The organism is Microbacterium sp. ZW CA_36 (genome assembly GCF_044987475.1).
GTDB lineage: Bacteria > Actinomycetota > Actinomycetes > Actinomycetales > Microbacteriaceae > Microbacterium.
Genome location: NZ_JBJDRL010000020.1, coordinates 1 through 54092 on the forward strand (window position 1 = coordinate 1; position 54092 = coordinate 54092).

The 54092-nt window shown below is 70.9% G+C and carries 63 protein-coding genes and 1 tRNA gene; 24 read left to right on the plus strand and 40 right to left on the minus strand.

Features of this window, described 5'->3' with window-relative positions; all coding sequences use genetic code 11:
* The first annotated feature begins 44 nt into the window (after nt 1-44).
* The 3 genes from ACI3KX_RS10475 (at nt 45) to ACI3KX_RS10485 (ending at nt 2624) form a co-directional block, all read left to right on the plus strand.
* On the plus strand, nt 45-254 hold the full coding sequence (locus ACI3KX_RS10475) for a hypothetical protein (RefSeq protein WP_308869513.1): 210 nt from the start codon (nt 45-47) through the stop codon (nt 252-254).
* 133 nt (nt 255-387) lie between these two features.
* Complete coding sequence (locus tag ACI3KX_RS10480; protein ID WP_363352879.1) at nt 388-1920, plus strand: DHA2 family efflux MFS transporter permease subunit; 1533 nt, start codon at nt 388-390, stop codon at nt 1918-1920.
* Nucleotides 1921-2027: 107 nt separating this feature from the next.
* Nucleotides 2028-2624, plus strand: a complete 597-nt coding sequence (locus ACI3KX_RS10485; RefSeq protein ID WP_363352881.1) for a carboxymuconolactone decarboxylase family protein — start codon at nt 2028-2030, stop codon at nt 2622-2624.
* Here ACI3KX_RS10485 and ACI3KX_RS10490 read toward each other — a convergent pair.
* The 6 genes from ACI3KX_RS10490 to ACI3KX_RS10515 all read right to left on the minus strand — a co-directional run bounded on the left by ACI3KX_RS10490 (nt 2611) and on the right by ACI3KX_RS10515 (nt 5186).
* On the minus strand, nt 2611-3120 hold the full coding sequence (locus tag ACI3KX_RS10490) for a hypothetical protein (RefSeq protein ID WP_349427900.1): 510 nt from the start codon (nt 3118-3120) through the stop codon (nt 2611-2613). The genes ACI3KX_RS10485 and ACI3KX_RS10490 overlap by 14 nt on opposite strands.
* A 33-nt stretch (nt 3121-3153) precedes the next feature.
* Nucleotides 3154-3276, minus strand: a complete 123-nt coding sequence (locus tag ACI3KX_RS10495; protein ID WP_363352883.1) for a hypothetical protein — start codon at nt 3274-3276, stop codon at nt 3154-3156.
* A gap of 53 nt (nt 3277-3329) precedes the next feature.
* Nucleotides 3330-4163, minus strand: a complete 834-nt coding sequence (locus tag ACI3KX_RS10500) for a DNA-formamidopyrimidine glycosylase family protein (RefSeq protein ID WP_404909667.1) — start codon at nt 4161-4163, stop codon at nt 3330-3332.
* A gap of 39 nt (nt 4164-4202) precedes the next feature.
* Nucleotides 4203-4514, minus strand: coding sequence for a hypothetical protein (locus ACI3KX_RS10505; protein ID WP_363352887.1), 312 nt, complete (start codon nt 4512-4514; stop codon nt 4203-4205).
* Entirely contained in the window at nt 4507-4698 is a 192-nt protein-coding gene (locus ACI3KX_RS10510; RefSeq protein WP_349427904.1) for a hypothetical protein, read from the minus strand. The genes ACI3KX_RS10505 and ACI3KX_RS10510 overlap by 8 nt, the downstream gene beginning before the upstream one ends.
* A gap of 119 nt (nt 4699-4817) precedes the next feature.
* Nucleotides 4818-5186: a hypothetical protein gene (locus ACI3KX_RS10515; protein ID WP_363352889.1), complete on the minus strand. Its 369-nt coding sequence runs from the start codon at nt 5184-5186 to the stop codon at nt 4818-4820.
* A 157-nt stretch (nt 5187-5343) separates the two neighbouring features.
* Here ACI3KX_RS10515 and ACI3KX_RS10520 point away from each other — a divergent pair, with 157 nt between their 5' ends.
* From ACI3KX_RS10520 to ACI3KX_RS10530, 3 genes are all read left to right on the plus strand, one after another.
* Nucleotides 5344-5820, plus strand: a complete 477-nt coding sequence (locus tag ACI3KX_RS10520) for a helix-turn-helix domain-containing protein (RefSeq protein ID WP_363352891.1) — start codon at nt 5344-5346, stop codon at nt 5818-5820.
* Between the two features lie 90 nt (nt 5821-5910).
* Complete coding sequence (locus ACI3KX_RS10525; RefSeq protein WP_404909668.1) at nt 5911-6693, plus strand: EI24 domain-containing protein; 783 nt, start codon at nt 5911-5913, stop codon at nt 6691-6693.
* A 96-nt stretch (nt 6694-6789) separates the two neighbouring features.
* Complete coding sequence (locus ACI3KX_RS10530; RefSeq protein WP_404909669.1) at nt 6790-7572, plus strand: patatin-like phospholipase family protein; 783 nt, start codon at nt 6790-6792, stop codon at nt 7570-7572.
* A gap of 28 nt (nt 7573-7600) precedes the next feature.
* Here the strand turns inward: ACI3KX_RS10530 and ACI3KX_RS10535 are convergent, their stop codons facing one another.
* Nucleotides 7601-8401, minus strand: a complete 801-nt coding sequence (locus ACI3KX_RS10535; protein ID WP_404909670.1) for a DUF1206 domain-containing protein — start codon at nt 8399-8401, stop codon at nt 7601-7603.
* Nucleotides 8402-8465: 64 nt separating this feature from the next.
* Entirely contained in the window at nt 8466-9167 is a 702-nt protein-coding gene (locus tag ACI3KX_RS10540; protein ID WP_349427910.1) for a phosphatase PAP2 family protein, read from the minus strand.
* Between the two features lie 116 nt (nt 9168-9283).
* Between ACI3KX_RS10540 and ACI3KX_RS10545 the strand changes: the two genes are divergently transcribed.
* Nucleotides 9284-10657 (plus strand): NAD(P)-binding protein, encoded by a 1374-nt coding sequence (locus ACI3KX_RS10545; RefSeq protein WP_349427911.1) that lies wholly within the window; start codon nt 9284-9286, stop codon nt 10655-10657.
* 16 nt (nt 10658-10673) lie between these two features.
* On the opposite strand, the gene ACI3KX_RS10550 is transcribed toward ACI3KX_RS10545, so the two are convergent.
* Complete coding sequence (locus ACI3KX_RS10550; RefSeq protein ID WP_404909671.1) at nt 10674-10979, minus strand: NIPSNAP family protein; 306 nt, start codon at nt 10977-10979, stop codon at nt 10674-10676.
* A gap of 211 nt (nt 10980-11190) precedes the next feature.
* Between ACI3KX_RS10550 and ACI3KX_RS10555 the strand changes: the two genes are divergently transcribed.
* Nucleotides 11191-11541: a LysR family transcriptional regulator gene (locus tag ACI3KX_RS10555; protein WP_349427913.1), complete on the plus strand. Its 351-nt coding sequence runs from the start codon at nt 11191-11193 to the stop codon at nt 11539-11541.
* A gap of 39 nt (nt 11542-11580) precedes the next feature.
* On the opposite strand, the gene ACI3KX_RS10560 is transcribed toward ACI3KX_RS10555, so the two are convergent.
* Together ACI3KX_RS10560 and ychF are read right to left on the minus strand one after the other, a co-directional pair.
* Complete coding sequence (locus ACI3KX_RS10560; protein WP_404909672.1) at nt 11581-12270, minus strand: alpha/beta fold hydrolase; 690 nt, start codon at nt 12268-12270, stop codon at nt 11581-11583.
* 67 nt (nt 12271-12337) lie between these two features.
* Nucleotides 12338-13411 (minus strand): redox-regulated ATPase YchF, encoded by a 1074-nt coding sequence (ychF, locus tag ACI3KX_RS10565; protein WP_404909673.1) that lies wholly within the window; start codon nt 13409-13411, stop codon nt 12338-12340.
* 129 nt (nt 13412-13540) lie between these two features.
* Between ychF and ACI3KX_RS10570 the strand changes: the two genes are divergently transcribed.
* Entirely contained in the window at nt 13541-14197 is a 657-nt protein-coding gene (locus tag ACI3KX_RS10570) for an SAM-dependent methyltransferase (RefSeq protein ID WP_404909674.1), read from the plus strand.
* Nucleotides 14198-14242: 45 nt separating this feature from the next.
* On the opposite strand, the gene ACI3KX_RS10575 is transcribed toward ACI3KX_RS10570, so the two are convergent.
* Nucleotides 14243-15001 (minus strand): class I SAM-dependent methyltransferase, encoded by a 759-nt coding sequence (locus ACI3KX_RS10575; RefSeq protein WP_404909675.1) that lies wholly within the window; start codon nt 14999-15001, stop codon nt 14243-14245.
* A 75-nt stretch (nt 15002-15076) separates the two neighbouring features.
* On the opposite strand from ACI3KX_RS10575, the gene ACI3KX_RS10580 reads away from it, so the two are divergent.
* Together ACI3KX_RS10580 and ACI3KX_RS10585 are read left to right on the plus strand one after the other, a co-directional pair.
* Nucleotides 15077-15679, plus strand: coding sequence for a 3'-5' exonuclease (locus tag ACI3KX_RS10580; RefSeq protein ID WP_349427918.1), 603 nt, complete (start codon nt 15077-15079; stop codon nt 15677-15679).
* A 75-nt stretch (nt 15680-15754) separates the two neighbouring features.
* Nucleotides 15755-17077, plus strand: coding sequence for a DNA recombination protein RmuC (locus ACI3KX_RS10585; protein ID WP_363352906.1), 1323 nt, complete (start codon nt 15755-15757; stop codon nt 17075-17077).
* A 48-nt stretch (nt 17078-17125) separates the two neighbouring features.
* Here the strand turns inward: ACI3KX_RS10585 and ACI3KX_RS10590 are convergent, their stop codons facing one another.
* Together ACI3KX_RS10590 and glpX are read right to left on the minus strand one after the other, a co-directional pair.
* Entirely contained in the window at nt 17126-17338 is a 213-nt protein-coding gene (locus ACI3KX_RS10590; RefSeq protein ID WP_349427920.1) for a UDP-N-acetylmuramyl pentapeptide phosphotransferase, read from the minus strand.
* A 143-nt stretch (nt 17339-17481) separates the two neighbouring features.
* Complete coding sequence (gene glpX, locus ACI3KX_RS10595) at nt 17482-18471, minus strand: class II fructose-bisphosphatase (RefSeq protein WP_308869542.1); 990 nt, start codon at nt 18469-18471, stop codon at nt 17482-17484.
* Nucleotides 18472-18699: 228 nt separating this feature from the next.
* Here glpX and fbaA point away from each other — a divergent pair, with 228 nt between their 5' ends.
* On the plus strand, nt 18700-19731 hold the full coding sequence (gene fbaA, locus ACI3KX_RS10600) for a class II fructose-bisphosphate aldolase (protein ID WP_349427921.1): 1032 nt from the start codon (nt 18700-18702) through the stop codon (nt 19729-19731).
* Between the two features lie 115 nt (nt 19732-19846).
* Here the strand turns inward: fbaA and ACI3KX_RS10605 are convergent, their stop codons facing one another.
* The 4 genes from ACI3KX_RS10605 to ACI3KX_RS10620 form a co-directional block, all read right to left on the minus strand.
* Entirely contained in the window at nt 19847-20548 is a 702-nt protein-coding gene (locus ACI3KX_RS10605) for a hypothetical protein (RefSeq protein WP_363352909.1), read from the minus strand.
* The gene (locus tag ACI3KX_RS10610) at nt 20545-21084 is read right to left on the minus strand and encodes a sigma-70 family RNA polymerase sigma factor (RefSeq protein ID WP_349427923.1); all 540 of its coding nucleotides are present in this window, start codon (nt 21082-21084) and stop codon (nt 20545-20547) included. Before ACI3KX_RS10610 ends, ACI3KX_RS10605 begins: the two co-directional genes overlap by 4 nt.
* A 134-nt stretch (nt 21085-21218) precedes the next feature.
* The gene (locus ACI3KX_RS10615) at nt 21219-21821 is read right to left on the minus strand and encodes a DUF6264 family protein (RefSeq protein WP_404909676.1); all 603 of its coding nucleotides are present in this window, start codon (nt 21819-21821) and stop codon (nt 21219-21221) included.
* On the minus strand, nt 21818-22858 hold the full coding sequence (locus ACI3KX_RS10620) for a 4-hydroxy-3-methylbut-2-enyl diphosphate reductase (RefSeq protein WP_349428988.1): 1041 nt from the start codon (nt 22856-22858) through the stop codon (nt 21818-21820). The genes ACI3KX_RS10615 and ACI3KX_RS10620 overlap by 4 nt, the downstream gene beginning before the upstream one ends.
* A gap of 157 nt (nt 22859-23015) precedes the next feature.
* On the opposite strand from ACI3KX_RS10620, the gene xseA reads away from it, so the two are divergent.
* From xseA to ACI3KX_RS10655, 7 genes are read left to right on the plus strand one after another with little or no spacing between them, the layout of a single operon-like run.
* A complete protein-coding gene (gene xseA / locus ACI3KX_RS10625) occupies nt 23016-24371 on the plus strand; it encodes an exodeoxyribonuclease VII large subunit (RefSeq protein ID WP_404909677.1) in 1356 nt (451 codons plus the stop codon).
* Between the two features lie 10 nt (nt 24372-24381).
* Complete coding sequence (locus ACI3KX_RS10630) at nt 24382-24627, plus strand: exodeoxyribonuclease VII small subunit (protein ID WP_349427926.1); 246 nt, start codon at nt 24382-24384, stop codon at nt 24625-24627.
* Nucleotides 24624-25271 (plus strand): DUF4245 family protein, encoded by a 648-nt coding sequence (locus ACI3KX_RS10635; RefSeq protein ID WP_404909678.1) that lies wholly within the window; start codon nt 24624-24626, stop codon nt 25269-25271. Before ACI3KX_RS10630 ends, ACI3KX_RS10635 begins: the two co-directional genes overlap by 4 nt.
* 35 nt (nt 25272-25306) lie before the next feature.
* Entirely contained in the window at nt 25307-25918 is a 612-nt protein-coding gene (locus ACI3KX_RS10640; RefSeq protein WP_404909722.1) for a carbonic anhydrase, read from the plus strand.
* A 29-nt stretch (nt 25919-25947) separates the two neighbouring features.
* The gene (locus ACI3KX_RS10645) at nt 25948-27357 is read left to right on the plus strand and encodes a class II fumarate hydratase (protein WP_404909679.1); all 1410 of its coding nucleotides are present in this window, start codon (nt 25948-25950) and stop codon (nt 27355-27357) included.
* Between the two features lie 48 nt (nt 27358-27405).
* Nucleotides 27406-28911: an ATP-binding protein gene (locus ACI3KX_RS10650; protein ID WP_404909681.1), complete on the plus strand. Its 1506-nt coding sequence runs from the start codon at nt 27406-27408 to the stop codon at nt 28909-28911.
* Complete coding sequence (locus ACI3KX_RS10655; RefSeq protein WP_404909682.1) at nt 28908-29564, plus strand: response regulator transcription factor; 657 nt, start codon at nt 28908-28910, stop codon at nt 29562-29564. The genes ACI3KX_RS10650 and ACI3KX_RS10655 overlap by 4 nt, the downstream gene beginning before the upstream one ends.
* Nucleotides 29565-29671: 107 nt before the next feature.
* Here the strand turns inward: ACI3KX_RS10655 and ACI3KX_RS10660 are convergent, their stop codons facing one another.
* From ACI3KX_RS10660 to ACI3KX_RS10675, 4 genes are all read right to left on the minus strand, one after another.
* On the minus strand, nt 29672-30343 hold the full coding sequence (locus ACI3KX_RS10660; RefSeq protein ID WP_404909684.1) for a hypothetical protein: 672 nt from the start codon (nt 30341-30343) through the stop codon (nt 29672-29674).
* Nucleotides 30344-30511: 168 nt separating this feature from the next.
* A complete protein-coding gene (locus ACI3KX_RS10665; RefSeq protein WP_404909685.1) occupies nt 30512-31867 on the minus strand; it encodes a PhoH family protein in 1356 nt (451 codons plus the stop codon).
* A 257-nt stretch (nt 31868-32124) separates the two neighbouring features.
* Nucleotides 32125-33246, minus strand: a complete 1122-nt coding sequence (locus ACI3KX_RS10670) for an aminotransferase class V-fold PLP-dependent enzyme (RefSeq protein WP_404909686.1) — start codon at nt 33244-33246, stop codon at nt 32125-32127.
* 45 nt (nt 33247-33291) lie between these two features.
* A complete protein-coding gene (locus ACI3KX_RS10675; RefSeq protein ID WP_404909688.1) occupies nt 33292-34077 on the minus strand; it encodes an isoprenyl transferase in 786 nt (261 codons plus the stop codon).
* Between the two features lie 111 nt (nt 34078-34188).
* Between ACI3KX_RS10675 and ACI3KX_RS10680 the strand changes: the two genes are divergently transcribed.
* A complete protein-coding gene (locus tag ACI3KX_RS10680; protein WP_404909689.1) occupies nt 34189-34932 on the plus strand; it encodes a hemolysin III family protein in 744 nt (247 codons plus the stop codon).
* Between the two features lie 34 nt (nt 34933-34966).
* Here ACI3KX_RS10680 and ACI3KX_RS10685 read toward each other — a convergent pair whose 3' ends face one another.
* Complete coding sequence (locus tag ACI3KX_RS10685; RefSeq protein WP_404909691.1) at nt 34967-35296, minus strand: hypothetical protein; 330 nt, start codon at nt 35294-35296, stop codon at nt 34967-34969.
* A 116-nt stretch (nt 35297-35412) separates the two neighbouring features.
* Between ACI3KX_RS10685 and ACI3KX_RS10690 the strand changes: the two genes are divergently transcribed.
* Entirely contained in the window at nt 35413-35805 is a 393-nt protein-coding gene (locus tag ACI3KX_RS10690; RefSeq protein ID WP_404909692.1) for a DUF4307 domain-containing protein, read from the plus strand.
* 99 nt (nt 35806-35904) lie between these two features.
* Complete coding sequence (gene greA, locus ACI3KX_RS10695; RefSeq protein ID WP_349427939.1) at nt 35905-36396, plus strand: transcription elongation factor GreA; 492 nt, start codon at nt 35905-35907, stop codon at nt 36394-36396.
* Between the two features lie 30 nt (nt 36397-36426).
* Here the strand turns inward: greA and ilvA are convergent, their stop codons facing one another.
* Both ilvA and ACI3KX_RS10705 read right to left on the minus strand, forming a co-directional pair.
* The gene (gene ilvA, locus ACI3KX_RS10700; RefSeq protein ID WP_404909723.1) at nt 36427-37713 is read right to left on the minus strand and encodes a threonine ammonia-lyase; all 1287 of its coding nucleotides are present in this window, start codon (nt 37711-37713) and stop codon (nt 36427-36429) included.
* 8 nt (nt 37714-37721) lie between these two features.
* Nucleotides 37722-38927: an AI-2E family transporter gene (locus ACI3KX_RS10705; RefSeq protein WP_363352934.1), complete on the minus strand. Its 1206-nt coding sequence runs from the start codon at nt 38925-38927 to the stop codon at nt 37722-37724.
* An 84-nt stretch (nt 38928-39011) separates the two neighbouring features.
* Between ACI3KX_RS10705 and ACI3KX_RS10710 the strand changes: the two genes are divergently transcribed.
* On the plus strand, nt 39012-40340 hold the full coding sequence (locus tag ACI3KX_RS10710; RefSeq protein ID WP_404909694.1) for a winged helix-turn-helix domain-containing protein: 1329 nt from the start codon (nt 39012-39014) through the stop codon (nt 40338-40340).
* 45 nt (nt 40341-40385) lie between these two features.
* Here the strand turns inward: ACI3KX_RS10710 and ACI3KX_RS10715 are convergent, their stop codons facing one another.
* The 14 genes from ACI3KX_RS10715 to ACI3KX_RS10780 form a co-directional block, all read right to left on the minus strand.
* The gene (locus ACI3KX_RS10715) at nt 40386-41483 is read right to left on the minus strand and encodes a DNA glycosylase AlkZ-like family protein (RefSeq protein ID WP_363352938.1); all 1098 of its coding nucleotides are present in this window, start codon (nt 41481-41483) and stop codon (nt 40386-40388) included.
* A 139-nt stretch (nt 41484-41622) separates the two neighbouring features.
* Complete coding sequence (locus ACI3KX_RS10720; protein WP_349427944.1) at nt 41623-42189, minus strand: LemA family protein; 567 nt, start codon at nt 42187-42189, stop codon at nt 41623-41625.
* Nucleotides 42190-42272: 83 nt separating this feature from the next.
* Nucleotides 42273-43586: a D-arabinono-1,4-lactone oxidase gene (locus tag ACI3KX_RS10725; RefSeq protein WP_404909697.1), complete on the minus strand. Its 1314-nt coding sequence runs from the start codon at nt 43584-43586 to the stop codon at nt 42273-42275.
* Nucleotides 43583-44812: an alanine racemase gene (locus ACI3KX_RS10730; protein ID WP_404909698.1), complete on the minus strand. Its 1230-nt coding sequence runs from the start codon at nt 44810-44812 to the stop codon at nt 43583-43585. The genes ACI3KX_RS10725 and ACI3KX_RS10730 overlap by 4 nt, the downstream gene beginning before the upstream one ends.
* Nucleotides 44813-44920: 108 nt before the next feature.
* Nucleotides 44921-45100, minus strand: a complete 180-nt coding sequence (locus ACI3KX_RS10735) for a hypothetical protein (protein ID WP_363352944.1) — start codon at nt 45098-45100, stop codon at nt 44921-44923.
* Between the two features lie 70 nt (nt 45101-45170).
* Nucleotides 45171-45243, minus strand: a tRNA-Leu gene (locus ACI3KX_RS10740).
* Nucleotides 45244-45314: 71 nt separating this feature from the next.
* Nucleotides 45315-46751, minus strand: coding sequence for an NAD(P)/FAD-dependent oxidoreductase (locus tag ACI3KX_RS10745; protein WP_404909725.1), 1437 nt, complete (start codon nt 46749-46751; stop codon nt 45315-45317).
* Nucleotides 46752-46785: 34 nt separating this feature from the next.
* Complete coding sequence (locus ACI3KX_RS10750) at nt 46786-48063, minus strand: S8 family serine peptidase (RefSeq protein ID WP_404909700.1); 1278 nt, start codon at nt 48061-48063, stop codon at nt 46786-46788.
* A complete protein-coding gene (locus tag ACI3KX_RS10755) occupies nt 48060-48578 on the minus strand; it encodes a DUF501 domain-containing protein (protein ID WP_404909701.1) in 519 nt (172 codons plus the stop codon). The genes ACI3KX_RS10750 and ACI3KX_RS10755 overlap by 4 nt, the downstream gene beginning before the upstream one ends.
* Nucleotides 48579-48671: 93 nt before the next feature.
* A complete protein-coding gene (locus ACI3KX_RS10760; protein WP_404909703.1) occupies nt 48672-49160 on the minus strand; it encodes a septum formation initiator family protein in 489 nt (162 codons plus the stop codon).
* Between the two features lie 99 nt (nt 49161-49259).
* Complete coding sequence (gene eno, locus ACI3KX_RS10765) at nt 49260-50540, minus strand: phosphopyruvate hydratase (RefSeq protein WP_349427951.1); 1281 nt, start codon at nt 50538-50540, stop codon at nt 49260-49262.
* Nucleotides 50541-50627: 87 nt separating this feature from the next.
* On the minus strand, nt 50628-51314 hold the full coding sequence (locus ACI3KX_RS10770; protein ID WP_404909705.1) for an O-methyltransferase: 687 nt from the start codon (nt 51312-51314) through the stop codon (nt 50628-50630).
* 31 nt (nt 51315-51345) lie between these two features.
* Nucleotides 51346-52365, minus strand: a complete 1020-nt coding sequence (locus tag ACI3KX_RS10775; RefSeq protein ID WP_404909707.1) for a DUF1648 domain-containing protein — start codon at nt 52363-52365, stop codon at nt 51346-51348.
* Nucleotides 52355-52711: a GntR family transcriptional regulator gene (locus ACI3KX_RS10780; protein WP_404909709.1), complete on the minus strand. Its 357-nt coding sequence runs from the start codon at nt 52709-52711 to the stop codon at nt 52355-52357. Before ACI3KX_RS10780 ends, ACI3KX_RS10775 begins: the two co-directional genes overlap by 11 nt.
* A 99-nt stretch (nt 52712-52810) precedes the next feature.
* Between ACI3KX_RS10780 and ACI3KX_RS10785 the strand changes: the two genes are divergently transcribed.
* On the plus strand, nt 52811-53326 hold the full coding sequence (locus ACI3KX_RS10785) for a DUF4442 domain-containing protein (protein ID WP_349427955.1): 516 nt from the start codon (nt 52811-52813) through the stop codon (nt 53324-53326).
* Here ACI3KX_RS10785 and ACI3KX_RS10790 read toward each other — a convergent pair.
* Complete coding sequence (locus tag ACI3KX_RS10790; protein ID WP_404909710.1) at nt 53311-54069, minus strand: helix-turn-helix domain-containing protein; 759 nt, start codon at nt 54067-54069, stop codon at nt 53311-53313. The two genes, ACI3KX_RS10785 and ACI3KX_RS10790, sit on opposite strands and share 16 nt — an antisense overlap.
* Nucleotides 54070-54092: the final 23 nt, after the last annotated feature.

Consider the following 54092-nt stretch of genomic DNA (forward strand, 5'->3'; position numbering starts at 1 on the left):
CACATGGCCAGCCTAATGAGCGCCGCCGACGCTAGGCTCGTGCCATGACCTCGACTCCCGACGCCCCCGAACACGACGGCAGCGACCTCGCCGAGCTGCGCGAGGAGATCGACGCCCTCAAGGCCATCCCGCACGAGGAGATCGTCAACCCGCTCCCGAAGAACCTCGAGGACCGCGAACCCGAGGCCGAGCCGACCGACGCGATCGGCTCGGAGCGGTGGGACGACACGGAGCCGCGGCGCTCCGGCAGCTGATCCGAACGGTCGCCCCGACGCCGGCTGACGTTCCCTGAATCGGGAATGGGATGTCGGAACCTGAGGTTATGGTGAGAGCTTGCCATCCTCGGGTGGCACTTCGCTGTCCATCCGAGCCTCGAGGAGACGACCTATGGCCGCCATCGATACGACCCCCGGAACGGGCAGCATCTCCGCTGTCCCCCGCGCCACCGCGCCGGGCGCCACACCCAAGCTCGGTCCCCGTGAGAGCCGCGTCATCTGGCTGCTCCTCGCCGCCGCATTCGTCGCGATCCTCAACGAGACCACGATGGGCGTCGCGATCCCGCACCTCATCACCGACCTCGGCATCACGGCGCTGGCCGCTCAGTGGCTGACGACCGCCTTCATGCTGACCATGGCCGTGGTCATCCCGATCACCGGCTTCCTGCTGCGCCGATTCACCACGCGAACGATGTTCGTCGCCGCGATGGGGCTGTTCTCGACGGGAACGCTCCTCGCGTTCCTGTCGCCGGGCTTCCCGATGCTGCTCGTCGCGCGCGTCGTGCAGGCGTCGGGCACCGCCATCATGATGCCGCTGCTCATGACGACCCTCATGACCGTCGTGCCGGCGGCCATCCGCGGCCGCATGATGGGCCGCGTCAGCATCGTGATCTCGCTCGCTCCGGCGATCGGCCCGACCCTCGCGGGCGCCATCCTCAACAACTTCGAGTGGCGCTGGATCTTCGGCATCGTGCTGCCCATCGCGATCGTCGCCCTCGTCGTCGGTGCGCGCTGGATCCACAACCTCGGCGAGACGACGCACGCTCGCATCGACATCCTCTCGGTCATCCTCTCGGCGCTCGGCTTCGGTGGCCTGGTCTTCGGTCTCAGCCAGCTGGGCGCCGGTGGTCACGGCACTGGAGCGGATGCCGCGGCCGCGAGCGCCGCCTCGACCACGACGCTCGTCGTGTCGCTGTCGGTGGGCGTCGTCGCGCTGGGCCTGTTCGGCTGGCGCCAGCTCGTGCTGCAGCGCAAGGACGACGCGCTGCTCGACCTGCGCGTGTTCCGCAGCGCGAACTTCTCGCTGTCGATCGGCCAGATGGCGATCATGTCGATGGCGTTCTTCGGCGCCATCACCGTGGTTCCGCTCTACGTCCAGGACGTGTTGCAGGTCGACCCGCTCACCACGGGCCTCGTGGTGCTGCCGGGAGCGATCGCGATGGGTCTCGCCGGCCCGTTCATCGGTCGCATCTACGACCGCTGGGGCACGACGGTGCTGCTGGTGCCCGGCGCCGTGATCACGAGCGCGATGCTGTGGTTCTACACGAGCTTCGGCTCCGCGACGCCGGTGTGGCTGGTCGCGGTGGCGCAGACGGTGCTGTCGATCGGCCTGGCGCTGTCGTTCACGCCGCTCTTCACGGCGTCGCTCGCGTCGCTGCAGCCGAAGTTCTACTCGTACGGCTCGGCGGTCGTCGGCACCGTGCAGCAGGTCGCGGGTGCCGCCGGCATCGCGCTGATGTTCGGCGTGATGGCCGCAGCGACCGCCGGCGCGACATCGTCGGGTGCCGATGAGATCGCCGCGGGCGCGGCCGGAACGCACGCCGCGTTCCTCACCGCCGCGTTCCTGTCGCTGCCGCTGCTCGTCGGCGCATTCCTCATCCGCAAGCCGGCCGACCAGCCGATGGGCGCGCCCATGGGGCACTGATCGCGCAGCCGCGCCGTTCCCGGTATCAGGCGGACGCCCCACCCCTCGACAGGGGGTGGGGCGTCCGCCATTCTGGTTGCGCCCGAATCCGACGGGAAGGCCCGACAATGATCGTCAGCACTCCAGACCTCGACGGCGCCGCCGGCCATGTCGCCGACATGTACGACAGCGACCTGAGCGGCGACGGCTTCGTCTTCGCATACACCCGGGCGATGGCGGTGAACCCCGAGGCGCACCAGGCCTTCGAGACCCTGATACGGGCGATCGTGCCGTCGATCGGCCTGCGCACCTACGAACTCGCTACGCTCGGCGCGGCGCGCGCGATCGGCTCGGAGCACTGCCTCCTCGCGCACGGGCGCAGGAGTCTGCGTGCCGGCCTGTTCGACGAGGACCAGCTGGCGCAGCTCGCGCGCGACGGCGTCGGGGCCGACCTCGACGAGCGAGACCGTGCCGTGGTCGCCTACTCCGAGAAGCTGTCGACGGATGCCGCGGCCATGACAGACGCCGACTCCGGCCGCCTGCGCGAGGTGGGGTTCACGGACCGCGAGATCGTCGACATCACTCTCGCCGCGGCCGCGCGCAACTTCTTCAGCCGGGCGCTGCTTGCTCTGGCCGTTCCGGTCGACGACGTGCCGGGGCTCACCTCGGAGCTCATCGCGGCGTTGCGATCACCGGGCGACGCTGCGCGCGTCAGTGGTGGATGACCGCCTTCAGCAGGATGAGCACTCCGCCGAACGCGGCGGTGACCACGGCGCTGACGATGCGCGGCAGCCAGTGTGTGCTCCAGCGCGCCACGGCGATCCACCCCAGTGCTCCGAGGAGCACGGTGTTGACGATGAGCGCCACCCAGAGGGCGAGGCTGTCGTCGATCACCCGTGTCGCTCCGAGGAGCAGGATGATGAGCGGAGGCACCGCGGCGAGGAGCATGCCGCCCGATTGATGGGCAGAGGCGCGAAGGCTTGCGCGCAGCCCGGCCTTCCCGTCCGTGGCGGCCAGGCGACCGAGCGTGCCGGCGAAGACGTGGGCGGCGAAGAACACGACCACCGTGACACCGACGGTGATCAGGGCGTCGACGGCCGTGCCGGTCGAGGATCCGCTGACGACGATCATGCCCGAGACCAGGATCAGTCCGTAGATCGCCTCCTCCGACATGAGGATGCGACCCACGCGCGGCGTGATCTGGAGCTGTTCGTCGGTCATCGACGGCGCGTCGCGGTGTTCGGGAGCGTCAGGTCAGTCGATGCTGCAGCTGCCGCCGCCGCAGCACGAGCCCGCGGAGTCGACGACGGTGAGGAGGTTCTTGTCGTCGGGAACCGGCGCGAGCGTGACAGGGGCCGGCTGCTGCGAAGTCGTCATGCCGTCCATGCTACCCAGGTCCGCGGACCACGAGGGCGCTCCGCGGCGCGATGTCAGAGCGGCGCTCCGCCGTTCTGACAGGTGGGGCAGTACTGCGCGGCCGTGCCGGAGAACGTGAGATCGAGGATCGTGTCGCCGCAGACCGGGCATGCTTCACCGCTGCGCCCGTGCACGCGCATGGCGGCGACCTTCTGCGCCTTCAACTGGTCGATCGGCACTCCGCTCCGAGCGGCGATGGCGTCTCGGACCGTCGTCACCGTCGCCTCGAACAGGCGATCGGTCGCCGCCGCGTCGAGGGCCGCGGCGTGCGTCACCGGCGACTGGCGGGCGACATGGAGGATCTCGTCGGAGTAGGCATTGCCGATGCCCACGAGCGACTCCTGCTCTTGGAGGATGGCCTTGACCTGCTTCCGGCGCCCGCCGAGTGCAGCGTCGAACTGGGCGCGGGTGAAGGCGGGGTCAGCCGGATCGGGGCCGAGCTTCGCGATCGCGGGGACCTCGTCGGCGCGGTCGACAACGAACAGGCCGAGTGACACCCAGGATCCGGCATCCGTCACCTGCAGCGAGACGTCGCCCGACAGATCGAGCGTGGCGAGGGCCGGCGGCGCCTCGGCCGGCAGGTCGGCGCCCTCTGAGTCTGTGCGGAGCCAGCGCATCCACCCGTGACGGCCGAGCGACACCACGAGACTCTTCTCCTCGAGGAGGAGTTCGACATGCTTGCCATGACGCACCGCACCGGTGATGCTGCGTCCGGCGATGCCGGCGGGCGGCGCGTTGCGCGTCTTGACCGTGCGGAACTCCAGCACATCGACGGCGCGGATCTCACGACCGGATGCCTCGTCGGCGAGGAACCGCGCGAGAGCCTCGACCTCTGGCGACTCAGGCATGGCCCCATCCTGCCACCGGCCGCCGACACGACGATGGCCTCACGCGTGCGCGGGCGGGCGGTGCGGGATCGGATCGGGCTTGAGCGCGCCGAGACTGCGGCACTGCTCCAGCATCTGCACGGCGGCGAGGAAGAGCATCTCCAGCGACGCGAACCGGGCGGTGCCGCAGCCGACCGACACCCAGACGGCTTCGTAGATGCCGTCGTCGCGCAGCTCCACATATGCGACCAGGCTGGACGGATCGCCGCGGTCGATCGCCTGGTCGCGCAGCCGCCACGCGCGATCGGCGAGAGGGGTCAGCACGAGCTGGTGGACGTCGTCGCGCATGTTCGCCTCTGCGCTCTCACTCATGCCTGTCCGCCGGCATGGGTCCCCACCAGGGGTGCTCGAGCCAGGGGCGCTCACGGCGCCGCTCGGCGGCGTCGCCGCGCGCCGAGCGCTCGCTCGGCCCGGTTGCGCGGGACGACTCCGGCGCCGATGGCTCGTCCGGCGTCGGCCTCTGCACGACGTCCTCGTCGGCGATGGGTTCCGGCATCGTCATCCTCCTGCGCTCTGAGGATGCGGCCTCGCGGCATCCAGGGCAAAGGGGTTGACAGCGGACCTGCGAGCCGTCCGCGTGCCCTTTCCGAAGGCAGTCCGACGAGGCGAACGCGGTCAGGCGGCGGGCTGCGCCACCTCCGGTCGTTCCCGCGGCTGCGGGGGCGGGCCCTCGCCCGACGCCCCGAGCAGACGGACGTCCGCGAGGTCGAGGACGAGTCCGCCGTTGGAACTGGCGGCGGCCGCCAGGCTCGCGAGGAGAGCGTGATCGATCGCCGGTTCTTCGATCGTCTCGAACACGAAGCGCAGCGGGATGGACGGCTCCAGCCACACTGACGAACGGCCACTGCCGTCGGGGTGTCGCCAGGTCAGCATGAAGCTCTCGTTGCGGCGCAGCTTGGTAGCGACGACGAGTTTGACGTGTGCGAGGAGATGCTCCGGCATGTGGACCGGATCGCCCTCGGCACCGTAGATCAGTTCAGCCATGGTGCTGTTCCTTCCGAAGGCCTGCGCTCCATAATAGTTCGTCATCGAACTATTCGACGATGAGAGTTCTGCCATCGAGTGTTTCATTCACGTGAATTTCATGGTGCAATAGGTTCCCTGCGCCGCGGTGACGCACAGGGCAGAGAGGGGCCAGGTCGTGGTAGATCACACGGGGGCATCCGCATCGACGGAGGGCAGCCGACCTGATGTCGCCGGCATCCTCGAGCATCTCCGTCTTGCCGAGGCGAAGCTCAATCGCCAGCGCGAACAGCAGAGCGGGATGACCGAGACCGATCGCGCCGCGATGCGGTATCTGCTTGAGCGCCGAGATTCCGAAGAGGTCACGCCCGGAAGGATCGCGCGCGCGCTGCATCTGTCGCCCGCCTCCGGGACTGCTCTCATCGATCGCCTGGTGGCCCGCGGACTCGTGGTCGTGCACGGTCACCCTCATGACCGCCGCAAGAAGCTCGTGCGGCCGCTCGACAGTGACATCGACCTCGACCACCTGGATCCGCTCACGATGCGGCTGCGCTCGATCGCTGCGAAACTCACATCCGGCGACGCGCGGATCGTCGCGACGTTCCTCGAGGACGTGCTCGCATCCGTCACGCACGCGACCGCGCCCTCGCACTGATCGCCCGGCCGCCGATACCTGTCGGCCCCGCACAAGGCATCGAGGGCTTCGCCGCGAGGGATGCCGAGATTCGACCGTAGGCTGAGGCCGATGCGCGACTTCGTCAGAGGGGTGGCCCTCCTGGGCCGTGGCTTCGCCACGTGGCGGCGCCGTCCCGGCCTCATGATGCTGGGGCTGTTGCCCGCCGCGATCGTCGGCGCCCTGTTCCTGGCGGGCCTGATCGCACTCAGCGCCTCGCTGCCCGGGCTCACGGACGCCATGACGCCCTTCGCCGACGGCTGGCCCAGCCTGTGGGCGACGGTCTTCCGCATCGCCGTCGGCACGGCGCTTCTCGGGGCGGCGCTCGTGCTGGTCGTCGTCACGTTCACCGCCGTCACGCTGCTCGTCGGCGACCCGTTCTACGAGCGCATCTGGAGGGCCGTGGAGACGGATGCCGGAGCCGCCCCTCCCGATGCCCGCTACGGATTCTGGCGCTCGGTCGCCGACGGGCTGTCGCTCATCGGCCGCGGGCTGGGGGTCGCCCTCCTCGCCGCGCTCATCGGGCTCGTGCCGGTGGTGGGCGGCGCGCTGAGCGCCGTGTTCGGCGTGACCCTCACCGGTTGGCTGGTGGCCGACGAGCTGACGTCACGGGCGTTCACGGCGCGGGGCATGGCCCGGCCTGCGCGGCGGCAGCTGATGCGCCGCCACCGCGCTCGCGTGCTGGGCTTCGGCGTCGCCACGCAGCTCACGTTCCTGGTGCCGCTCGGCGCCGTGGCCACGATGCCCGCCGCCGTGGCAGGTGCGGCGCTGCTGGCGCGATCGATGCTCGACCCGAGCCCCTCGCAGGCGGCGCCGCGCGGCTCGGACAACGAGCTCGGCATCCGTCCCGCCTGATCGCGGATCGAAGGCCACCGCGAGATCGCGCGCATCCACAGTCGCCACCCATCTGCGCGGTGCTAGCTTGGCTGCGCACGACGAGTGGAGGACCACGTGGGCGACGACCCTGATCTCGGGCTCGTGCTCGGCGGCGGCGGCGCTTTCGGCGCCGCGCACGTGGGCGTCCTGCAGGTCCTGGCCGAGCGAGGCATCCAGCCGGGGATCGTCACGGGAACCAGCTCGGGCGCCCTGGTCGGCGCCGCCTACGGCGCCGGCGTCGAGCTGGACGCCCTCGACCGCGCCACACGGGGATTCCGCTGGGGCGCGATCGCACGCTGGTCGCTGGCTCCGCGGTGGGGCCTGCTCGACACGACCGCCATCGTCGACGCCGTCTCGCGGACACTCGGCGCGGACCCCCTCATCGAGAATCTGCCGCGTCGCTTCGCGGCGTTCGCCACCGACCTCCGCACCCGGCGCGGCGTGATCCTCGACAGTGGTCCGCTGAGCCTCGCGCTGCGGGCGACGGTCGCCGTCCCGGGCCTGCTCCCGCCGGTACGTCGGGGCCGCGAGCTGCTGGCCGACGGCGGGATGATCGACAACGTGCCGGTCGCGGCCGCCCGCGCGCTCGGCGCGTCCCGCGTCATCGTGGTGCGACTGCACGCGAAGTGGGAGAACGTGCGAATGATGCGCACCGTCACCCGCACGACGGAACTCGTCGAGGACCCGTCGGTCGTGCTCGTCCAGCCCGAGATGGAAGGCATGGCGCAGTGGACGATGTCCGACGTGCCGCGCCTCATCGCCGAGGGGCGCCGTGCCGCGACATCGGCGCTGGATGACGCGCAGTGGGGCCGCCCGAGCGTCGCGGCGTCAGAGGACAGGCGGCCGGAGAGCGGCTGATCGCGAGACGGCGCAGCGGCGGAGTCGCTCACATCCGCGCAAAGCGGGCACGGGCGAAGCAGAACAGGCCGTAGATGATCAGCCCCGCCGCGACCACCCAGAGGATCAGCGGCCCGAACGGCAGCTCGGCAAGCGTATGGAGGGCGCCATCCAGTCCCCCGGCCTTCTCGGGGTCATGGGTGAACGCCGCGACGACGAAGAGCGCTCCGGTGACGGCGACCGCGACGCCCTTCGCGACATAGCCCACGACGCCGAACGTCACGATCCCCGTGCGGACGGCACCGGCCGGAAGGTCCAGGTTCTTCTCGAAGGCCCGGGTGAACCCGCGGACGACGAAGGCGATGCCGATGGCGAGCACGATGAGTCCGATCAGCACGAGCAGGATCAGGCCGCCGGTACTGGCCATCAGCTGCGCGCTGAGGCTCTGCGACGACTGCGAGGAGTCGGACTGGCCGCCCAGCGCGTACACGAGCGCAGTGAAGGCGATCGCGAGGTAGACCACCGCGGTGCCGGCGAACTTCACCCGATGACCCCACTTCTTCTTGGCGTCGGCGTCCCGCGCAAGAAAGGCCTCCGCGATCTGCCACGCGGCGAGCGCCACGAGCCCGACCACGATCGCCCAGAGGAGCACCGTGCCGGCAGGAGAATCCCGGATCGTCTGCATCGCCCCACCCTGGTCCGCCTCGCCCCCGCCGCCCATCGCGACCGAGATCGCGATGACGCCGATCACGATGTGCAGCACGCCGAGCACGACGTAGCCGATGCGGGCGATCGTGCGGAAGACGGGCGATTCCGTCGCGGTGCGCGCCGCGTTCTTGGCCGTGGTCATGGCCGAAGCGTATCCAGGTGCCGGCACCCGGCGGAGGGGGTTGCAATCGGGCGGGATCCAGGCATCACACCGCCACGCGCGTGGATGGTGTCGCCCGGCGGATCCGGTAGGCCTGGACGGCACTCCACACCAGCGTCGCCACAGCGGCGCCCTCCAGCATTCCGGCGATGACGTCGCTCAGCCAGTGCGCGTGCAGATAGGTCCGGCTCCACATCATGTAGAGCACCCAGAACGCGCCGAGGAGCCATACGTACCAGCGCCGCAGCAGCAGCCCGAGGGTGACCGCGATCGTCGTCGCGACGGCGGTATGACCGGAGGGGAACGACGTGGCGACGCTCTCGGCGAGCGAGTCCTCGGGCCGCACGCGCGCGATGACGGCGGCCATGGGCGCGCCGATCGCGACGACCACGATGATGGCGCTCGCGAGCGTCACGGCATCCCATCGTCTTCTCTGCCACACGAAGATCGCCACGAGGAGGATGCCGATCACGATGACTCCGATCGTGCCACCGACGACGGCGGGCACCCATGCCGCGATGATGCCGACCTCACCGAGGGTCGCCAGCATGACGTCGTGCCACCACAGGTCGGCCGGGAGCGGTTCGTGCCCCCCGAGCGCCACGACGAAGCGCAGCACCACGAAGGCGACCGTCGCGACCACCCCCACGACGAGGACGACGGCCCGGTGGGGTTCCGGGTGCGGAAGACGCTCGACGGACGTGGACGCGTATGGCGCCGCCGTCCCCTGACCCTCGTCGTCGCTCACCTGCCCATTGTCGGTGCGTCAGGCGACTTCGCCGTCGCTCTTGCCCCTGGGCACCGGCCGGTGTAGCGCGGGGACCGCCCATTGACGCCGATCACTGCCACTGCTCTGATGAGCGCATGGAGGAGATCGTCGACGTCGACTACCTGGTGGTCGGCGCGGGAGCGATGGGAATGGCGTTCGTGGACGCCCTCACCGCCCACGCCGACGTCTCGGTGGCGATCGTCGACCGTCGCCACGGCGCGGGCGGCCACTGGCTCGATGCCTACGGGTTCGTGCGGCTGCATCAGGCCTCGGCCTTCTACGGGGTCGCCTCGACACTGCTGGGCGGCGGACGTGTGCAGTCCGATGGCCCCGAGCGCGGGCTGCACGAACGAGCGCGCGCAGCCGAGGTCACGGAGTACTACGCCCGCGTCCTGACCCGTCTCACGGGGACCGGGCAGGTCGTGTTCCACGGGCGCTCCGAGTACCTGGGAGAGCGCAGGTTCGCATCGCTGCTGAGCGGACGGCGATTCCGCGCGCCCCGGGCGCGGGTGGTGGATGCCGCGTACCTGTCGCCCGACATCCCGTTCCTCACGCCCCCGCCGTTCGCCGTCGCGGATGGCGCCCACGTCATCGCCGTGAACGACCTGGTCCGGATCTCGCATGCCCCCGAGCGCTACGTCATCGTCGGGGCGGGCAAGACCGCCACCGACACGTGCGTGTGGCTGCTGCAGAACGGCGTGTCACCGAACGAGATCACCTGGGTGCGACCGCGCGATGCGTGGCTGCTCAACCGCGCGGTCGTGCAGCCGGATCCCGCGGTCTTCCTGGGCATGGCCGCCGACACGATGGCCGCCGCGGCGGAAGCCACCAGCCCCGACGACGTGTTCCTCCGGATGGAGGATGCCGGGATCATGCTCCGCATCGACGCGACGGTGACGCCGACGATGGCCAAGACCCCCACTCTCGCGACGTGGGAGCTCGACCTCGTCCGGACGATCGACGACGTCGTCCGCCGCGGTCACCTGCGCGCCATCGGTCCAGGACGCCTGCGCTTCGCCGACGGCGACGTGCGGGTCCCCGCCGACACGCTCGTGGTGCACTGCGCGGCCGAGGGCCTCAAATACCCGGGTCTGCGGTCGATCTGGACCGCGGAGGCGATCACCCCGCAGCCGGTCCGGGTGGGGTTCCCGTGCTTCGGGGCCGCGCTCGCCGGCTACGTCGAGGCCACGCGCGACGACGACGACGAGAAGAACCGCGTGTGCAGGCCGTCGCCGTACGCGAACACGCCCACGGATTGGACGACGATGCAGGTGATCGGCGGCGATGCGTCGCTCGCGATGACGAGGGAGACCGACCTGCGGGAGTGGTCGAACGCCACGACGCTCAACCCTGCCCGCATCCCTGCCGACCTCGCCGGCGATCCGTCCGTCCTCGCGGCGCGCGACCGCCTGAAGCAGAACATCGCCGCCGGACGGGCACGTCTCGCGGCGCTCGCGAGCGTGAGGTGAGGCCACCGCCCGGCGGTCAGTCGAAGACCGGGGTCTGGAAGCGTCGCTCGTAGCGGCGGATGCACTGCGTGTCGCGCGCGAACTGGAAGGCCGCCAGGCATTCCGGATCGGTGCGGGAGGCGATGCGATAGGCCTCGTAGTCCGCCATCGACGGGAAGGTGAACAGCGCGAAGGCCTCGTCGCTGTCCCCCTCGCTGGGCAGGAAGTAGCCGTGGTGGGTGCCGCCGAGCCCGTTGACCAGCCGGATCCACTCGCGGCCGTACTGCGTGAACTCCTCGAGCTTGTCGGGGTCGATCTCGTAGCGCAGGTGGATGGTGATCATGGTGCTCCGTTCATCGGTCGAGCCGGCGGGGCTGCGAGCGGGTCGTCTCCGATTGTCGCCGACCTCCGCGCGGCCGCCTGCGGATCCGCGCCGCCTGCCGCACTGCTGGCCGGATCACGTGCACGTTTGGCAGCAGTCGGACGTCCGCCCGGCGGCGGTCCGGATGCCGGCACGCCCGTATCCTGAAGGCGCAGGCAACGGAAGGCTCGCTGTGAACATCACTCACCTGGAACGGTTCGTCACCGTCGTCGCCGAAGACCTGCACTTCCCGCGTGCTGCCGATCGCCTCGGCATCCCGCTCGCGTCTCTGTACTCGTCGATCGACAAGCTCGAGGCGGAGGTCGGGCACCCGCTCGTCACCCGCAGCAAGCCCACCTGGACCCTGACGCCGGCGGGGGTGCTGCTGCTCGAGGAGGCGAAGCGCCGGATCGCCGAGGCCCCCGCCGCCGCGCCGAAGCCGAAGGTGCCCGCCGGCGGCAAGGCGAAGGCCTCGAAGGGCAAGGGTCGGGCTCCGGCGGTGAAGGGGCAGCCGAAGCCGTTCAAGAAGCGTCAGGGCCGCTAGCTCGACGCTTCTGTCGGCGCGAGCGCGCTGCGGAACGGCTCAGTCCCAGTCGAGGTAGTCCTCGATGGGCCACGCGGTCGCACCGACGTGGGTCACCGGGAACAGGTGCCCGGCTCCCTCGACGCGCGTGACGCTCACCCGATCGGGCGCGGACGCCTGCAGCTCTTCGCCGTTCGACGGAGGGGTCATGCGGTCCTCGGTGCCCTGCACGACCAGCACCGGCACGGCCGGCGCCAGAGAGGACCATTCGAGCTCGGGCGTCGCCTCCAGCGCCGCCCGCTGCATCGACTCGACCTCGGCGTCGCGCGCCTGCGCCGGGATCTCCGACACGTCCGAGCTCAGCTCATCGGTCGCCACCGCACCCTCGACCCCGAGCAGCAGCACGCCGTTGACGCGTCCCGGGTGATCGAGCGACACCGCCCGCGCGACGGAGCCGCCGAAGGCGTGACCGCCGACCCAGGCGCTCGCCAGTCCGAGGTGCTCCATCACGTCGACGACGTCCTGCGCCAGGTCGTGCATCGAGACCACCTGGTCGACGGCAGCACGCGGATGACGGGGGCCGATGCGGACGACGTGGAAGTCCTCTTCCGCGAGGGCATGCGTCAGCGGGCCGAGGTAACTGATGTTCAAGCCGCGCCCGGGTATGAGCACGAGCGCCGGGCCGTCGGCCCGTTCGTCGACGTACGGGATCGCGCGGCCGTCGGGCTCGAAGATCTGGGTTTCAGCCAAGGTTTCTGGGTCCTCTCGCGTGCACGTTTGGGGAGTAGCCCGCGCCCGGCCGGACGCGGTGGGGGCGTCAGACGTTGAACCGGAACTCGACGACGTCGCCGTCCTGCATGACGTAGTCCTTGCCCTCGAGGCGGGCCTTGCCCTTCGCACGCGCCTCGACGATCGATCCGGTCGCCACGAGATCGTCGAACGAGATGACCTCGGCCTTGATGAAGCCCTTCTCGAAGTCGGTGTGGATCACGCCGGCGGCCTGCGGTGCCTTCCAGCCCTTGCCGATCGTCCAGGCCCGGGCTTCTTTCGGGCCCGCCGTGAGGTAGGTCTGCAGCCCGAGCGTGTCGAAGCCGATGCGGGCAAGCTGGTCGAGACCGGACTCGTCCTGGCCGGTCGAGGCGAGCAGCTCGGCGGCGTCCTCGGGGTCGAGGTCGATGAGCTCGGACTCGATCTTCGCGTCCAGGAACACGGCATGGGCCGGCGCGACCAGGGCCTCGAGCTCGGCCTTGCGCGCGGCATCCGTCAGCACCGCCTCGTCGACGTTGAAGACGAAGATGAACGGCTTCGCCGTCAAGAGGCCCAGCTCCTTGATCGGCGCGAGGTCGATGCCCGACGCCGACAGCAGCACGCCGCGCTCGAGGGCGTCCTTCGCCTCGACGGCGGTGGCGAGCACCGACGGGTCGAGCTTGCGGCCCTTGACCTCCTTCTCGTACCGCGTGATCGCGCGGTCGAGCGTCTCGAGGTCGGCGAGCTGCAGCTCGGCGTTGATCGTCTCCATGTCGCTCCTGGGGTTGACCGTGCCCTCGACGTGGACGACGTCGTCGTCGTCGAAGCCGCGCACCACCTGGGCGATCGCGTCCGCCTCCCGGATGTTCGCGAGGAACTTGTTGCCCAGCCCCTCGCCTTCCGAAGCGCCGCGCACGATGCCGGCGATGTCGACGAACGACACCGCGGCGGGCAGGATGCGCTCGGAGTGGAAGATCTCCGCCAGCGTGTCGAGTCGCGGGTCGGGCAGGTTGACGACGCCGATGTTGGGCTCGATCGTCGCGAACGGGTAGTTCGCCGCGAGCACCTGGTTCTTGGTCAGGGCGTTGAAGAGGGTCGACTTGCCGACGTTCGGGAGACCGACGATTCCGATGGTGAGAGCCACGGGCATCCAGTCTACGTTGACGCGTGCCGGAGGCCCGCGCCGCTGCGCTCCTGCCGGGCGTCAGTCGGGGTCGATGCGCCACCGCATCAGGCCGTTGCCCGAGCACCGGCGCGCCGCGATACTGAACCCGTGGACGAGTGCTGTGCGCCGCACGCACCGGACGGATTCGATCGCGAGTTCAACGCCCGGTTCGCGCGCCGCCTCGCGCAGCGGTACCGGCGCGAGGGGCTCACGCCGAGCGCGCGGCTGGTGCTCGAGTTCGCCGCCTCGCTGGGTCTCGACGGTGCGTCGCTGCTCGAGATCGGTGGTGGCATCGGCGATATCCAGCTCGAGGCGCTCAAGCGGGGCGCGTCGCACACCACCAATGTCGAGCTCTCGTCCGCGTACGAGCCCGAAGCCGCGCGACTCCTCGACGAGGCGGGGTTGCGCGCTCGCGTGACGAGGACGCTGGGGGTCGACCTCGCCAGCGCCCCCGAGGCCGTCGAGCCGGCCGACATCGTGGTGCTGCATCGTGTCGTCTGCTGCTACCCGGACTACGAACGGCTGCTCGGCGCCGCGGCCGGACGCGGAAGGCGCGCCGTGGTGTTCAGCCACCCGACGCACAGCCTCTTCGCCCGTCTGGCGGCTCGCACGATCAACGCCGTGTACGCGCTCACGGGGAATCCGTACCGCGCCTTCGCCCACGCCCCGGATGCGATGGTCGACGTGCTGCGCCGACGCGGCTTCGAACCGCGGTACCGCGGCCGCAGCGGTCCGTGGCACGTCGTCGGCGCGGTACGCACCTAGCGGCCTGCGCGTCGACGCTTCGAGCGCCGCGCCCGGCGCGATGCCTCAGCGACGGATGCCGCGGTACGCGTGCGTGACGTACGGCAGGTCGACGACCTCGGTGCCGGTGGCGTCCGTGATGCGGCGCTCGTCGAACAGCGGGCCCACTGCGGTGAGGATCGCGCTCCGGTCGGCGTCGGAGGCGGTGATGACGTAGCTTCGCGATGCCACCATGTCCAGCAGTGCCGCCCGCGTGAGTGAGCGGGTCCAGTGCCACGACCGCGCCTCGAGTACGTCGAAGGGCGCGGCGACCTGCGGGCCCTCGCCCGACAGCATCTCCTCGGCGTGGCTGCCATGCATGGCGGCGGTGAGCCGCCCCACCCACGGGTCGGACTCGTCGCGGATGTTCCAGACGAGCCCGAGGACTCCACCGGCGCGCAGTACGCGCCCGACCTCCGCCGAGGCGGCGACGGGCTCGACCCAGTGCCACGCCTGTCCGAGCAGCACCGCGTCGACGGACGCGTCGGGAAGCGGCATCCGCTCGCCCGTTCCCACGAAGGTGGGGACGCCGTGCACGTGTGCGCGCAGCGCGGCGAGCATGTCGGGGTCGGGATCGATCGCGACGACCTCGGCGCCGGCCTCCACGATGGTGCGGGTCAGCTTGCCGGTGCCCGCGCCCACGTCGGCGACGCGGAGCGCGCGTCCGGGCTCGCGCACGGGCGCCAGCATCCAGTCCACCGCCTCGCGCGGGTAGTCCGGCCTGCCTGACTCGTAGACTCCGGCGGCGGACCCGAACGACAGCGACATCTCCTCGCGACTGGCCATGCTCCGACCCTACGACGACGCCCTCGTGCGGCGCGCCTTCCGCCGGTGCGGCCCAGGCCGGGTGAGTCTGGGGACGTGCCACTGGATTTCACCGCGATCGACTTCGAGACGGCGAACTCCAGCAACGCGTCAGCCTGCGCGGTCGGTCTCGTGCGGGTGCGCGACGGCCGGATCGTCGAGAAGACCGGCTGGCTCATCCGTCCGCCGGCGGGGCACGACGTGTTCTTCGAGCTGAACGTGCGCATCCACGGCATCCAGCCCGAGGACGTCGCCGACGCCGCCACCTGGAGCCGGCAGCTCGCCGACATCGTCGCCTTCGCCGGCGACGACATCCTCGTCGCGCACAACGCGGGCTTCGACATGGCCGTGCTCAAGCGCGCGTGCGACGCGACGGGCGACGACTGCCCGGCCTACCGCTACGCGTGCAGCCTCCAGGTCGCGCGCAAGGTGTACCGGCTCGAGTCGTACCGGCTGCCGTTCGTCGCCGCAGAGGCCGGCTTCGCCGACTTCCCCCATCACAACGCGACCGCCGACGCGCTGGCCTGCGCCCACGTGATGATCGACGCCGCACGCCGGGTGGGCGCGACTGACATCGAAGCCCTCACAGAGGCCGTCGGCGTGCGTGTGTCGCAGATCGCGATCGCCGCCGCACCCGCGATCTCGTTCGCCGTCGCCTAGGGCCGTCTCGTCCCCGTCGGCCGCGCCGCCGCGCGGCACGGCCGCCATGTCGGAGGCATCCCCCACTCTGGAGACATGGACGCAGTCGTGATCGGTGTGGTGGTGATCGCCTGCATCGTCGTGGGCGCCGTGGCGGGGTGGGCGGCGGGACTCGCACGCGGAGCGTCGCGCGCGGCCCGCGAGCAGGCCGATCTCACGGCACGCCTCGCGGGCTCAGAGGCGGCACGACAGGGGGTCCAGGCCCAGCTCGAGCACCAGCAGCTGCTCTACCGTGAACTCGCGAGCCAGGCCCGCCACGACCAGGCCGCGCGCGAGGAGCGCGAACGGCGCGAGCAGTCGGTGCTGCGCGCCCTCGCTCCCGTGCAAGAGACGCTGGCCGCGATGCACACCAAGGTCGACGACCTCGAACGGGATCGGCACCTCCAGTTCGGCACGCTCGCCGAGCAGCTGCGGCGCGCGCACGAGTCCGACGAGGCACTGCGCGCGACCACCGAGTCGCTCGCGAGCGCTCTGCGCTCCGGCAGCACGCGCGGCGTCTGGGGCGAGACGCAGCTGCGGCGGGTCGTCGAGGCCGCCGGGCTCACCCGGCACGTCGACTTCGATCTGCAGACCTCGATCACGACGGATGCCGGAGCCGGCCGCCCCGACATGGTCATCCGCCTCCCCGGCGACAAGGCCATCGCCGTCGACGCCAAGGTGCCGCTCGACGCCTTCCTCGAGGCGAGTGCGATCCCGCTGACGGCCCAGGGCGCCGAGGCGGCACGACGTCGCACCCTGCTCGACAAGCACGTCAAGGCGGTGCGCGCCCACGTCGACGCGCTGGCCCGCAAGACCTATTGGGCCGGCCTGTCCTCCAGCCCCGAGTTCGTGGTGTGCTTCCTTCCCAGCGAGTCGCTGCTCGCGGCCGCGCTCGAAGAGGACGCCTCGCTGCTCGACTACGCGTTCGGCAAGCGCGTCGCGCTGGCCTCGCCGGTGAACCTCTGGGCCGTCCTCAAGACCGTCGCGTACACGTGGACCCAGCAGGATGTGACGCAGGAGGCGCGGGTCCTCTTCGACCTCGGCAACCAGCTGTACGAGCGGCTGGGGTCGCTCGCCTCGCACGCCGACGACCTGCGCCGCGCGATCGAGCGGACCGTCGACAGCTACAACCGTTTCGCGGGATCGCTCGAGACGCGCGTGCTGGTGAGCGCGCGCAAATTCCCCGGTATCGACGCGACCAAGCTCGACGCGGTGAGCGAACCGGCCACGATCGACAAGACGCCGCGCCGGCTCACGGCGACGGAGCTGCTCGACGAGACGCTCGCCGGCATCGACGACCCTCCGCCGGCGACCACGGATGCCGCAGTGACCGCGGAACTGGGCGAGGTGCGCGCGCGCATCGCGGCGCCGAACGAATGAGGCGCGAGCTGCCGCTTGCGCTCTGCGGCGCGGCCGCGGGCTGCGGACTCAGGCGCCGCCGGGGACGAAGCTCAGCAGCACGATGACCGCGGCCGAGACGCCGACGAACGCGCCGACCATCCACCAGGCGCTGATCTCGTGACCTTCGTCGCGCCGCACCCGCAGCAGTACATCGGGTCGGCGTGCCGGATCGATCGCGTTGGCGACCACCGCGTGTGCGCCCGTCTGGGGCGACGACGGATCGGCGGACTGCACAGACATCGTCAACTCCTCGCTTCGGGAACACCGTCGTGTCGCCATCGACACCACAGTCGATTCTGCCAGAGTCGCCCCGCGACGGCGGTCACGAAACAGTCACAGGCGCATCATCTGCCGCACCTGTCACACCGGCACCGCGTGAGGCGTCACAACCACTTCGATACGAGGTGCTCCGACGAGATGCGGCGGAGCGTGCCGGACGCGCCTCGGAGCACGACGCTCTCGGTGTAGACGTATCCGCCTTCGCGGCGGACGCCCGCGACCAAGGCGCCGTCGGTGACTCCGGTCGCCACGAAGATCGTGTTGTTCCCCTTGACGAGTTCGTCCGCCTCGTAGACGTAGCCGTCGAGCTGCAGACCGGCGTCGACGCCCCGCTGCTTCTCGTCGTCGTCGCGCGGCCACAGTCGGCCCTGGATGTGCCCGCCGAGCGCCTTGATCGCGCACGCAGTGACGATGCCCTCCGGGCTTCCTCCGACACCGACGCACATGTCGGTGCGGGCGTTGTGACGGGCGGCGTTGATGCCGCCGGCGACGTCGCCGTCGCTCATCAGGCGCGTGCCCGCCCCTGCCTCGCGGATCTCCTCGATGAGGCGCTCGTGACGCGGGCGGTGCAGCACCGACACCACCAGCTCGTCGACGGGCTTGTCGAGGGCCTTCGCGAGCAGGCGGATGTTCTCGCCGATCGGCAGGCGGATGTCGACGACGCCCACACCGGCGGGTCCGGTGACGAGCTTGTCCATGTAGAAGACGCTGGAGGCGTCGAGCATGGTGCCGTGGTCCGAGACCGCGATCACCGAGAGGGCGTTGTTGCGCCCCGCGGCCGTCAGCGAGGTGCCGTCGATCGGGTCGACCGCGACGTCTGCCTGCGGACCGCGGCCGTTGCCGACGCGCTCGCCGTTGTAGAGCATGGGCGCTTCGTCCTTCTCGCCCTCGCCGATGACGATCGTCCCGTCGAAGTTCACCGTGGTGAAGAAGGCACGCATCGCGTCGACCGCCGCGCCGTCGGCCGCCTCCTTGGCGCCGCGGCCGATGAACGGCACCGCGCGGATCGCCGCCGCTTCCGTCGCCCGCACGAGTTCCAGTGCGAGGTTGCGATCGGGGTGGAGAGGACTCATATCCGCGGTAAGGCTGACCATGCGGTCAGCCTAGCCAGCCTCTCGCCCGATTCACGGGAATTTCACTCAACGGCAAGCGAAGGAATCGCGTTTCTTTGCGATATCGCAGGGACGGGTGTTTCCCACGGCAGCGGGGGCCACCGGCATCCGTGCGCTCTCCGGGGCTTGGGTAGAGTTTGCGTTACGCCCGCAGGGATCAACGGCCCTGAGCCGACACCCCTTCAGACCCGTGAAGATCTAGGAGCACCCATGCCCGTCGCCACCCCGGAACAGTACGCCGACATGCTGGACCGCGCGAAGGCCGGTGGCTTCGCGTATCCCGCCATCAACGCCGCCAGCTCGCAGTCGGTCAACGCCGTCCTGCAGGGCCTCACCGAAGCAGGCTCCGACGGCATCCTGCAGGTGACCACGGGCGGCGCCGACTACTTCGCCGGCCACACCGTGAAGGCCCGCGCGACCGGCGCACTCGCCTTCGCCGCCTACGTCCACGAGGTCGCCAAGAGCTACCCGATCACCGTCGCCCTCCACACCGACCACTGCCCGAAGCCGGCGCTCGAGGACTTCGTGCTGCCCCTCATCAAGGCCTCGGAGCAGGTCGTCGCCGACGGCGGCAACCCCATCTTCCAGTCGCACATGTGGGATGGCTCGGCTGTTCCGCTCGCCGAGAACATCGAGATCGCGAAGGAGCTCCTCCCCCGCCTCAAGGCGATCAACGCCATCCTCGAGGTCGAGATCGGCGTCGTCGGCGGCGAAGAGGACGGTGTCCAGCACGAGGGCTCGAACGAGGCCCTCTACACGACGACCGCTGACGTCTCGCAGGTCGTGGAAGCACTCGGCCTCGGCGAACAGGGCCGCTGGATCGCCGCCCTCACCTTCGGCAACGTGCACGGCGTCTACAAGCCCGGCAACGTGAAGCTGCGCCCCGAGCTCCTCGGCGAGATCCAGGAGGGAATCGCCGCGCAGTTCGGCACCGGTCCCAAGCCGCTCGACCTCGTCTTCCACGGCGGCAGCGGCTCGACCGACGAAGAGATCGCCACGGCGGTCGCGAACGGCGTCGTGAAGATGAACATCGACACCGACACGCAATACGCCTTCACGCGGTCCGTCGCCGGCTTCATGTTCAAGAACTACGACGGCGTGCTGAAGGTCGACGGCGAGGTGGGCAACAAGAAGGCCTACGACCCGCGCGCCTGGGGCAAGATCGCCGAGTCGGCGATGGCCGCACGCGTGGTCGAGGCGACACAGCAGCTGGGTTCCGCCGGCAAGAGCCTCGCCGCCTGACGGCTTCTGTTCGGGAGCCACGCGCCCCCAACACCTCGGATGCCTCGGCACCGGTCCTGCGAAGGACTCGGCGTCGGGGCATCCGTCGTCTCACCCCGTCACCGGCGACGGCGGCTCACTCCCCCGGCTCGCCGCGCAGCAGGACGCGGCCGTCCGAGACCGCGCGCACCTCGATCGAGGCGATGTCGGCACGGTCGAGGGCGGTGCCGGCATCCAGATGCGCGGTCGATCCAGGCCCGGCGCGCCAGCTCGACAGCTCGCTGGTGGCGCCGTCGGCCGACGTGACGACGAGCACGTACGGCCATTCCTGATCGTCGGCATAGGGATCGTCGCTGGGCGGGTAGTCGCAGACCATCGAGATCCGCGTGCCCCACGCGACGTCGGTCAGCTCCACGGTCGCGCTCAGCGGCACGTCGGTGACCGGCTGGAGCGCGACGACCTCTTCCGGCACCGCCGCCGGCACGACCGAGGTCGTGACGGCGAAGGCGACCACCACGGCGAGCACCGCGGCGGCGGCGATCCCGCCGCCCCAGGCGAACATCCTCCGACGGCGTGCGCTGCGCGTGCCCCGTGCCACCATCCGGGAGCGGGCCGCCGGGTCGGGGCCGCTGTCGCCCGGTGGGTCGAGGAGCGACTCTGCCCGGTCCACTCCCACGCGCGCCAGGAGGCCCAGCGCGGGCGCGAGGTCGGCGATCGCGTCGCGGCAGAGGCGGCACTCGTCGAGGTGCGCCTCGTACAGCCGGCGATCGTCGGAGCTGAGCGCGCGCACCATGTACGCGGCATCCCAGTCGGCGAAGCGGACGTGGTCGGTGCTCATCGCGTCACCCCCTTCTCCTGAAGGGTGAGCCGGAGAGCACGCAGCCCGTAGTGCAGGCGCGACTTGACGGTGCCGGGCGGGATGTCGAGTTCGTCCGCCATCTCGGCGACGGAGAGCCCGCGATAGTACGCGCGGACGACGACGGCGCGGTGCTCCGTCGTGAGTGCGGCGAGCGCCTCCTCGACGAGGATCGCCTCGAACAGCGCGTCGGTCGCGTCGGGCGCGGCGCGCTCGGGCACCTCCGCGACGCCGATCTCACGGCGGCGCCGCGCGCTGCGCGCCTCGTCGATGACGAGGTGACGGGCCACCGTGAACATCCACGAGCGCGTGGTCGAGGGATCCTGCTCGAGGATCCTGGGCGTTCGCCACGCCCGCAGCAGCGTCTCCTGCACGATGTCGTCGGCGCCGGCGCGATCGCCGGTCAGATGCACGACGTAGCGCCAGACCGGTGCGGCGTGGGCGTCGTACAGAGCAGCAAGCCGCTGCGCATCGCGGCCGGCGGCGCTGTCACGACTCTCCACGCTGTCGTGCGGCATCCATCACCTCCCGCAGAGGACACGAGACGTGGCACCCGCAGGTTCAGGTGAGCCGCCACGCCCCTGCCGTCATCACGAGTATGGACCTGCGATGCGGCATCGTGGCAGACCGGTGGGCCGCGTGACCCCGGGGATCAGCCGCCCGCGCTCTCCACGAGCGCCTGCCACACAGCCGGATCGTTCATCAGGGGCACGGCCATGAGCGTGCCGGAGACGAACGTGAACAGGATGCCGCCCACGAGCGGGATCCACCAGGTCAGCCGTCCTCGGCGCACGCTCCACCACGAGACCACGGCCGTCGCGCACCAGCCGACCGCGAGGACGATGACGGCGGCGACCCCCCACGCCCTTCCCGCGGCCGGATCCGTGATCTGCACGTCGACACCCAGCATGGAGAGCAGCGTCTCGGCGTACGCGCCGTAGTCGAGGAAGGCGGGCACCGACGAGACGACGTTGACCAGGCCGTACGCGAGCAGCGCGAACGTCACGATGCGGTCCACCGGACGAGGACGACGTTCGGCGGGCGCGGGCGACGCGGGGATGCCAGGGGCGGGCGCGTCCGTCATGACCGGCGCCACCGGCTCCTGTTGCCACGGCGCGGGCTCCTGGATGCGCGCGCGCTGCTCCTCGGGCGTGGCGTACTCGCCGAACTGGGGCCTGGGCCGCGACGAGTCCGCACGCGGTGCGGCCGGCCGCACCGGCGGGTCGGGCTCGGTGTCGGCGGACGTGTCGCTCATGCGCGGCTCCGGCCGCCGAGGGCACGGTCGTCGCGCTTGCCGGCGGCATCCGTCCGGAGCTCCTTGGGCAGCGAGAACTGCAGGTCCTCCTCCGCCGTGCGGACCTCCTCGACGTCGCGGTAGCCCGCGGCGGCGAGGTCGTCGAGCACCTGCTGCACGAGCACCTCGGGCACCGAGGCGCCGCTGGTGACCCCGACCGTCTCGACGCCCTCGAGCCAGGCCTGCTCGACCTCGTCGGCGTAGTCGACGCGGTAGGCGGCCTTGGCGCCGTACTCGAGCGCGACCTCGACGAGCCGCACGCTGTTCGACGAATTCGCCGAACCGACGACGATCACGAGGTCGGCATCCTTGGCGACCTTCTTGATCGCGACCTGACGGTTCTGAGTGGCGTAGCAGATGTCGTCCGACGGCGGATCCTGGAGCTCCGGGAACCGCGCACGCAGGCGCCGCACGGTCTCCATGGTCTCGTCGACCGACAGCGTCGTCTGCGACAGCCACACGACCCTCGACGGGTCGCGCACCTCGATGGTGTCGGCCTCGTCCGGCGAGTTCACGATCGTGACGTGATCGGGCGCCTCGCCGGCCGTGCCCTCGACCTCTTCGTGGCCGACGTGGCCGATCAGGAGGATCTCGTAGTCGTCGCGGGCGAAGCGCACCGCCTCGCGGTGCACCTTGGTGACGAGCGGGCAGGTGGCGTCGATGGCGCGGAGGCCCCGATCGGATGCCGCATTCACGACCGCCGGCGACACCCCGTGCGCGCTGAAGACGACGTGGGCGCCCTCGGGAACCTCGTCGACCTCCTCGACGAAGATCGCACCGGCGGCCTCGAGCTCGGTGACGACGTGGATGTTGTGCACGATCTGCTTGCGCACGTAGACGGGGGCGCCGAAGCGCTCCAGCGCCTTCTCCACCGCGATGACCGCGCGGTCCACGCCGGCGCAATAGCCGCGCGGGGAGGCCAGGAGCACCCGCTTCTGTCCGGTGCCGGCGATATCCTGGAGCGGTTCGCGCCGCCGCGGGATGCGCGGGACGGGCATGCTCACAGGGGCCTGACTCGCTCGGGTCTGCCCCGCGGTGCTGATGCTCACCCCTCGATTCTACGGGCGGCCTCCTGAGCGGGGCCTCCGCGAGACCGCCCGCGACGCCCGAGGGTTCGCGGGCGAGAGCAGCCCGTCTCGGGCACGAAAGGACCGCATGACGACCTTCCAGCCCGCCGCCGTCCCCGGTGAGCCGCCGCCCGCCGACTCGGTGCGGCCGCGCGACTCCTCGCCGCAGGCGCCGACATCCGTGGCCCGCCTCAACGACACGATCCGCGGTTTCGTCCAGACGTGGGGCTCGGTGTGGGTCGAGGGCGAGATCACCGGCTGGAACCAGCGTGGCGGGAACGTGTTCGGGCGGCTGAAGGATCTCGTCACGGACGCCACCATCTCGTTCCGCATCTGGTCGTCGACGCGCGAGCGGCTGCCGGGCGACCTCAAGGTCGGCGACCACGTGATCGCCTGCGTGAAGGCCGACTACTTCGTGAAGAACGGGGACTTCGGCTTCGGCGTGTCGGCGATGCGCCACGTCGGGCTCGGCGACCAGCTCGAGCGTCTCGAGCGGCTGCGGGTGCAGCTGCGCTCGGAGGGGCTGTTCGACCCGTCGCGCAAGAAGGCCCTTCCGTTCCTCCCGCGTCTGATCGGACTCATCACCGGCGAGAACTCGGATGCCGAGAAGGACGTCCACCGCAACGCCGAGCTGCGCTGGCCGCAGGTGCGGTTCCAGACGAAGTACGCCGCCGTGCAGGGCGACCGGTGCGTGCCCGAGACCATCGCGGCACTGAAGGCGCTCGACGCCGCGCCCGATGTCGACGTCATCATCATCGCCCGCGGCGGCGGCGACCCGCAGACCCTGCTCGGATTCAGCGACGAGCGCCTGCTGCGGGCGGTGGCTGCGGCATCCACCCCCGTCGTGAGCGCGATCGGCCACGAGAACGATCACCCGCTCCTGGACGACGTCGCCGACCTCCGCGCCTCCACGCCGACGGACGCCGCGAAGCGCATCGTTCCGGACGTCGCCGAGCAGCGCGCGATCGTCGGTCAGCTGCGCGCGCGCATGAACACGCGCCTGGCTCAGCGCATCTCGCACGACATCGCCCAGCTCGAGCAGCTCCGGTCACGACCGGTGCTGCGTGCGCCAGAGACGCTGCTGACCACCCGCGCGCACGAGGTCGAGCTGCTCGCCGCGCGGGGCCGGGACCGCGTGGACCGCTCGCTCCAGCTGCACGAGCGGCGCACCGCCGAGCTGCGCGCGACACTGCGCGCACTGTCCCCCGCGTCGACGCTCGCCCGCGGCTACGCCATCGCGCACCTGGCCGACGGCGTGATCGTGCGGGACGCGGCGCAGGCTCCGGCATCCACCGCCGTCGTGGTCACGGTGGGGCGGGGATCGTTCGCCGCGCACTCGGACGGGGAGATCGCCGAACATCCGCCCGTCTCCGTCGGCACGGCGCCGGCAGACCCTGCCGAGCCCGACCCGGCGGGGCACGGCGCCCCCTCTGCCGCGAACTAAGATGGAGGCCATGACTGAGACGAGCGGCGCCCTCGAGGACGTCGCGACCCTCTCGTTCGAGCAGGCGCGGGATGAACTCGTCCGCGTCGTCGCCGAACTCGAGCAGGGAGCTCCCACCCTCGAGCACTCCCTCGCCCTCTGGGAGCGCGGGGAAGCCCTCGCCGCACGCTGCGAGGAGTGGCTGCTCGGCGCCAAGCGGCGTCTCGAGGCCGCCCGGTCGACGGTCGACCGCGCCGACGGCGAGGAGACGCGATGACACGCGGACCCCGCATCGTCGCCGAGCTCGGCCGCCCCGAGACACCCGAGGAGACCGCCGACCGCAAGGCGGAGTCGTCGCGCGTCTACCGCTCGAGCCAGAACGTGCGCAATCTCATCGCCGCGCTGCTCGCGACCCTCGCCGTCGTCGTCGTCATCGTCTTCGCCGTCCCCCGCGGCACTCCCCCCGAGCGCGAGCCGATCGACGTGTCGGCAGTCGCCGCCGACATCGCGGCGTCGGAGGACCGCACCGTCATCACGCCCGAGCTGTCGGACGGCTGGGTCGTGAACAACGCGCGCATCGAGGGCAACGGCCCGGTCCGCGCCTTCACCGTCGTCTACGCCCCGGCCGGCGAGGACGAGCGCGGGTTCCTGCGCGTGGCGCAGGGCTTCGACGCCGACGAGTCGTGGGCCGCCCGCGTCCTCTCGGGCTCGGCCCCGCAGGACACCGTGACCATTGACGGAATCACGTGGGAGCGCTACGGTCTCGACCCCGATCGCACGGGGAACATCACTGTCGCCCTCGCCACCGACGCCGGCGCCGACACGGTGCTCATCTACGGCGCGGCGAGCGAGAAGGCGCTGGAAGAGACGGCGCGTTCCGTCACCGATCAGATCACCGCATTGCGCGAGGAGGCCGAGTGACCGACCAGCCCACGCCCGCGAAGGCCTGGCAGGAGATGCAGCGCGGCAACGCGCGCTTCGTGGCCGGGGAGCCCCGGCATCCCCGCCAGGACGTCGATACCCGCCATGACCTCGCGGACGGCCAGCGTCCTCGCGCCGCCCTGTTCGGCTGCGCGGATTCGCGACTGGCGGCCGAGATCATCTTCGACAAGGGCCTCGGCGACCTGTTCGTCGTGCGCAACGCGGGCCAGGTCATCTCCGACTCGGTCGTCGGCAGTCTCGAGTATGCCGTGGCGGTGCTCGAGGTGCCGCTCATCGTGGTGCTCGGACACGATGCCTGCGGCGCGGTGCGAGCGGCGATCGACATCACCGACCCCGAGGCCGACCCGCTGCCGCCGCACATCTGGCGCCTGATCTCGCCGATCGTCCCCGCCGTGCGCCGCGTCCAGCGCGCGTCCGCCGTCGACGGCGTCTCCCCCGCCGAGATCGACGCCGACGAGGTCGGGCGCGAGCACCTCCGCGACACCGTGGGTGAACTGCTGCACGCATCCGAGCTCATCAGCACCGCTGTCGCCGAGGGCCGCCTCGCGATCGTCGGTGCCAACTACCGCCTCGCCGAGGGCACCGCGGTCCCCGACGTGATGGTCGGCATCCCCGACCAGGCCTGACCCGGCCTTCCCCCATCCCGTACCGACACATGAGGAACAACGACGTGACCGACATCGAGTACCGCATCGAGCACGACACCATGGGCGAGGTGCGTGTGCCCAAGAACGCGCTCTACGCCGCCCAGACGCAGCGCGCCGTCGAGAACTTCCCGATCTCGGGCGATCGGCTGGAGCCCGCCCAGATCGTGGCGCTCGCACGCATCAAGAAGGCCGCGGCCTTGGCGAACAGAGAGCTCGGCACGCTCGACGGCGCGATCGCCGACGCCATCGCCGGCGCGGCCGACCGCATCATCGCGGGAGAGTTCGCAGACCAGTTCCCGATCGACGTCTACCAGACCGGCAGCGGCACCTCGTCGAACATGAACATGAACGAGGTGCTGGCGACCCTCGCGACGCAGGCGCTCGGCGCGACGGTTCACCCGAACGACCACGTCAACGCCTCGCAGTCGTCCAACGACGTGTTCCCCACCTCCGTGCACATCGCGGTGACGCAGGAGCTCATCGACGACCTGATCCCGGCCCTCGACCACCTGGCGGTAGCCCTCGAGGCGAAGGCCGAGCTGTGGAAGACCGTCGTCAAGTCGGGTCGCACGCACCTCATGGATGCGACGCCGGTCACCCTCGGCCAGGAATTCGGCGGCTACGCGCGCCAGATCCGCCTCAGCATCGAACGTGTGCAGGCCGTCCTCCCCCGCGTCGCCGAGGTGCCGCTCGGCGGCACCGCCGTCGGCACCGGCATCAACACACCGCTGGGCTTCCCGCAGCGGGTCATCGAGCTGATCGTCGCCGACACCGAGCTGCCGATCACCGAGGCCAAGGACCACTTCGAGGCCCAGGCCAACCGCGACGGCCTCGTCGAGGCGTCCGGCGCCCTGCGCACCATCGCGGTGTCGCTCACCAAGATCAACAACGACCTGCGCTGGATGGGCTCCGGCCCGAACACCGGTCTCGGCGAACTGCACATCCCCGACCTGCAGCCGGGGTCGTCGATCATGCCCGGCAAGGTGAACCCGGTGATCCCCGAGGCGACGCTCATGGTGTGCGCGCGTGTCATCGGCAACGACGCGACCGTCGCGTGGGCGGGCGCGTCGGGTGCCTTCGAGCTGAACGTCGCGATCCCGATCATGGGCAGCGCGGTGCTCGAGTCCATCGAGCTCCTCGCCAACACCTCGCGCGTGCTCGCCGACAAGACCATCGACGGTCTCGAGGCGAACGTCGAGCGTGCCGCGGCCTACGCCGGGATGTCGCCCTCCATCGTCACGCCGCTCAACAAGCTCATCGGCTACGAGGCGGCGGCGAAGATCGCCAAGCATTCGGTCGCGAAGGGCATCACGGTCCGTGAGGCTGTGATCGACCTCGGCTACGTGGAGCGCGGGGAGCTCACGCTCGAGCAGCTGGACGAGAAGCTGGACCTCCTCTCGATGACGCACCCGGGCTGATCCGCCCGCCCCATGCCGCTACACCCTCGTCGGCGGGATAATCGGGACATGGCCCGAACGCCCCGCCCGGTCCCCGCGCGCGTCAGGATCCTTGCCGCGATCCTTGCCGTCGCGTGCGTCGGCCTGGCGATCGTGGGCAGCGTCACCTTTCTCGTACAGCGCGAGCAGGCCCTCACGAGCGTCAACGAGCGGCTCAAGGCCCAGGTGTCGTCGCTGGATGCCGTGGCGGACGACACCGCCGCAGGGACGCCCTCCGGCGCCTCCGCAGCCACGGACGAGCTGGACAAGGACGAGTTCGATTCGATCGACGACTACCTGAACGCCGTCGTTGCGCGCCTGGTGCCGGCTCGCAACGAGGCCTCGCTCGCGCTCATCGACGGCTCACCGCGCTGGGTGCCGTCGACGCTGTCGGGCTTCGACATCTCGCGGAACCAGGAGCTCATCGACCGCGTCGTCGCAGAGACGGCCGGCGGCAGCACAGAGATGGGGACGGCGGTCACCGACCAGGGGTCGCTGCGCTACATCGCGATCCCGGTGCGCATGGACGGCGACCCGCGCGAGGGACTCTACGTGCGTGCCGTCAACCTCGGAGCTGAGCTGCAGCCGGTGACTTTCGCGATGACGACGTACGTGATCGCGGCCGTGGCCGTGCTGTTCGCGGTCGGCATCGTCGGCTGGTTCGTCACCGGTCGGCTGCTCTCGCCGATCCGTCACCTCCGCGAGACCGCGGACGCGATCTCCATCAGCGACCTGTCGCGTCGGCTCGAGCCCCAGGGCAATGACGACATCTCCGACCTGTCGCGCACCGTCAACTCGATGCTCGACCGACTCGAGGACTCCGTCGACGATCAGCGCCAGCTCCTCGACGATGTGCGCCACGAGCTCAAGACGCCCATCACGATCGTGCGCGGCCACCTCGAGCTGATGAACCCGCAGGATGCCGCCGACGTGGCCTCCGCGCGCGACATCGGCATCGCCGAGCTCGACCGCCTGACGCGGCTCGTCGAAGACATCGACCTGCTCGCGACGGCCGAGACGGACTCGACGAACCTCGCCGCCGTCGACCTGGCGCGGTTGACCGCCCGCGTCGGCGAGCTCGTCGGCGTGATCCCCGGCCATGACTGGACGATCGATGCGGTCGCCGACGGCGAGACGACCGGCGATCAGGACCGTCTGCTGCAGGGATGGCTCCAGCTCGCCGACAACGCCGCGAAGTACACGCCCCTGGGCAGCCCGATCGAGATCGGCAGCGCGCGCGACGCGGAGGGCGCCCGACTGTGGGTGCGCGATCACGGGCCGGGCATCCCCGCGGACCAGCGGACGCGGATCTTCCGCCGCTTCGACCGTGCCCACGTCAAGCGGTCCGTCGGTGGCTCGGGTCTCGGCCTCGCCATCGTCGACGCGATCGCGAAGGGTCACGGCGGTCATTGCGTCGTCACCGACACGCCGGGCGGCGGCGCGACCTTCACCATCCACCTGCCTCCCACGGAGGCCGAGCTGCCGGTGCCCGTTCGTGCCGGAGATGTCGTACTGCAACGGGAGGCCGCGGGATGACCAGGATCCTCATCGTCGAGGACGAGCCGCGGATCGCTGCGTTCGTCAGCCGCGGACTCGAAGCCGCCGGCTACGAGACGCTCGTCGTCGAGGACGGCCCCGAGGGACTCGAATCGGCGCTGCGCGGCGACGCCGATCTCGTGTTGCTGGATGTGGGCCTGCCCACGATGGACGGCTTCGAGGTGCTTCGCGAACTGCGCGCCCGCGGTTCGGCGGTGCCGGTGATCATGCTGACCGCGCGATCCAGCACGCGTGACACCGTGACCGGATTGGATGCCGGGGCGAACGACTACGTCCCCAAGCCGTTCACCTTCGAAGAGCTTCTGGCGCGCGTCCGTTCCCGGCTGCGCGAGAGCGTCCCGCAGCCCGGCGTGTCGATCTCGCACGGCGACGTCGTGCTGGACATCCTCGCGCGGCGGGCGACCGTCGCCGGACGCGAGATCGATCTGTCCGCACGCGAGTTCTCGCTGGCCGAGCAGTTCCTGCGCAACCCCGGCCGCGTGCTCAGCCGCGAGCAGCTGCTGAGCCGGGTGTGGGGGCTGGACTTCGATCCGGGCTCCAACGTCGTCGACGTGTACGTGCGGTATCTGCGCGGAAAGCTCGGACCGGACCACATCGTCACGGTCCGCGGCGCCGGCTACCGCTGGGAGTGAGGCGGGCGCCGGGGGTCCGCCCGGCTCCTCCCCCGCGCGCGAAGAAGCCCCCGGTGCTGGGGGACACCGGGGGCTGTGAAAGGCCGGACTGGGGGATCCGACCGTTGTCAGTCGCGCTTGTCTGGGGAATTGCGCGACTGGTCTTTCTTCGCGTCGTGATCGGCGCCGTTGCCGTTCCCGACGTTTCCGCCCGCATGTGCGGGACGATTCGGGCCGTTCGATGTGCGATCGGCTGAGGACTTCTGCTGCTCCCCGGGCGCGACCAGGTTCTGCTGATCGTCGGACTGCGTCCGGACCGGACGCTCGGCCGTCTCGGCCGCCCCACGCTCGAGGCGCGACACCAGCGCGTCGATCCGCGCGGTGGTCCACCCTTGCGCGTTCGCCCACGAGCGGAGCTCCTCCCACGACCCGGCCGCCTTCGCTGCGGCGATGACGGTCTCGATGTCGGCGGGCGCCGCGGGCTCGGCCGCGATAGGTGCGTTGGTGGTGGCCCGCGAGCCGTCTGACGCCAACGGCTGATCGACGACCTGCGGAGCGGGGGCCTCCACCACTTCGGCGTTGACCGGAGGCACAGGTGCCTCCGGCGTGACGGCCGCGGAGGCGGACGGCGACGCCGACGGGGAGGTCGCGGAAGGGACGATGACGCGCTCGGAGGCCAAGCTCGTACCGGGGGAATCGGCCAGCGCCATGGTGTTCGCGAGAGCGACCGCGGTCACGACGGCGATGCTCGCAGCGACGGCGGTCACGCCGCCGATCACGAGCCCCGTGCGTGCTTCCACGTCTCTGCTGCCTCCCATACGCGGATCGAATTCCCCTCCATCCATGGTGACAGACCGATCGCCGCACAAGTGCCACAGGCGATGAGACTCTTCTCATACGCCGACGGCGCTGACGACCGGGATGTCGGCATCCCGGCCGTCAGCGCCGTCAGTGCAGCTGCGTGTCACCTAGGCGAGCTCGCCCGCCTCCAGAAGGTCGGTGACGAGGGCGGCGATGGCGGAGCGCTCGGAGCGCACCAGCGTGACGTGACCGAACAGCGAGTGACCCTTCAGCGTCTCGATGACCGAGGCCACACCGTCGTGACGACCGACGCGCAGATTGTCGCGCTGGCCGACGTCGTGGGTGAGAACGACTCGCGAGCCCTGCCCGATCCGGCTCAGCACCGTGAGCAGCACGTTGCGCTCGAGGGACTGCGCCTCGTCCACGATCACGAAGGCGTCATGCAGCGAGCGGCCACGGATGTGCGTGAGCGGCAGCACCTCCAGGAGGCCCCGCTCGATCACTTCGTCGAGTACATTGCCCGACACGACCGAGCCGAGGGTGTCGAAGACCGCCTGACCCCAGGGGTTCATCTTCTCCTGCTGGTCGCCCGGCAGATACCCGAGCTCCTGCCCGCCGACGGCGAACAGCGGGCGGAACACGATGATCTTGCGCTGCTGCTGTCGCTCCAGCACCGCCTCGAGCGCCGCGCACAGCGCGAGCGCCGATTTGCCGGTGCCGGCTCGCCCGCCCAGCGACACGATGCCGACGTCGGGGTCGAGAAGCAGGTCGATGGCGATGCGCTGCTCGGCCGAGCGCCCGTGCAGTCCGAAGACCTCTCGATCGCCCCGGACCAGGCGGAACTCGCCGTCGTCGATCACGCGCCCAAGTGCGGAGCCGCGCTCGGAGTGGACGATCAGCCCGGTGTTCACCGGAAGTCCTCTCACGTCTTCGCTGACGGCGACTTCGCTCTCGTAGAGATCGCTGATGTCGTCGCCCGACACGTCGATCTCGGAGATGCCGGTCCAGCCCGAGTCGACGGCCTGCTCCGCGAGGTACTCCTCCGCCGTGATGCCGAGCGACGCCGCCTTGACCCGCATGGGCAGGTCTTTGGAGACGACCGTGACCTCCTGGCCGTCCTGGGCGAGGTTCATCGCGATGGCGAGGATGCGGCTGTCGTTGTCGCCGAGGCGCATGCCGGAGGGCAGCACCGACGAGTCGGTGTTGTTGAGCTCGACGCGCAGCGTGCCGCCCTGACCGACGGGGACCGGGAAGTCGAGCCGGCCGTGTTCGACGCGCAGCTCGTCGAGATGGCGCAGCGCCTGCCGGGCGAAGTAGCCGATCTCAGGGTCGTGCCGCTTGCCCTCGAGCTCCGTGATCACCACCACGGGGATCACGACGCTGTGCTCGGCGAAACGGAAGAACGCCCGTGGATCGCTGAGCAGCACTGATGTGTCGAGAACATAGGTGCGCAGATCCTGATCGGGCTCTGCGATCTGCTCGAGATCCTGACTGCGCTGCTCGTGTGGTGCTCGTGTGGTCACAACCCACTCCCGCCCCGGGTGGTTCACCCGGCAGTCACGAGTCGACCAGGGTACCGAGTCGTGGATCGTGAAGTCGCGATCCGTGAGGCCGACTCGACCGGGCTCCTTGCCCGATGGCCTCACGCTACGACCGACCGTCGACATTGCGCGCGCCCGACACGCTGGAACAATGTGACGATCCGGTGAACGGATGCCGCGATCGTGCGGCCGGTCGCTCCCGCTCCGCCTCGCGGGCGGGGCGTCACCTCACGAGTGCGTCACCACACCCGCGCGGCCGAGAACGCGGCGAGCGCATCGCCGAACAGCCGCAGGGTGTCGGCGCCGGTGCCGACGTGCGGCGCGACGCGGATGCGGCCGGCACGGGCGGTCACCGTGAGCCCGTGGTTCGCCAGGGACGCGGCGAGCGGCGCGGCGTCCTGCGGTGCGGGCTCGAGCGTCACGATGCCCGCCCGGCGCTCGGGGTCGCGCGGTGTGACCACCGGCACCTCGTAGCGGTCTGCGGCGAACATGACGTCGGCTGCGCGCGCCGACAGCTCCGCTTCGATCTGCGCGACGCCCACGTCGGCGACCTCGCGCAGCGCGGTCGCCAGGCGAGCCGCGGCGAGTGTGTCGGGTCCCGAGACCGAGAAGGCCTGGGCGGAGGCGGACGGCGCGGGCACGGCGTCGACGGGCAGTTCGCCGTCGACGCCGCGGAAGCCCGAGAGCACGGGGGCGATGCGCTCGAGCGCACGCGCGCCGAACCAGGAGAAGCCGGTCCCCCGGCCCGCGCGCAGCCACTTGTAGCCGTGGCCGCAGACGACGTCGGCGGCGAGGTAGTCGGCCTCGACCATGCCGAACCCCTGGATGGCGTCGACGATGAGCAGGCGATCGCCGATGACCTCGCGCAGGGCGGACAGGTCGGTGCGGTAGCCGGTGCGGAAGTCGACGAGGCTGACCGCGACAGCGCGGGTGTCGTCCGAGAGCGCCGAGCGCACCGCATCGGGTGTCATGAACCCGTCGGCGGGTTCCACCCACTGCAGCTGGAGCGAACCGAACGCCTCCGAGGCACGCGTGGCCGCGACGGTGAGGCTGGGGAACTCCCCCCGGCCCAGCATGAGCCCCCCGGCCAGGCCGTAGACGGCGTGCATCAACCCGTACGTGGTGGACGGCTGCAGCACCACCTGCTCGGCATCCGTCCCGATCAGTTCGGCGACGAGCTCCCGGGCCTCGCGCACGTGGTCGGCGACGAGCTCGATGCTCGTGCGCCGGCCCGAGCCGAGCAGCTCGGTGTCACCCTGCGCCTCGCTGCGGACCGCAGGCGAGAGCGGCCCGAACGCCGCCCAGTCCAGATACCCGGGTTCCCCATCGAACGACGCCAGATAAGAATCCAGATCGGTCACGCGGATCATTCTGGCAGAGCGGCGATCGCCGGTGTGACGAAGTGCTCAGCTGCCGAAGCGGCGCTCCCGCGAGGTGAAGTCGCGGATGGCGCGCAGGAAGTCCACTTCGCGGAGGTCGGGCCCGAGCGCCTCGACGAAGTAGAACTCCGAGTGGGCCGACTGCCACAGCAGGAAGTCGCTCAGCCGCTGCTCGCCCGACGTGCGGATCACGAGATCGGGATCGGGCTGGCCGCCGGTGTAGAGGTGCTCCCCGATCTGCTCGGGAGTGAGGCTCGCCGCGAGCTCCTCGAGGGATCCGCCCTGCTCGTCGTGCTGCGCGATGATGCTGCGCACCGCGTCGACGATCTCGCCGCGTCCGCCATAGCCCACCGCGAGGTTGACGTGCATGCCGGTGTTGTCCTTGGTGCGGGCTTCGACATCGGTGAGCACCCGGGCGAGGTCGCCCGGCAGTGCGACGGCGCGACCCACGTGCTTCACGCGCCAGTCGCGCTCGTGCGAGAGCTCGTCGGCGAGCTCGGCGATGATCTCGATGAGGTCCGAGAGCTCCCGGGAGTCGCGCTTGCGGAGGTTGTCGTTCGAGAGCAGGTAGAGCGACACGACGCGGATGCCCACGTCGTCGCACCAGCGCAGGAACTCCTTCATCTTCGCCGCCCCGGCACGGTGGCCGTGAGCAGCGGAGTCGTAGCCGAGCTGCCTCGCCCAGCGGCGATTGCCGTCGATCATCATCGCGAGGTGGTGCGGGACGGCCGCGGGATCGAGCCGGCGACGGAGGCGGTTGATGTAGAGGCGGTAGAGAGGCCCTCTGCCCTCGTTCGTCTCGCCGCGCGCCACAGACCTACGCTACCCCTCGCGCGCCACGGACCCTAGCGCGGCCGGCGCCCCGGCATCCAGGGGCCTGGCTATGTTCCCCGGCCGGCATGCGGCGCCGTCTACGCTGAGGTGATGAGCCGCCGTCGCAGTGCCCCCCGGGCCCCCGAGGTTCCCGTGCTGCCGCTGATGGATGCCGCCGCCGTCGACGCGGCCACGCCCGAGATCAAGCCCTCCTGGCGCGGCTGGATCCATGCGGCCACCTTCCCCGTCGCCATCGTTGCCGGCATCGTGCTGATCGTGCTCGCGGAGGGCGCGCCGGCCAAGTGGGCGTGCGCGGTGTTCATGGCCACGTCGCTGCTGCTGTTCGGCAACTCGGCGCTGTATCACCGGTTCGACTGGAACCCGAGGACCAAGGCGATCCTCAAGCGGATCGACCATGCCAACATCCTGCTGCTGATCGCCGGCACCTACACCCCGATCGCGACGCTCGCGCTCCCGCCGCAGAAGGGCGCGCTGCTGCTCGTGCTGGTGTGGAGCGGGGCGCTGCTCGGCATCCTGTTCCGGGTCTTCTGGATCCATGCTCCGCGCTGGCTCTATGTCGCGCTCTACCTCGCGCTGGGGTGGGCGGCTGTGATGTATCTCGTCGATCTGTTCGAGGCCAACGCCGCGATGATGATCCTCGTCGCCGTCGGAGGGCTCCTCTACACCGGTGGCGCCATCGTCTACGCGCTCAAGCGGCCCAACCCGTGGCCCGGCCACTTCGGCTTCCACGAGATCTTCCACGTGTGCACGGTGCTGGCGTTCCTCTGCCACTGGACGGCGTGTCTGCTGATCGCCCTCGACCCGCTGTCACCGTCGCTGGGGCTCCCGGGCTGACCCGTCCCGGTGCCGCCGCGCGCGCTCAGCGTGCTCAGCGCTTCGGAGCGGGCCCGCCCGCCTCGTCGCCACGGGTCTCGTCATCCGCGGGGTCGATCCTCTCGTCGTCGACCTCGGTGGCCTCGGTCGCCCGGGCCGCCTGCGCCTCGGCGTCAAGCTCCTCCTGGATGTCGGCGCGCACGCGGCCTCGCCGGATCCGGCGCATCATGTCCCACACCAGCAGGATCACCGCGATCGCGATGAACGCGGTGACGACGAAGCCCACGACGCCCGGCGTCACGATGTCGGGGTCCACCTCGGAGGGCGAGGGCGTCGGCGTCGGAGTCGCCGCGGCGCTCAGGAAGGCGACGATCGCGTGCTGCATGGGGTCCTCGCTCTGCCCGCGGGGCGGGCGGTGTCGTCGGGGGTGCGCGCGAGCGCATAGCCTGGAGTCCCAGCCTAATCTTTCCGATCCGGCCCGATGAGACGTCAGGGAGCGGCGTGACCACGCAGGACATGCTCGACGAGCGCTACGGCCGTCAGCGTTCGCCCGGGCGTCGCTGGGCCATCGGCGCCGGCATCCTGGTCGCGGTCGGAGTCGTCGCCCTGTTCGGCTGGTTCACGGTGCAGAACGCACTGGACGCGGTCGACTCCGACACGACCTCGTTCGAGGTCGTGGACGAGCACTCCGTGACGCTCGGATTCCAGATCACCGCTCCTCCGGGATCGGCAGTCGCCTGTGCGATCGAGGCGCAGGACGAAGAGCACGGAGTGGTCGGCTGGAGGGTCGTCGAGCTGCCCGCCTCCGACCTGCATGCGCGGGCCTTCCGCGAGGTCATCCCCACCACTGCCCTGGCTACGACAGGTTTTGTCAACTCCTGCTGGGTGACGTAGTCTGACGGGACATCAGTCGATCGCGCCCTGGCCGTGAGCCAGGGCGTTCGGTTTATGCCCGTGCCGTCCCGCGCGCCGGGCCCAACGAAGGAGTCAGCCGTGTCCACCGACGCCCCCGTGACCTTCCTCACCCAGGACGCGTACGACCGCCTGGCCGCCGAGCTCGAGCACCTCTCGACGACCGGCCGCGAGGAGATCGCCAAGCGCATCGAGGCCGCGCGCGAAGAAGGCGACCTCAAGGAGAACGGCGGCTATCACGCCGCCAAGGACGAGCAGGGCAAGCAGGAGGCGCGCATCCGCACCCTTCAGCACCTGCTGAAGACCGCCACCGTGAGCGAAGCTCCCGAGAGCACCGGCGTGGTCGAGCCCGGCACCGTCATCACCGCGATCGTCGCCGGAGGCGAAGAAGTCTTCCTCCTCGGCAATCGCGAGATCGCGGTCGGTTCCGAGCTCGACGTGTACAGCGAGGCCTCTCCTCTGGGCGAGGCCATCCTCGGCCGCAAGGAGGGCGAGAAGACCTCGTACACCGCTCCGAACGGTCGCGAGATCGCCGTCGAGATCGTCAAGGTCGAGACCTACAACGGCCAGTAGCAGCCGGCCCCGGCGAGCGCATCCCGCGCGCTAGTCGGGGACCACGGTCGGCGCGTAGCCGGCGTCCTCGAGCACCGAGATGACATGCGCGCGGTGCTCCTCGCCGCGCGTCTCGACGCTCAGCTGCAGGATCACCTCGCTGATCTGCAGCCCCTGCCCGTGGCGCGTGTGCAGCACCTCGATGACGTTCGCCCCGGCGATCGCCAGCAGCTCCGACACCTGCGCGAGCTGACCGGGGCGATCCGGCAGCGGGATGCGCAGGGTCATGTACCGGCCGGATGCCGCCAGCCCGTGCGCGACGACGCGCTGCAGCAGCAGCGGGTCGATGTTGCCTCCCGACAGCACCGTCACGGTCGGGCCGTTCGCCACGACCTTGCCCGCGAGGATCGCGGCCACGCCGACGGCGCCCGCGGGCTCGACGACCTGCTTGGCGCGCTCGAGCAGCACGAGGAGGGCACGGGCGATGTCGTCCTCGGTGACCGTGACCACCTCGTCGACAAGGTCGCGGATGATCTCGAACGGCAGGTCGCCCGGCCGCGCCACGGCGATGCCGTCGGCGATGGTGGGCAGCGTCGGGATCTCGAGCGGATGCCCCGCGGCGAGGGAGGGCGGATACGCGGCGGAGTTCGCCGCCTGGACGCCGACCACCCGGATGGTCCGTCCCTCGGCGGCCGCGCGAGCCTTCACGGCCGCGGCGACGCCGGCGATGAGCCCTCCCCCGCCGATGCCGAGCACGATGGTGTCGAGGTCGGGCAGTTCGTCCATGAGCTCGAGGCCGAGCGTGCCCTGGCCGGCGATGACGTCGTGGTGATCGAACGGGTGGATGAAGACGGCGCCGGTCCGCTCGGCGAACTCGGCGGCCAGTCGCAGCGGCGTCTCGACGGTGGCGCCCTCCAGCACGACGTCGGCGCCGTAGCCGCGCGTGGCGAGCAGTTTGGGCACGGGCACGCCGAGCGGCATGAAGATCGTCGCGCGGATGCCGAGCGCCTTGGCCGCGAGGGCCACACCCTGCGCGTGGTTGCCGGCCGAGGCGGCGACGACACCGCGCGCACGCTCCTCGGCCGTCAGCCGCGACAGGCGATACGTCGCACCGCGGATCTTGAACGAGCCGGTCCGCTGCAGGTTCTCGAGCTTCAGATGGACCGGCACGCCCAGGACGTCGGACAGGTGCTGCGACTCGTCGAGCGGAGTGTGGGCGATGACGCCCTCCAGCGTGGCCCTGGCGTCCTCGAAGTCCGCGAGGGTCGGCACCGCGAACGCCGCCGAGCCGGCGTCGGCGGCGGCGGCCGCGGGTCGGGCGTGGCCGGCGGAAGACATGGCGGTGGTCACGAACGGACTCTCCTCTGCCGCGGAACGGTGCTCCAGATGAGGTCGCCGGAGGGTTTGGCTCCGGTCTCCCAGGCGCGTTCGGCGAGATAGACGGCGACGACGTTGACGAACGCCGCGAGCGGGACGGCGAACAGGGCGCCCGGGATGCCGGCGATCATCGCGCCGCCGGCCACCACGAGCACGACCGCGAGCGGGTGCACCTTGACGGCGGACCCCATCAGCAGCGGCTGGAGGACGTGGCCCTCGAGCTGCTGCACGCCCAGCACGACGACGAGCATCCAGAGCGCGATCCACGGACCGTTGTAGACGAGCGCGAGGAACACGGCAACGGTGCCGGTGACGACGGCACCGACGATCGGCACGAATGCGCCGAGGAAGACGAGCACGGCAACGGGGATCGCGAGCGGGACACCGAGGAGGGCGGCACCGAGGCCGATGCCGATCGCGTCGATCGTCGCGACCAGCAGCTGCGTGCGGGCGTAGTTGACGACGGTGACCCAGCCGGCGCGTCCTGCGCCGTCCGCCGCCGGCCGCGCCTTCTTGGGGAACAGCCGCAGCGTCCACCGCCAGATGCCGGCGCCGTCGGCGAGCAGGCACAGCAGGATGAAGAACGCGAGCACGGCGCCGGTGACGACGTGACCGATCGTGGATCCGATCGCCAGCGCGCCTGACCAGAGGAGCTCGGCCTGCTGCTGGATGAAGACCCAGCCCTGATCCAGCAGGTCGTCGATCTGCTCGGGGCTCAGGTGCAGCGGCCCGTCGATGAGATACTGCCGGAACTGGTCGATGGCGGCCACCGTGCTGGCCTGCACGGAGTCCCATTGCCGCATGATCTGCCAGACGACGAGCCAGAGCAGTCCGGTCACGATCGCGAGGGTGCTGACGACCGAGATGACGATGGCGAGCCAGCGAGGCATCCTCCGGCGCAGCATCCACGCGAACGCGGGCCACAGCAGGGCGGTGATGAGGATGGCGATCAGAAGCGGGATCACCAGCAGCTTCAGCTGGATGACGAGCCAGACGCCGATGCCGATGGCGGCGGCGACGACGATGACCCGCCAGGAGTAGGCGGTGGCGACCCGGAGACCACGCGGCACCGCGGCGGAGGTCTCGGTGGAGACCACGCGGCTGCGGTCGCGGACGGCATCGAAGAGCGAGCTGCGGGGCTTGTCTTCGGAGCCGCTCGTACGCCCAGTGCTCATTCGCCCAGTCTAGGCGCGTCGCATTCCGCGACGGTCATGAAGACGGTGGGGTCGATGTCGGAGCCGCTGGCTAAGCTGACGCGCGTGAAGTCCTCGCTCAGCGCCGCAGAAGCGCGGCGCGTCGCGCTCGCCGCACAGGGGTTCGCGCGCCCTCGCCCCTCCGCCGCGGGGACGCGGCAGCTGAACGGCGCGCTGGCGCGGATGGCGACACTGCAGATCGACTCCGTCAACGTCTTCGCCCGGTCGCACTACATGCCGCTCTTCTCGCGCCTCGGTGCGTACGACCCCGCCGCCCTCGACCGGCTGCTGTTCGCCCGGCGCTCGCCGTACGTCGAATACTGGGCGCATATGGCCTCCTTCATCCCCGCCGCCGACTGGGGACTGTTCGACTTCCGCATGCAGGCGATGCGCGCCAAGTACGGCGGCGCCGGCAGCTGGTCCGACACCCATCGCGAGATCCTCGACTGGGTGCGCGCCGAGCTCGCCGACCGGGGGCCGCTGCGTCCGGCGCAGATCGAGCACGACGCCAAGAAGGGCGCCCGCGGCCCGTGGTGGGACTGGGACGTCGTGAAGCAGGCGCTCGAGCACCTCTGGCTGTTCGGCGAGGTCGCGATCGCTGGCCGACGCGGGTTCGAGCGCCGGTACGGCCTGGCGGAGCACGTGATCCCGCACGACGTGCTCGATGCCTCTGTCGCCCGCGACGACGCCGTGCACGAGCTCGTGCGGCGCGCGGCACGGGCCTACGGTGTGGCGACCGCCGCCGACATCGCGGACTACTGGCGGATCGCCGACCGCAAGGCCATCACGGCGGCGCTCGACGATCTCAGCGAGGCCGGTGAGCTGCAGCCCGTCACCGTCGAGGGGTGGACCACCGGCAGGCGACCGGCCAGGGCGTGGCTGCACCGAGAGGCGGTCGTGCCGCGACGCATCGACGCCACCGCGATCCTCACGCCGTTCGACCCCGTGGTGTGGTTCCGGGACCGCGCCGAGCGCCTCTTCGACTTCGAGTACCGCATCGAGATCTACACGCCGGCGGCCCAGCGCCGATTCGGCTACTACTCGCTTCCCGTCCTCATCGACGACGACATCGTCGGCCGCGTCGACCTCAAAGCCGATCGTGCCGCCTCGACCCTGCGCGTGCAGGCGGCGTGGTGGGAGCACGGACGCCCGGCGGATGCCGCACCCCGCCTCGCCGCGGAGCTCCGTCTCGCGGCCGCCTGGCAGGGTCTGGAGTCCGTCTCGATCTCGCGCTGGGGCGACGCCGTCGACGACCTCGCCCGCGTGATGCCGGAGGCCGGCCGACATGACGCCGGGCCGGCTGAACCCGTCGCCCTCTCCCCCGAGGAGCCGGGTGCCGACGAGCCCGCGACCGCGGGGCCCGGCACCGATGCCGTCGAAGAGCTCGCGAGCTGACGAAGGCGCACCCGCTGAGAACGGCGGGCGTGCCAGCGGTCGGACTCACGCGGCGGGGGAACCCACCACCTCGAGGCCGAGCCAGCGGGCGAGGTCCTGGATCTCGGCATCCACCGCCTGCCGGATCTCGTCGGTGAACGGCTCGTCCTCGTGCACCGCGTGCACCCGCAGAACGCCGGCCTTGCGATCGCTCTTGGCGTCGAGCTTGCCGACGAACCGATCGCCGTGCAGGATCGGCAGCGCGAAATAGCCCCACCGGCGCTGGGCGGCGGGCTTGTACATCTCGAGCAGGTACTCGTACCCGAAGATCTCTTCCAGCCGGCGACGGTCGAACACCAGCCGGTCGAAGGGCGACAGCAGCGCGGTGCGCGGCGCGAAATCGGCGAGCCCGTCGAGCGCCTCGAGGTCGACGCGCCAGACGCCGTCGGTCCGATCGACCACGGCCTCCTCGCCGATCTCGCCGACGTCCACCGGCTCCAGCGGCTGCGCGATGCCCTTCGCCCGCGCGATGCCGAGCGACGCGAGGCGGCGCTCCGCGCGCTCGCGCGCAGCCTCCTCGTCGGTGAGCGCCACCACATCGGGCGGGTAGACCCTGTCGGCGACATCGAACAGCCGGCCGGCGGCGTCCCTCGACGAGATGGCCACGTCTCCGCACATCACGAGGATCTCGAGGAGCTGCATCGAGTTGCGGTTGTTCGTCCACCCCGACGAGCGCCACGACACCTGGGCGGCGTCGGGGATGTCGGCAGCCCGAAGCGGTCCCTCGGCCCGCAGCCGGGCCAGCACCTCACGACGGAACACGTCGTTGGCGGCCAGCCACTCCCGCGCCTGCGCCGAGTGCGGCCGGTGCCGCATCTCGGAAAGCAGCAGCGGAAGGTCGGTCATCGCCCGGTAGAAGCCGCCCCACTCGAATACGGCGCGGTCCTCTTCGACGAGGCGCACGAGGTCCGCCGGCTGGTAAGGCCACCCGAGCCGGCTCCACAGGATCAGGTCGGCGCTGGGTGCGATCGCCGCCGTCGGCTCGATGTTCACGATGGTGAGCGCATCGATGGTCTCGACGATGCCCGCGGGGCGATGAGCGGTCAGGAGCTGGCCGCGCGCCGCGATGCGGCGGGCCTCCTCACGCGTCAGCCGGACAGTCACGCCCCGACGCTACCGCCGGGCGGCGACATCCGTCTGGTGAGGTTTCGACATCCGTCTGATGAGGTTTCGACTCGCTTCGCTCGCTCAACCTTGAGTCGAGACGCGTCAACGCTCCTTCGTCGCATCGACCCGTCTCGACTCAGAACTGCACGCGGGGCGGCTCCGAGATGGCGGCGCCGTCGATCACCTCGAAGAACTCCCGCTCGTGGAACCCCAGGTTGCGGGCGAACATGTTGTTCGGGAACACCTTGATCTTCGTGTTCAACTCGCGCACGCCGCCGTTGTAGAACCGGCGCGAGGCCTGGACCTTGTCCTCGGTGTCGACGATCGACTGCTGCAGCTGGAGGAAGTTCTGACTCGCCTGCAGCTGCGGATACGCCTCCGCGACGGCGAACAGGGACTTCAGCGCCTGCTGCATGCGTCCCTCGGCGGCGCCGGCCTCAGCGGGCCCGGTCGCCGACAGCGTGTCGGCGCGCGCCTGCGTCACGCGCTCGAAAACGGCCTTCTCGTGCGTGGCATACCCCTTGACGGCCTCGATGAGGTTCGGCAGCAGATCCGCTCGACGCTTGAGCTGGACGGTGATGTCGCTCCACGCCTCATCGACGCGCACGTTCAGCTGGACGAGCGAGTTGTACGTCGCCCAGAGATAGATGCCGACGATGACGGCGAGCGCCACCACGATAAGGACTGGGATCAGCCATTCCATGTGCCGAGGCTCCGTTCGGTAGTGACCTCATCCTACCGACGCGGGCCCCCGCGGCATGAGGCCGATCCCGGTACTCTCAGCCGTTACCCACCGAGGACGCGATCCAGGTACGGGTTGCGGAACAGCCGCTCGGGGTCCAGGCGATCACGGAGCGCGACGAAGTCGTCGAAGCGCGGATACCGCTCGCGGAACGTCTCCGCCCCGAGCGTGTGCATCTTCCCCCAGTGCGGTCGCCCCTCGAAGCCGAGCATGATCTCCTCGACCGCCTCGAAGTACTCCGTGGGGTCCTCGCGCCAGTACCGGTGCACCGCGATGTATCCCGAGGCGCGGCCGTGGGCCGTCGACATCCAGCGGTCGTCGGCCGCGGCGAAGCGCACCTCGACGGGGAAGCCGATGCGCCATCCCCGCTCGTCGACGAGCGCGCGGAGCGCCTCGAACGCCGGCCGCACGTTCGGCACCGGAAGGGCGTACTCCATCTCGCGGAACCGCACCGACCTGCTGGTCGCGAACACGCGGGCCGAGGCATCCGTGAACTCCCGGTCGCCCCACACCTTCGCCGACACGCGGTTGATGGTGGGCACGAGTGCGGGGATCGCCCGGCCCGTCGAGCACGCCACCTGGTGCAGGCCGCTCCCGACGAGCGTGTCGTCGATCCACTTGCCCACCGGTGAGAGCGGATGCCGGGGCGCGCCGTCGGGCAGGCGCGTGTTGGTCTTCGTCATCGCGCGGTCGGTGTGCGGGAACCAGTAGAACTCGAAGTGGTCCGCGGACGCCACGCGGTCCTCGAGCGCCGCCAGCACGTCATCGAGCGGCTCCGGCTGCTCCACCGCGTGCAGGACGTACGCGGGGACGCACTGCAGCGTGACATCGACCAGGATGCCGAGCGCGCCGAGCCCGAGAGCGACGGCGGGGACCAGCTCGGGGTTCTCTTCCTCGTTCACGGCGAGCAGGTCGCCGGACGCCGTGACCAGCGTCGCGCCGACCACCTGTGCGGCGATGCCGCCGAAGCGGGCGCCGGTGCCGTGCGTGCCGGTGGAGATCGCTCCCGCGATCGACTGCCTGTCGATGTCGCCGAGGTTCTCCATCGCCAGGCCGAAGGGAGCCAGGAGCGCCGGGATCCGGTGCAGACGCGTGCCGGCGAGCAGGGTCACCCGGCCGCGATCCGCATCGACCGACACGAGGCCGCTGAGATCGCGCAGCTCGAGGAGCGCTCCCGGTGCCACGGCGATGCCGGTGAAGCTGTGGCCGGCCCCCACCGCCTTGACGGGGATGTGCTGGGCCGCCGCGGCGACCACCGCTCGTTGCACCGCCGCCACCGTCGGCGGGAACTCCAGGCGCTGCGGTCGCACCGACTCCGTCCGCGCCCAGTTGCGCCAGACGCCGCCGGGGCGGGTCACAGGAACGCCTTCCCCTCGCCGCGGTATGTCGGCAGCTCGCCGACGCGCTCGTCGCCGTCGACGAGGTGGTACGCGGCGACGCGCTCGGCGAGCTCTCCGCTCTTCGAGTGGCGGAACCAGACGCGGTCGCCGATCCGCAGGTCGCGTGCCGCGTCCCCGCGCAGCGGTGTCTGCACCTCGCCGGCGCCCTCACGGGGGGCCATGCGCAGCTGCGCCGGCCAGACGGCACGCGGCTGGCGCGATTCGAGAGCAGGCCCCGAAGCGATCCACCCGCCGCCGAGCACGGTGGCCACGTCGGGGGCCGGCTTGCGCACGACCTCCAGCCCGAAGGCGGCCGCCGGCGCCGGGTCGAAGGCGCGGTAGCCGTCGAAGAGGTGGCCGGCGAGCAGTCCGCTTCCGGCGGTCACCTCGGTCACGGACTGATCGGATGCCGTCAGCTCGAGCGACCCGGTCCCTCCGCCGTTGACGAACTCGAGGGGCGCGATGTCGCGCAGGGCCGCGACGATCGCGGCGCGGCGGTCGAGCAGCTCAGCGGCCGAGCGGCGCTGCATCCACCGGATGACGGCATCACCCGACCCCGTCGCATCGCCCTGACCGGCGATCTGGGCCTCGTACATCATCAGGCCGACGAGCCGGAAGCCGGGGCGTGCGGCGATCGAACGCGCCAGCGCGGCCACCTCCGCCGCCTCGTGCACGGGCGAGCGCAGCACGCCGATGTGACCGAGCGCGGGCGCACGCCACGAGGCGTCCGCATCGATGGCGATCCGGATCTCAGGCCGCGCGCTCGGCGCGGCGATGGCGTCGACCAGGTCGAGCTGGGCGAGGTCGTCGACCATCAGGGTGATGCGTGCGGCGGCGGTCTCGTCGGCTGCGAGGGCGGCAATCGCCGCGCGGTCGACCGTCGGGTAGCCGAGGACGATGTCGTCCATGGTCTCAGCGAGCCACAGCGCCTCGGGAAGGGTGAAGGCGAGGACGCCCGCGTACCCCGGCAGCGCCAGCACCGCGTCGAGGACCTCGCGCACCCGCACCGACTTGCTCGCCACGCGGATGGGGACGCCTCCGGCCCGCACGACCAGATCGAGGGCGTTGTAGCGCAGGGCCGCGGCGTTGATGGCGGCGACGGGGCCGCTGATCTCGGCGAGGGCATGGGTCATCGCGCCCCAGTAGGACGCGGGATGGGCCCAGGACTTCTTCGCCGTGGGTGTGGACAGCAGATCGAGACTCATACGGCTCGCTTCGGGTGCGTGCGCATCGCACCAGCCTATGGTGCCGCGGATGCGCTCGATGACCGGATCGCGTCAGCATTCGCAGGCGTGCGACAGCCGACGAGGGGGTCAGTCCTGCGCCCTCTCGGCGCGCTCCTGCTCGACCTCGTCCTCGGCCCCGTACACCGCGATCGGCGGGGCCCCGAGAAGCAGCGCGGTGAGCTTCCACCACCAGCCGCTCTTCGGCACCTTCTGCTCGCTCGCGCTCTGCTCGTGCGCGCTCCGACCGCCCGTGCTGTTTTCGACCATGTCGGGGACCCTTCGCCGCTTTTGCCCAGGCTAACGCGTCTTCTCGGGCAGCGCGAGGGCGCGGAGCCGGTGCCCCCGGTGGGATTCGAACCCACACTCGAGCGATTTTAAGTCGCCTGCCTCTGCCGTTGGGCTACGGGGGCCCCCGCGTTCCGCCGGGAACGCGAATGCCGCAGGCTCATCTTCTCAGACGGGCCTGCGGCATCCTGCGAACCTACTTCGCGGCGACCTTCTCGGCGTCGGCGGCCTTCGCGGCGGGCTTGCGCGCAGGGGCCTTCTTGGCCGGCGCAGCCACGGCGGCGGTCTCGACCGGCGCCTCGACGGGCTGCGGCGGACGCGGACGCGCTGCGAACTCTTCGAATACGTAACGAGGGTTCTGCACCGTCGACAGGTTCACCATGTCGCGGCCGAGCCAGAAGTTGTTCCACCAGCCCCACAGCACGCGCCACTTGCGCTCCCACGACGGCATCGCCAGGCCGTGGTAGCCGCGGTGCGCGAGCCACGCGATGGGTCCCTTGAGCGCGAGCTTGCCCGACTGGAACACACCGACCCAGAGGCCGAGGCCCGCGACGGCGCCGAGGTTCTTGTGGTAGTACTCGCGCGGCAGCTCGCCGCGCAGCACGCCCACGAGGTTCTTCGCGAGGAGCTTCGCCTGGCGCACTGCGTGCTGGGCGTTGGGCACGCAGTAGCCGCCCACGCCGCCGCCGGTGAGGTCGGGCACGGCCGACACGTCGCCGGCCGCCCAGGCACCCTCGACGACCTCGTCCTCGCTGCCCACCCGCAGGTCGGCGCGGGTGCGGATGCGACCGCGCTCTTCGACGGGGAGGTCGCCGCCGCGCACCACCGTGGGGTTCGCCATGACGCCGGCGGTCCAGATGATGAGGTCGCTGGGGATGGTCTCGCCCGTGGAGAGCTCGATGTTGCCGCCCACGGCACCGGTGACCTGCGTGTCGAGGTGGACCGATGCGCCGCGCTGGGCGAGGTTCTTGAGCACCCACTCGCTCGTCTTCAGCGACACCTCGGGCATGATGCGGCTCATGGCCTCGATGAGGTGGAAGTGCGTGTCGTCGAACGTGATCTGCGGGTAGCTCTTGACCAGCGACGAGGCGAGCGAACGCAGCTCGGCGAACACCTCGATGCCGGCGAACCCGCCGCCGACCACCACGACGGTGAGGAGGCGATCGCGATCGGGACCGGGAGGAAGCGTCGACGCCTTGTCGAAGTTCGACATCAGCCTGTCGCGGATGGCGACGGCCTCTTCGATCGTCTTCAGCCCGATGGCGTTGTCGGCGATTCCCGGGATCGGGAAGGTGCGCGAGACCGCGCCGGCGGTGACGACGATCTGGTCGTACTCGAACTCGTACGGCTCGCCGGCGATCGGGGTGATCGTGGCGACCTTGCCGGCGTGGTTGATGCCGGTCACCTTGGCGGCCACGACGTTGGTGCGCTTGAGGTGGCGGCGCAGGGCCACGACGGAGTGGCGCGCCTCGATCGAGCCGGCCGCGACCTCGGGGAGGAACGGCTGGTAGGTCATGTAGGGCAGCGGATCGACGATCGTCACTTCCGCCTCGCCCTTGCGCAGATGCTTCTCGAGCTTCCAGGCCGTGTAGAAGCCTGCGTATCCGCCACCGACGATGAGGATCTTGGGCACGGTGTTGGTCACGGTTTGGAGTACTCCTCCTGTGTCAGCGGCTCGGCGCGCGGGACGCCAATCGGATGCGTCGGACAGCAGCGGTGACGCCGAGCGCCACCAGTATAGCCGTCGCTGTGACCAACAGGAGCGGCAGGCTGCCGTACACCACGGTGTCCCGGTCCGGCAGCAGCGGCGAGGAGACGCGCGTCGCGGCATCCGCGTCGGGGAGCGCCGGAACCTCGACGCTCGGCGCCGGCTCCTCCGGCATGGGCGCGACGGGGGCCCGGCGATACAGCCGCACCCAGTCCTCGAGGCTGCCCATCGGGTTGGCGGTCACCGTGGGGAGGCCGGCCGTCACGGCGGCGGCGGCATCCACCAGTCCATAGCCATACAGCACATCGGGCACGGCGGTCGCACCCGCGGCGGGACGGGCGGTCTTGACGATGCGGTTGATGACGTTCGCGGCATCGAGGTCGGGGTGCGCGGCGCGGACCAGCGCCGCGATGCCGGCGACGATCGGGGCGGCGCCGCTCGTGCCGTCCCACGAGACCAGCGTCGAGTCGGCCGACACGCCGACGAGCTCCTCGCTGGGAGCCGAGACGCCGATGGTGATGCCCTGTGTGGACGCGTCGACACTGGCCTTCCCGGAGCGGTCCACACCACCCACGGTGAGCACGCCGGGGATGGTCGCCGGCGCACCCACACGGGTCGTGCCGCTCCCCCGGTTGCCGGCGGCGACCACGACGACGACGTCGTGGTCGAAGGCGTAGAGGAAGGCGTCGTCCCAGCTCTCGGGCCAGTCCGGGACGTTCGTGGTGAGCGACATGTTGATGACGTCGGCGCCGTTGTCGACCGACCAGCGGATCGCGTCGGCGATCTGGTCGGCGAAAGGCCGCTGCGCGGACGAGCCGAAGGCGACCGATACCGACAGCAGCTGCGCCTCGGGCGCGACGCCGATCATGCCGGTGGCGGGGCCGGTGCCCCGGCCGGCCGCGAGCGACGCGACCCAGCTGCCGTGATCGGCGTCGACTGCGCCCAGGGGCGTGCGCCCGTCGGACGAGCCGACCCCCGAGACATCCGTGCCGCCGGCGACGGCACCGTCGAACTCGACCGGGCCGCGGCCGATGCCGGTGTCGATGATGGCGATCTTCACGCCGGCGCCGCGCGTGGTCTCCCACGCCTTCTCGACGCCGTAGTCGTCCAGCCAGTACTCTGCGGCGCGGATCGGGTCTTCCTCGGCGGGAGCCGCCTGGGCGGCCACGGGCCCCGCCGCGACCAGCGTCGCGGCGACGGCCGCCGAGGCGACGGCAGCGAGGGCGCGGCGGATCATCCGCCCGATCCCGGCTGCGCGCACACGCAGCGCTCGGGCGACCACGACGACAGCGCGAGCGCGCGGTCGCCGATCGGATTGATCCCGGGCCCCGCGGCGAGGGCGTGGCCCGCGAGCGCGTGGAGGCACTTGACGCGCGTCGGCATGCCCCCGGCCGAGATGCCGGCGATCTCCTCCACCTCGCCGAACGCGGAGCGGTCCCGCAGGTACGCCTCGTGCGCGAGCCGGTACACCGCGGCGACCTCCTCGTCGGCGGCCAGCACGTCGGAGAGCTCTCGCATGACGTGGTCTGCCTCGAGGACCGACATCGCGGCGGTCGCGGCCGGGTGCGTCAGGTAGTAGAACGTGGGGAACGGCGAGCCGTCGGGAAGCCGCGGCGACGTGGCCACCACGGTGGGGTTGCCGCACACGCAGCGCGCCGCGATCCCCACGACTCCGCGAGCCGGGCGACCGAGCTGTTCGCGAAGCACGGCCAGGTCGGCATCGCTGACAGGGGGGTATGGCGGGGTCGTCACAGAGCAGCTCCTTGGTCGGGCCCAGGGTACCGACGCCACCTGGGACGGTGCTGGACCGCGACGCCGCTGAGCGGTCGCGGCGGTCCCGGGCGGTCAGGGCGTCGGCGTGGGCGAGGGTTCGAGGTCGGGCACGCCGATGGTCACCGGCGCCACGGTCTGGGCGAGCCCTGCCTCGGTCACCGAGCGGACGAGCTTCGACATCCAGTCCGCGTCGGCAGCCTCGAGCTCGTCGCTCACCGGCTCCTGCTCCTGGGGCGCGAGTTCGGGCGGCAGGTCGTCGTCGACGAGGTAGACGACCTCGCCGGGCTTGACGTAGTACAGCCGCTCGCGCGCCTGGGTGGTGATGTAGGCGGGGTCCTGCCAGCGCTCGCGCTGGGACTCGAGGTCGGCCACCTCGTCACGGCTGAGCTGCACGGCCGCCTCGAGCGCGGCCACCTGCTGACGCTGGTCGACATAGGTGCCGATGGTGGGAACGAGCACGAAGGCGGCGAGCACGACCAGGCCCATCATGATCACCATGAAGCCCGAGAGGCGGATGCCGCCGAGCCAGCCACGTACATCGACGGGGCGTCGCGCGCTCACCGGCCGCCGACGAGGTGCTGTCGCACCCGAGGGACGAGAAGGGGGAGCCGTCGTCTTGGCCACGGCTCCCCCTCACGTCGACTTCAGGCTGTCAGCGCATCAGCCCTTGAACCGGGGGAACGCTCCGCGGCCCGCGAACACCGCGGCCTCACCGAGCTCCTCTTCGATGCGCAGAAGCTGATTGTATTTTGCCACGCGCTCGCTGCGGGCGGGCGCGCCGGTCTTGATCTGACCCGCGTTGACGGCGACCGCGAGGTCGGCGATCGTGGTGTCCTCGGTCTCGCCCGAGCGGTGCGAGAGCATCGAACGGTAGCCGTTCTGGGTGGCCAGAGCGATGGCGTCCAGCGTCTCGGACAGCGTGCCGATCTGGTTGACCTTCACCAGCAGCGCGTTGGCGACGCCGAGGTCGATGCCACGCTGGAGGCGCTCGGGGTTGGTGACGAAGAGGTCGTCGCCGACGAGCTGCACCTTCGTGCCGATCTTGTCGGTGAGAGCCTTCCACGCGTCCCAGTCGTCCTCCGCGAGGGCGTCCTCGATCGTGACGACGGGGTAGTTCGCGACGAGGTCGGCGTAGTAGTCGGTCAGCTGCTCGGCCGACCATGCCTTGCCCTCGACGGTGTACACGCCGTCCTTGAAGAACTCGGTCGCCGCGACGTCGAGGCCGACGCCGATGTCGGTGCCAGGGGTGAAGCCTGCCTTCTCGATCGCCTGGATCAGGAAGTCGAGGCCCTCGCGGTTGCTGGGAAGGTCGGGGGCGAACCCGCCCTCGTCGCCGAGTCCGGTCGCGAAGCCCGCGGCCTTCAGCTCGCCCTTGAGGACGTGGTACACCTCGGTGCCCCAGCGCAGCGACTCGGCGTACGTGTCGGCGCCGATCGGCGCGAGGAAGTACTCCTGGAAGTCGATGCCGTTGTCGGCGTGCTCGCCGCCGTTGATGACGTTGAACAGCGGCACGGGCAGGACGTGCGCGTTCGGTCCGCCGAGGTAGCGGAACAGCGGAAGGTCGGCCGAGTCGGCGGCGGCCTTGGCGACCGCGAGCGAGATGCCCAGGATCGCGTTGGCGCCGGTGCGCGACTTGTTCTCGGTGCCGTCCGTGGCGATGAGGATCTCGTCGATGACGCGCTGCTCGCTCGCCTCGACGCCTTCGATCGCGGGGCCGAGCTCGTCGATGACGGCGGCGACGGCCTTCAGAACGCCCTTGCCGCTGTAGCGGGTCTTGTCGCCGTCACGCAGCTCGTACGCCTCGAAGGCTCCGGTCGACGCGCCGGACGGCACGGCCGCGCGCTGGACGATGCCGTCGTCCAGCAGCACCTCCACCTCGACGGTCGGGTTTCCACGCGAGTCGAGGATCTCGCGGGCGCCTACAGCCTCGATCTGTGCCACAGGGGTTCTCCTTGCTTAGGGTGATTCGCTGGAGCGTCGTCGGTCCGCCCCTCAGCCTACTGACCCGCTGCCGGCTTGTGACGACGGTCAGACGACCAGCGCGATCGCGATGCCGTCGTAGCCCTTCGCGTCGAGCGTCTGGATGGCCGTGGCATCGAAGCGGGGGTCGCGGCCGAGCATCTCGAGACCGCGCTGCACACCGATGATCTGCGGATTCTCGGTCGCGGGATTGGCGACCTCGCCGCCGCGCACGGTGTTGTCGACCATCACGACGGTGCCCGGCCGGCCCAGCCTCGCCGCCCAGTCGAGGTAGATCGTGTTCGATTCCTTGTCGGCGTCGATGAAGACCAGGTCGAACGGCTCGTCGCCTTCGAGGGTGGGCAGGACGTCGGCGCCACGACCGAGCCTGATCTCGACCTTCTCGCCGACCCCGGCGCGATCGAGGTTCGCGCGCGCCAGCTCCGCGTTGCGGGGCTCCGCTTCGATCGTCACGACGCGTCCGTCGCCGGGGATGCCGCGGGCCAGCCAGATCGTCGAGTAAGCGGCGAGCGTGCCCACCTCGAGCACCCGGCGCGCTCCCGAGATCCGCGCCATGAGGTGCAGCAGCTTGCCGTTGACCGGTGCGACCTCGATCGCCGGGAGTCCCGCGTTCTGCTGGTCCGCGACCGCGCGCTCGAGGTCGGGATCGTGGCCGACGAGCAGCTCCGTCAGGTACGCGTCGACGCGGGACCACTTCTCGGGGGTGGGCCAGGTGTCAGGTGTGGGTGCCGCCATGCCCTCAGCCAATCCGGCCGCGGACCGGGCGTCAAGGCCTCGCAGCCGCCCGGTTCACCAGCGCCTCGAGAAGCGCGGCGCCCGTCGCCGCGTCGTCCACGGTGACGACGAACCGCTTGCCGCTGCGGCGGAGCACCTCGATCGCCGCCCCGGCGCGCAGCACCACGCCGAAGCGCCTCCCGGTCGACAGGCGCAGACCCCAGCCGCCGAACTCGCCCATCGGATCCACGTCGACGCGCGCGGCCGATTCGATGTCGGCCAGCGGCACGTGGAATCGCGGGATGCCGAGCACCGACTCGACGTGCAGACCGCTGTCGTCGACGCGGACGTGGAAGGCGAGCGTGGTGGCCGCGAGCGCCAGGAGCAGCACCGCGGTTCCCACGAGGAGCCACACCAGCAGCGGATCCCCGCCGGTCACCCCCGCCACCGCGGCCGATACGGCGATGAGGAGCACCCCCGCGAAGATGGCGATCGCGGCGCCGCGGGCGATGCTGGTCGTCCGCATCCACAGCGCCTGCTCGTGCGACGAGAGGGCGAGCGGCCTCGCCGGCGGGGTCGCGGCATCCGCCCACTCCTCACGAGGCTGGAGGAACCACGCCGCCACGCCGACGGCGGCCGCCGCGGCGAGCGACGCGACGAGGGCTGGCCACACCGCGGGCGCGTCGGCGGAGCTGTCGAGCCCCGCCTGCATCGCGAGCGTCCATGTCAGCGCCACGCTCACCATCGCCGACACCGCGGCGGCCGTGGCGCCCATCAGGCGGTAGGTGGGTCCGTGATCGCCCCGACGGAGACCCGGGAGGGACGTGAGGGCGATGAGCACCGGCACGCCGAGGCCGAAGACGACGGTCGCGATCGGCTGCGTCCACGCGGGTGCGAACCGGTCCGCCTCGCCGGAGGCGTCCCAGTGGACGGCGATCGTGGCGGGTACCTGCGGCAGCAGCAGCAGCTGCACGACGACGGCGAGCGCGACGAGCGCGACGGGGAGCCACACGGCGACCAGCATGAATCGGCGCAGGGCGGGGCGGGACGGGGCTGTGCCATCAACGGTCACGGGCGATCTCCTTCACAAGGGCGGCGAGGGCGTCGGATGAGAGTCCCGCCGCGCGCGCCCGCGCGACGAGGTCGTGGATGTCGTGGCGGAGGTCCTCGAGCGTGCTGGCCTGGGAGGTCACGACGGCGCCGCGACCGCGGCGGAGCTCGACGAGGCCTTCGTCGCGCAGGTCCTGATAGGCGTGCAGCACGGTGTGCACGTTGACCCCGAGGGCGGCGGCGATGTCGCGTGCCGCCGGAAGCCGGTCGCCGGGCCGCACGCGCCCTGCTGCGGCATCCGCCCGCACCGACGCGGCGATCTGCGCGAACAGCGGGGCGTCACTCTCAGGATCGATGCGGAGGAGCATGCGTAAATTCTAGTATCACTAGAACAACCCAAGAACACATTTGTGGAGACCCGCCAATCGACTTCTCCGCGCTCACCCGCCTCGGTCATCCTGAAGAACATGCGTGTGACCCCCCGACGCCTCGCTCTCGGCATGAGCCTGTGGATCCCCAACCTGTTCAGCGGCATCCGCGTGCGGAGGTTCGCCGACGACTGGACGAGCGCCACCGTCGAACTGCACGTCAACGTCTTCACCCGCAACTACGTCAAGACGGCGTTCGGCGGGTCGATGTCGGCGATGACCGACCCGTACTACTTCATGCTCGTGATGCATCAGCTCGGCCGCGACTACGTCGTCTGGGACACCCGCGGCGAGATCGAGTTCGTGAAGCCCGGCCGCGGCGTGCTCACGGCCCGGTTCGAGGTGCCGCGCGAGAAGGCCGAAGAGCTCCGCGAGCGCGCCCATGGCGGCGCCAAGGTGCTGGAGTGGTTCGAGACCGACATCACGGATGCCGAGGGCGAGGTCGTCGCCCGCGTGCGGCGCGAGGTCTACGTCCGCGAGAAGAAGCGGGTCACCGCGACGAAGATCGCCCCGCACCACGTGCAGAGCGAGGATGCGCCTCAGCGCGCGCGGTAGTCCGAAGCGGTGAACCCGAGCACCGCGCGGAAGTCGTTCGCGAGGTGCGCCTGGTCGGCGTAGCCGAGCTCCGCCGCGATGTCGGCCAGAGCGGCATCCGGATCGTCGCGCACGCGCTGCGCCGCCTCCTGCAGCCGCCGGCGTCGGATCATCGCGGCCGGCGACACTCCGACCGTGCGGTGGGCGAGTCGCTGCAGCGTGCGCACCGAGACCTTGAGACGCTCCGCGGCATCGTCGACGCGGTGGACCTCCGCATCCGACGTCAGGAGCTCCGCCATCGCGTTCGCGAGGCGACCCTCGGGCGTCAGCGGACCGACGCGCTCGCTCAGCCACCGCGACACGACCACGGCCGCGGCCCCGAGATCGGGCATCGCCGCAGACACGGTCCGCTCGAGTTCCGGCTCGTCCAGCACGGTGTGCCCGTCGACCAGTTCGCTCGGCGCATCGTGCAGCCGCATGAAGGCGGCGGGCTTCAGCACGGCGCCCGCGGCCCAGCCGCTCCCCCGGAGCACTCGCTCGGACGTCCGCGTCGTGGCGCCCCACAGCGTGACGCCGCCCGGCTCCACGGCGAGATTCGCCGCCGGATAGCCGAGGATCGGCTGGCGCGATTCGACGCCGTCGGGCAGGTCCCATTCCGGGAACCAGAACCATTCCACCAGATCGGATGCCGCCGCCGGCGGCGCGAGCCGCGTGAAGCGCGGCAGGCGCTCGGGGTACAGCACGCCGCGCGTCGGATCCGTCACAGGCTCACGCTAGTGCGGCGCGC

Excerpts from the sequence above, each read along its gene's own strand:
- ACI3KX_RS10475 (WP_308869513.1), top strand. The coding sequence starts at position 45 with ATGACCTCGACTCCCGACGCCCCCGAACACGACGGCAGCGACCTCGCC.
- ACI3KX_RS10480 (WP_363352879.1), top strand. The coding sequence starts at position 388 with ATGGCCGCCATCGATACGACCCCCGGAACGGGCAGCATCTCCGCTGTC.
- ACI3KX_RS10485 (WP_363352881.1), top strand. The coding sequence starts at position 2,028 with ATGATCGTCAGCACTCCAGACCTCGACGGCGCCGCCGGCCATGTCGCC.
- ACI3KX_RS10490 (WP_349427900.1), bottom strand. The coding sequence starts at position 3,120 with ATGACCGACGAACAGCTCCAGATCACGCCGCGCGTGGGTCGCATCCTC.
- ACI3KX_RS10495 (WP_363352883.1), bottom strand. The coding sequence starts at position 3,276 with ATGACGACTTCGCAGCAGCCGGCCCCTGTCACGCTCGCGCCGGTTCCC.
- ACI3KX_RS10500 (WP_404909667.1), bottom strand. The coding sequence starts at position 4,163 with ATGCCTGAGTCGCCAGAGGTCGAGGCTCTCGCGCGGTTCCTCGCCGAC.
- ACI3KX_RS10505 (WP_363352887.1), bottom strand. The coding sequence starts at position 4,514 with ATGAGTGAGAGCGCAGAGGCGAACATGCGCGACGACGTCCACCAGCTC.
- ACI3KX_RS10510 (WP_349427904.1), bottom strand. The coding sequence starts at position 4,698 with ATGCCGGAACCCATCGCCGACGAGGACGTCGTGCAGAGGCCGACGCCG.
- ACI3KX_RS10515 (WP_363352889.1), bottom strand. The coding sequence starts at position 5,186 with ATGGCTGAACTGATCTACGGTGCCGAGGGCGATCCGGTCCACATGCCG.
- ACI3KX_RS10525 (WP_404909668.1), top strand. The coding sequence starts at position 5,911 with ATGCGCGACTTCGTCAGAGGGGTGGCCCTCCTGGGCCGTGGCTTCGCC.
- ACI3KX_RS10535 (WP_404909670.1), bottom strand. The coding sequence starts at position 8,401 with ATGACCACGGCCAAGAACGCGGCGCGCACCGCGACGGAATCGCCCGTC.
- ACI3KX_RS10545 (WP_349427911.1), top strand. The coding sequence starts at position 9,284 with ATGGAGGAGATCGTCGACGTCGACTACCTGGTGGTCGGCGCGGGAGCG.
- ACI3KX_RS10550 (WP_404909671.1), bottom strand. The coding sequence starts at position 10,979 with ATGATCACCATCCACCTGCGCTACGAGATCGACCCCGACAAGCTCGAG.
- ACI3KX_RS10575 (WP_404909675.1), bottom strand. The coding sequence starts at position 15,001 with ATGGCCAGTCGCGAGGAGATGTCGCTGTCGTTCGGGTCCGCCGCCGGA.
- ACI3KX_RS10585 (WP_363352906.1), top strand. The coding sequence starts at position 15,755 with ATGGACGCAGTCGTGATCGGTGTGGTGGTGATCGCCTGCATCGTCGTG.
- ACI3KX_RS10590 (WP_349427920.1), bottom strand. The coding sequence starts at position 17,338 with ATGTCTGTGCAGTCCGCCGATCCGTCGTCGCCCCAGACGGGCGCACAC.
- glpX (WP_308869542.1), bottom strand. The coding sequence starts at position 18,471 with ATGGTCAGCCTTACCGCGGATATGAGTCCTCTCCACCCCGATCGCAAC.
- fbaA (WP_349427921.1), top strand. The coding sequence starts at position 18,700 with ATGCCCGTCGCCACCCCGGAACAGTACGCCGACATGCTGGACCGCGCG.
- ACI3KX_RS10605 (WP_363352909.1), bottom strand. The coding sequence starts at position 20,548 with ATGAGCACCGACCACGTCCGCTTCGCCGACTGGGATGCCGCGTACATG.
- ACI3KX_RS10610 (WP_349427923.1), bottom strand. The coding sequence starts at position 21,084 with ATGCCGCACGACAGCGTGGAGAGTCGTGACAGCGCCGCCGGCCGCGAT.
- ACI3KX_RS10615 (WP_404909676.1), bottom strand. The coding sequence starts at position 21,821 with ATGAGCGACACGTCCGCCGACACCGAGCCCGACCCGCCGGTGCGGCCG.
- ACI3KX_RS10620 (WP_349428988.1), bottom strand. The coding sequence starts at position 22,858 with ATGCCCGTCCCGCGCATCCCGCGGCGGCGCGAACCGCTCCAGGATATC.
- xseA (WP_404909677.1), top strand. The coding sequence starts at position 23,016 with ATGACGACCTTCCAGCCCGCCGCCGTCCCCGGTGAGCCGCCGCCCGCC.
- ACI3KX_RS10630 (WP_349427926.1), top strand. The coding sequence starts at position 24,382 with ATGACTGAGACGAGCGGCGCCCTCGAGGACGTCGCGACCCTCTCGTTC.
- ACI3KX_RS10635 (WP_404909678.1), top strand. The coding sequence starts at position 24,624 with ATGACACGCGGACCCCGCATCGTCGCCGAGCTCGGCCGCCCCGAGACA.
- ACI3KX_RS10640 (WP_404909722.1), top strand. The coding sequence starts at position 25,307 with ATGCAGCGCGGCAACGCGCGCTTCGTGGCCGGGGAGCCCCGGCATCCC.
- ACI3KX_RS10645 (WP_404909679.1), top strand. The coding sequence starts at position 25,948 with ATGAGGAACAACGACGTGACCGACATCGAGTACCGCATCGAGCACGAC.
- ACI3KX_RS10650 (WP_404909681.1), top strand. The coding sequence starts at position 27,406 with ATGGCCCGAACGCCCCGCCCGGTCCCCGCGCGCGTCAGGATCCTTGCC.
- ACI3KX_RS10655 (WP_404909682.1), top strand. The coding sequence starts at position 28,908 with ATGACCAGGATCCTCATCGTCGAGGACGAGCCGCGGATCGCTGCGTTC.
- ACI3KX_RS10680 (WP_404909689.1), top strand. The coding sequence starts at position 34,189 with ATGAGCCGCCGTCGCAGTGCCCCCCGGGCCCCCGAGGTTCCCGTGCTG.
- ACI3KX_RS10685 (WP_404909691.1), bottom strand. The coding sequence starts at position 35,296 with ATGCAGCACGCGATCGTCGCCTTCCTGAGCGCCGCGGCGACTCCGACG.
- ilvA (WP_404909723.1), bottom strand. The coding sequence starts at position 37,713 with ATGTCTTCCGCCGGCCACGCCCGACCCGCGGCCGCCGCCGCCGACGCC.
- ACI3KX_RS10705 (WP_363352934.1), bottom strand. The coding sequence starts at position 38,927 with ATGAGCACTGGGCGTACGAGCGGCTCCGAAGACAAGCCCCGCAGCTCG.
- ACI3KX_RS10720 (WP_349427944.1), bottom strand. The coding sequence starts at position 42,189 with ATGGAATGGCTGATCCCAGTCCTTATCGTGGTGGCGCTCGCCGTCATC.
- ACI3KX_RS10730 (WP_404909698.1), bottom strand. The coding sequence starts at position 44,812 with ATGAGTCTCGATCTGCTGTCCACACCCACGGCGAAGAAGTCCTGGGCC.
- ACI3KX_RS10735 (WP_363352944.1), bottom strand. The coding sequence starts at position 45,100 with ATGGTCGAAAACAGCACGGGCGGTCGGAGCGCGCACGAGCAGAGCGCG.
- ACI3KX_RS10750 (WP_404909700.1), bottom strand. The coding sequence starts at position 48,063 with ATGATCCGCCGCGCCCTCGCTGCCGTCGCCTCGGCGGCCGTCGCCGCG.
- ACI3KX_RS10770 (WP_404909705.1), bottom strand. The coding sequence starts at position 51,314 with ATGGCGGCACCCACACCTGACACCTGGCCCACCCCCGAGAAGTGGTCC.
- ACI3KX_RS10780 (WP_404909709.1), bottom strand. The coding sequence starts at position 52,711 with ATGCTCCTCCGCATCGATCCTGAGAGTGACGCCCCGCTGTTCGCGCAG.
- ACI3KX_RS10785 (WP_349427955.1), top strand. The coding sequence starts at position 52,811 with ATGCGTGTGACCCCCCGACGCCTCGCTCTCGGCATGAGCCTGTGGATC.